The following is a 56500-nucleotide window of genomic DNA, read 5'->3' as shown; positions in this document are numbered from 1 at the left end:
AAATTCTGGATCGTTGAGTCGAGCTTTTAGCAAAGGAACGGCAATCTCTGGTGTATAATCTTTCAGAGCTGCGATCGCCTTGAGTCGATATTGAAAATCAGAATTTTCTAGAGACGCTTCAATTTCGTGAATATCCATAACCGCAACAGAGCAGGACTTCTCCTTACTTTAAACAAAAACATTAACTTTGTGCAACTGACAAAAATTATTTTAACACCGAAATCATTTTTTAACCACGAACCTGCTTTGTTTAAACTCTCTCATCAAATCTAGTCTGAAAACTACCATATTTGAACCAGTATTGTCGCAGTTCGTGATGAGGTGTATGCAAACTTCCTTTCGCTTGATAGAGCATCACTTGTCTGTGATTTCCCATCCACACTCGTTTGAGAGGTTCCACAGAAATCAAGCATCCTCCTAAACTCGTAATACATTCCTCAAATCTGTCAACTGCTGGGTAGTCTAAAGTTTCAAAAATCAAAAATTGACCTGAGAAAATTAGGTGACGACTTCGTATCCAAGCCTGCATTTTTTTGTCGGCTATAGGAGGTAATACCATTTTAGATTTTAGATTTGAGATATTAGATTTGAGAAACACTCCTAAACACTCTCCCACCAAATATTTTTTCCTTCTGCCTTTTGCAAACTGCCTTTTGCAAACTGCCTTTTGCAAACTGCCGTCTGCCTTTTGCAAACTGCCAACTCTTCCTTCTTCTATAAATCAATTTTTTGGTTTTTTTCCCATGGAAAAAGAGCGAATAATAAACTCGCTCTAGAGAAAGTAGAAGAGACCAAAGCTAAATCAAAACAAAACTGAAGCCTCAGGAAATTTAGCTAACTTCAGTAATGCTGATAATTTTGCCACCACTTTTTTGGATACTCTGAATTTGCCGAGAAAGTTGAGCATAGCCAACTTCATAGCTGATGTTGCTCGTTCTGACTTTAGCACCACCAGATTTGCCCGCCACAATCCGAAAACGCTTGCCAGTAGTGCTAGAAGTTCCACTGGAACCAATGCTATAAAGTTTGATTTTTTGAGGTATATTGCTGGCAACAGTCGCAATTAACTGAGGCTTATTGCTGGTATCGCTAGTGGATGCTCCTCCGAGCAAAGAAACCATCCGATTAAAACCGACATTCTTGATGCCAGTTTGGCTGCGAATGCTGCGAGGATAGGGAACGACATTTTCGCCAAAATTTTGGGTATAATCGTCACTATCAATGTAAGAATCGATTTCTGCTCCGTAGCCTTTGCTGTTGCAAGTTTGGACGTGCTGAGCAATTTCTGTTTGTTCCAGAGGAGCGCGACCGAGCAAATGCTTGCAGTTTAACTCAATAAACCGATAGGGGGAATTGGTGTTAAAAAACAGAGATTGATAGAGTTCTGATTTTGCCACTTGTCTGACAAATTCGCGTACTGTAATATCGCCATTGCGGAGTAAGGATTCGGCGCTGGTGAGACGCTGGCTTTCCATCAAGTGGGCGTTTCCTAATACTTGGCGGTAAGCAGCGCGAATTACTAACTGTAAGTCGTCTTCCGTTGCATTAGAGCGCAGTTCTACTGGGTCATTTACGAAAGTTGCTGTTAAACTGGACATGGTTTTTCCTAAACTTAATAAAGTTGTTTTGCCATGTAAAAAATGTTACAACTTCTGGCGATTTTTAATGCTCAATAATGATTCTGAATTCACAAAAAAGTCAGAAAGAATCAGTCACCAAAAAAGTCAGAAGCCTTGGCACTCGAGTAAAAATCTCAAGTCATAAGCAAGACGGAGGGAGCATCCCTGTTTGGCAGAAAAATTATTTTGGTGTGGTGTGGGCTAGAAAGCCGGCATCTGAGTCACAGGCTGTTTTGCCTGTGCAACAAAAAGTAAATTGACTGCGGGGATACTCCCCCATCACTCTATGGCTTAAGCAACTTCGGTGATGCTGACAATTTTTCCGCCGGCGCGATGGATGCGCTGAATTTGCGGAGTCATCTTCGCACCAGAGACAAGATATTCAGTGTTGCTCACTCGGCGAGGGCTATCAAATTTAGCTCCCTTGACTACAATCTTGAACATTTTTTCGGTGGCATCTTTGTAAGCACTAATACGACCGCCTGTGCTTGGTAAAGTAATTTTGTTACCGCTATTACCAGCTACGAAGTCAACTAAGCGAGAAGCGGTAAAAGCACTGTCAACTCCTGCGTAACCTTGATACAGGGAAAGGGTGCGATTGTAACCGAGTTGCTTTTGTCCGACTTGACTTTTTGCTCCTTGATAATTAGGGACTGTATTTTCGCCAAATTTGTCATGGTATTCTTGACTGTCGAGGTAGGAGTCAATTTCTGCATCGTAGCCTTTTTCGATACAGGTGCGAATATGCTCGGAAAGTTCTGCTTGGTCTAGGGGAGCGCGACCTAACAAATGTTTAAAGTTTAGCTCGACAAAGCGGTAGGGAGCGCAGGATTCAAAATACCGACCGCGATAGAAGTCAGATTTTGCTACTGCGCGGACAAATTCCCGTACCGTCATCGAACCATCGCACAACTGGGATTCTGCCACAGTCAGGCGTTCGCTTTCCATCACGTGGGGATTCCCCAACACTTGCTTGTAAACGGCACGAATTACAGCCTGTGTATCATCGGAACTAGCAGTAGACCAAAGTTCTACTGGCGCATCTAAAACCACACTCATTGAGTTTCTCCTAAGACTAAATAACGCTTCTAAACTGAGAATTAAGGATTGCTTGCAAACACGCTTAGGGATGTGATTCCCCAAGTCGTGAAGCTAGAAAATTGAGCGGTTTCTAGTTGACAGCAGTGATGCTGGCAATTACGCCGCCTTGTTGGTGGATGCGTTGATATTCTTGGGAAAGTTTATCAAATGGAACGAAATAAACTTGATTGCTGCGGCGGAATTTCGAGACTCGGTTAACCACACCAGGAGAACGATAGGCTGTCACTTCAATGCGATAAACTTTGCCTTCTGCTGCTGTGCCCGAGCCTGTACGGCTGCGCGCGCTGATACCAGGATCTTGGAATGCCCAACCGTCGCCAACTGAACCGCCGGAAGGGGGAATGATTGCGAGGGGGGTTTCCTGAATCACGTATTTGTTCAGAACAGGGGTTTTCCCAGACAGACTTCCTTTGAAATCGCTGCTGGAAGCTCCGCGCAACAGAGCAAACATATGAGTAAACCCAACCATGTTTTGTCCTGGTTGAGTTTTGTAGCCTCGGTAGTAGGGAACGATATTTTCGCCGTAGGCGTTTTGGTATTCATCGCTGTCGAGGTAAGAATCAATTTCTGCCTCGAAGCCTTCGGTATCTAAGATAGTGCTATGAGCTCTCATTTCTTCTAGGCCATCGGGAGCGCGACCGAGAAGATGTTTGAAATTGAGTTCAATAAACCGATACCGAGGACAGGTATCGAAAAAGCGAGAACGGTAAGCGTCTGATTTTGCAAGAGCGCGGACAAATTCGCGCACGCTCAATGCACCACTTTTTAGTTGCGATTCAGGAACTGTCGCCCGTTCGCTTTCCATGACGTAAGCATTACCCAAAACTTGCCGGTAGACGGCACGAATAATGGTTTCTACTTCTTCTTCTGAACGTCCTGGAATCAGTTCTAAACAGGGTGTTTCTTCAAATAAACTGACTCCAAGTCGAGATGCAGGTCCAAAAACCATTTAAAATATCTCCACTATTGTGTTATCTGAGAATTTACCATAAATAGATGTTTTATTAGAAAACTTTACATAATTTAACAGAGGAGTTGATTTTGCTGTTTTCATGTGCTACAGGCAGTTTTTTATAGTGCAGGAGTGTTTTGGAGCAATAGGTATGGCTTGAGTACGTGCTGCAATGCCTGGAAATTCGTCATTCAGCGGTTAAATTAGCCTGGAGGTAGTTCTGCGGCAAAACTTTGACGCTTTTCAAAGAATAAAGAGCCAAAGTCCGAGCCCCAAATCTGTTGGTGAGTATTTACATCCATACCGCGATCGAGACTGCTCCAGGTTGTTTCGGTAATTTCCACGTCGCTGATTAGGTAGGTTGAACAACCTTTTTTTTCGATGAGACACTGGTTTCCTGGCTCTACACTACCACGAAACATTTCTCCGTCTCGTTTGAAAACCATTGAGCAATTGTACCGCCTTTGAATGCAATCCGGTTTAATTGTCTTGAGAATGCTTAGTTCGCGTGCTGCGCCTGCATACTGTACTGGATCGTTGAGACTGTAATTTTCAATATAGATTTGCGAGCCTTGGTCTATTAATTTGTGGACTCCTTGACGGTAGGGAGTCCACAGGTCATGGTCGTAAACTTGCTCGGAGTAAAATCCGATAGCATTGAAAAATTCAAAGGGTAAGGGTCGGAAAAATACATGAATGTGGGCAAATTTTTGTGGTTTTTCAAAGGATTGTTTGTAGTTGCTGAAATCCCCTGCCATCCATTGAGCCAGAGTTATTAAATCGTTACTTTTTACTGAATTCATAAGCTGTTTTTGAATTTTTTATAGCAGCGAGTAAAAGTGTTATCGCTCAACAATTGTTTTGCTTGTTTTGTCCGCTTTTTGGGTAAGGTGCGTCGCCCGGATTTTGTCGATGAAAATTAGGGATTGTTTGTGGCGACGCACCCTACAGAGACTGTTGCAATATTTTTGATAGTGGTATTATTTCCCGGAGAGCGATCGAATTTCTGAAGAAAATGATGCGGTGACAACTCCACTTCCTTTGCTGGTTTTGATCAGGGAAACACGGAAGCGCAGGTTGGGATTGGCGAACCAAATTTTTTCTTCGGCTGCGGCGTTGTCGTAGCTTGTCAGGAGGACAAAGGTACCATCGTCTGTGATGTGATAGTCTGCGGCGGCGGGAATGGTTTCGGCATATCCTTGGTCTCGCAGCAGTTTACCGCGATTGGGGAGTGTCGGATCTGGGATTGGTACGAGGATGCAACTGCCTTTCATTTCGGCGTTTTCATCCCAATCTGACTGGCCTTCCCATGCCATCTGAAAGGGGTTGACTGCTTGGGCTGGGTCGATGTCGTAAGATTTGCAGAGGTCGATTACGGCAGCATCATCGGGTGAGAGTGCAACGATATCAATGACTGACTCGATCGCTTCAAAGTGTCGGAAAGTCAAGTGATGGGCGCTGCGCTGCGATCGCCATTGTCCGAGGGAATTGTCAACAAATTGCTGGATGTTCATGGGAATTATTGTACAAGCTGATTGACACAGATATTATTGTCAATATTTTAGATTGACGATATCACCACAGCTTGCGGGTATTGGTATTGTACTATGTTGTTTGAGGATGGGAGTAGAAGGACTTGAACCTTCGACCTTGAGATTAAGAGTCACCTGCTCTAACCAACTGAGCTATACTCCCGCATCTAGACTACTTTAACACAACTGTTCTGAAAAATCAATTATTTTTGTAAATATTTGTGCCGATCGCCCGATCGCGAGTTTTCTGTAAGGGCGATCGAAGCTATCCCCTAGAAAATCGCCGGCGATTTTGTCAATAAGATCAATCTTATTCAACCCAAAAGTCTCTCAACGGATACCCGAATGTCGGGAAATGCGAGCGGTATAATGATTCCGTCTTCGAGCTTTTGCTCGATCGCGTATTCGCCATGTTCAGGATATCGGAACACGATCGTATGTTTGGCAGATAAATCCAACACCCAATATTCCTGAATTCCAGCCGCAGCATAGATAGCAGATTTCAATTCTAAGTCTTTTCTCAAGCTAGTTTGAGCAATCTCTACGATCCAAAATATGTCTTGAGGTTCGGGATGGCGATCGTTGTAAGCAGATTCGGGCGATCGCACGATCGCAATATCTGGTTCTGGTTCCGAATCCGAGAGTGTGATTGGCCCATTGCAGCGGACATCAGCTTGACCGGCGAGCAGTTCTTCGAGGTATTTACTGTCTCGTCTGATAGTATTGTAGTGGATTGGGGTTTCTGGACTCATTTCGTAAACTTCACCAGCTAGCAACTCTACACGGCGATCGCGCAGAATGCCTGCTTCTATCATGCGGTGGTAGTCACCTACAGACCATTTAGCTAGGGTTTTCATTGCAGGATCGGCGCATTTGATTAACAGGACTAAATTTAGTTTACACGATCGACCTCACATAGCTTTTAATTCAAGCATTTAATTTAAGTGCGAGCGCGATCGTCTGTATTGGCATGAACTACAAACCGATCGCATATCTAATCCAATTTTAAGCGATTGAGCCATCAAAACCTCAACTATATCTTGTTGATTTCCGCACCTGGCCAATTGAATTGGGGTACAGCCTCGTTGATTCCGTGGATTCACCTCTGCTCCCGAAGCTAAGAGCGATCGTACAATATTTAAGTGACCGCGTGAAACTGCTTTGTGTAAAGCTGTATATCTGTTATTATCTCTAGCATTGACATAGGCTCCTGAAATCAACAAAAGGTGCACAATTTCCAAATGTCCCTCTAGAGCTGCTTTCTGTAATGCTGTATATTCGCTATAGTCCTTAGCATTAACATCAGCTCCAAAAGCGATGAGAAGCTCTACAATGGGTTTGTGTCCCCGCTCCGCAGCAGCGTGAATAGCTGTTTTGCTAATTGTTACTCCTTGCAAGAGTAAAAACCTCATAACATCTTTGTGTCCTCCCGCAGCCGCTTCATCCATCGCTCGCTCGATATGATTTTCATAGCCGTCAGCGGTTCCCTCTAATGACAGTCCGCGTTCGAGCAAAATTTGCACAACCTCTTTGTGTCCGTTCTCTGCTGCTAATTCTAACGCTCCATGCCCGAAATCTATGACGACGCTAACATCAGCTTCGCGATCGATTAATAGCTGTACCATTTCTACAAAACCAAACTGCGAAGCAGCGATCAAAGGATAAAAACCTTGATCGCATTCTCTATTCACATCTGCACCATAATTAATTAGTAGCTCAGCTACCTCAATTTGGTTATTTGCTGCTGCGAAGTACAATAAAGTATGCCCGTAAGGTTCTCGTCCGATTGGAGCATTTGGATCGCCCCCTTGTTCGAGGTAAGACTCAACCTCCTGGATATTGCCGAGTGCAGCAGAAATGTATATGTTGACAAGAGCACCTTGAGATAATAGTATTTCGATAATTTCTCGATGTCCTCTCCGAGCTGCAATCTGAATTGGGGTTGCCCCATGACAATTGACTATGTTGATATCTGCTCCAGCAGCAACAAGTGCCTCAACAATCCTGGGTTGGTTCCGAAAAGCTGCTGCGTGTAAAGGAGTGTCAACAGAACCAGTACCGCACCGGAAATTTATATCAGCACCAGAGTCAATTAGCAATTTTGCTAACTCTAGATTTTTATAGGAGATAGATGAATGTAGAGGTGTATCGTTATCTCTGTCTGTTGCATTAACATCTGCGCCCCTAGCAATTAATATTTCAGCCATCTTGAAGTATCCTCTCATAATTGCTTGGTGTAGAGGGGTACTATCTGAGCAACTTTCATCTCTAAAATTTATATCATCTCCCCGATGTAGGAGAGCGATAACTCTCTCAAAATCCTCATGACAAACAGCTTGACATAATTCCTGGCTCATTGCTATTATTTCTTTCAGATTTTTTTCATAAACTTCTGGTGCTACGCCCCACTAATTATTGTACAGAAGAAACAAGCAAACAGAAAAGCCAATTACCCGAATAGGTTTGGCTTTTCTGTTACTTGTGAATTCAGCAAAACGCTACCGCTGAATTTTGGAGACGACACCCGCACCGACGGTACGATCGCCTTCACGAATGGCAAAACGCATACCTTGTTCGATCGCGATCGCCTTCACTAACTGCTAGCCATTGCCTCTAATATTACCCACAGAATACTTATTATCTTTCATAAATCTCATCAAAAATCTTAGAGCTTCATTCACTGCTTCAGAGTCAGGAAACATTTCTGCAACATCCGGTTCGAGATGAATAGTCAGCCCGCCAAAACTCTTCCGTCTAGGGCATAACTTTCATCACAGCGCCAATCTCGATAATTTCCATGTGATTTCGGGCGATCGATCCTTTGTCGCAGCAGGTTGCTTCTAGATCGAGGACTAGATAATAGTTGAATTGTTTTAAATTAATCATAAATTTTACCTAAGTTTTAGTCATCGAGGTGTTTCACTCGATAATGCAGCAGCATGAAACCGTTGCTGTAAATTTGCCGATCGACCAATTCGACACTTGTCGGCGCGATCGCCCTTGCAAACATCGGAATTCCCGCCCCAATGACTACCGGATTCAACTTGACGATCATCTCGTCAATCTCAGAAACCACCGTTGCGGCTAACTCACCGCCACCGCACAGCCAGATATCTTTACCCGTTTCCTGCTTCAATTCCTTCACCAATTCAACAGCATTGTCTGACACCAGTGCAACATTCCCATCTGGGCTGGCTTGCATACTGCGCGAAAAGACATACTGCTTCAAGCTGGGATAAGGATTCGTCAAACCCACGTTTAGCCCGACTTCATAGGTTTTGCGTCCCATCAAAACAGCATCAAACTGCTGATTACCCGCACTAATGCCTAGTGCTTCGTGAAGGTGCGCCGGAATAGTTTCGGGAAAGCGATCGAACAAATCGGCAAAATGCTCTCCTGCGATCGGAAAACAATCAAAGGAGCCATCTTCGCGAGCAATAAACCCATCAACCGTGCAAGCCACGTAATATATGAGTTTTCTCATGTTTAATCTTGTTTGTTAAGAAGTTTTGGAAATCACCAAGGCTGAAACCATCGTAGCAGTCGCTTTTCAAATGCGCGATCGCCCGCATCCCTAGAGACAATTGTAGGAAAGGGCGATCGGTCTCAAAACGAGATAAGCTGATGTCAGCGCACGGATTGACACTCCTTGCTTTTCAATCACAAATGGAGAGGACGGGACTCGAACCCGCATCGATCGACAGCAACTTTCAGGAAACGCGCTTCCTTACTACCTGTAAGCAGACGGGAACTACCCCCATCTCGGACTGTTAATTCCTTTCAGTGCCTCTGCAACCCGCTGCCAATTTGCGCTTTCAGGGAACGTCGCGAAGCAACTTTTTACCCTACTCAACAAACTCGATCGTCCTTTTGAGAGCCGCTTTACCTAGTTTTTACGGTGCCATTCCAATTAGGCGACCTCCCCAAACTTCCTATTCGTACAGGATAACAAATCTATCTACGAAGTGCAAGAATATTTCATTAAGGAAGATGAAGGAATCGAACCCTTACAGGTGTTACCTGTACCCTTGTTTTCAAGACAAGTTGCTGGCCATTTAGCGGCATCTTCCATGATGCAAAGTATCCATGATTCCCATAGCTAAACTATAGGAAATCCACCGGGAAGGTACTGCCCCTTCTACCTCTGCGTTATCAGCACAGCGCCTCGCTTCTCGGCTTCCGGTGGTGAATCAAATTCCTGCCACATCGCAACCTATCCGTAGGAACACAGCAGTGCTGTTTCCCTATAATTATCGGTGCAACTAAGCAGATTTGATATTACAAGGAAGATGAAGGAATCGAACCCTTACAGTTACCTGTACCCTGGTTTTCGAGACCAGTTGCCAACCGTTTAGCGGCATCTTCCGAGGGGTGTCTGACGGGAATTGAACCCGCTATTACTGGTTCCACAAACCAGCGCCGCTACCGCTTTGGCTTCAGACACCGCAGTGGAATCAAGGAGAATCGTAGGCGAAGCCTTCCCGAAGGGTACTCCTAACCTCTTGCGTGCAAAGCAAGCGCTCTACCAATTGAGCTATGACCCCTTTTTGGGTGGATACTGGTCGGACTCGAACCGACATTTTCCTAGTTGCGAACTAGGCACTTTTCCGATTAAGCTACAGACCCAAAGTTGGTGGATTGCGATCGGATTTGAACCGATATCTTTCTAACAGCCAGTTAGATGCTTTACCAATTAAGCTACGAACCCATTCAGCAGGAGTGGTAGGACTTGAACCTACAACATTCGAGGTAGAAGCTCGACACTCTATCCAGTTGAGTTACACTCCCGTATTTTTTGTTGATTTGCAATATTAATAGGACTCACGCATGGGTGGTCAGAAACCGGGTTTTTGCGAAAATACTTCATTGTTAATCGCAGATTCGGTAAAAAACCCAGTTTCTTTGATTTATGGTTGCAATAACTACAAAGCCAACAGTAGGGTGCGTCGCCCGACTATTCTGGCGAATTACAACTATTTAAGAAGCGACGCACCCTACCATGATCCTTTCCCCGAATAACTACAAAGATTTAGCCTGTTCTTGATACCATTTTTTAGCTGCGTTCATCACTGCTTTGTTGACATCTTTCCAGGTTAGTTGACTAGCCTCTAGTTCGGCAACACTTTCTTTCTGTACATCAGCATTAAACCACTTTAAAAATGCTCCGATTTTGTCCATATTAAAGTGACCGCCACAAACTTCTGTTACCCCTTGTTCTAGGCGAGCAGGTGTGACAAAAAGATTCACAAAATCGTCAATACTTTCAGCAACTTCTGGGTTGATTTGAACAGGTTGTTTGGTTTTGACAGCTTGGTGTTTTTCGCCTTTAGCTTTGAACAGCAGTTCTGCATAGGACAGCCTTTCCGCAAGTTCGCCGCTTTCGGGAAACAGCACCAATCCTTCGCCAATTCCTGCGATGCCGAAAGTTTCTTTCACCCAAGGATCGACTTTTTCTACAACATCAACCACTTGATTGATGGTATCAACAACTGATGTTAGTTGCTCTGAATCGCCAAAATCTAAAACAAACGGTTCTCCGTAAAAAGGCAAGACGAAAATATCGGGATGTTTAGGCAAGAAATCAGCGATTTTGTCAGGGCGGATTTCCAGTTTGGCAATTTTGCCATCCACGCCGCCAAATTGAACTGCAAACACCGCGAAGATTTTGCGATCGATCTCAGATACAGCAGTCCGTTTCTGAATCCCTTTACCGCACCATTCCCCAAAGATAGTTGCGTGTTCGGAACTTGCCAATCGAGAGAAAAAATCGATATTTTGATTCACCCAATTAGCAAAGCCGAGATTGTCGTTTTTCGTGTCAATGATTTGCGATCGACTTTGGACAACAACTTTACCATCGGTAAAGATTTGAATGCCTCCATTAGTACCGTCGAGTTTAATTTTAGCTCGATAAATTATCTTAGGAGTTTCCCCGAGTAATTCTAAACTGCGGCGGAGATTGTAGAGCAGTTCGATGCTCGGCCATGTTTGCATTTGTGCCGATTGCTCTACCGTTTCTTGACAATAAATTGCCGACAAATCAGTGCCGATTGCTTCGTCAACTTTCCCCAAAGCCATGCCAAAGGAATAAACGCCTCGGAGTTTTGTAGGTGTGATTTTAGTGCCGTTTTTCAACACAGAATCAGTTAACGCTATGGCAACGATATCGCCAACATCATAAATGTTTTCTGAGTTGGCAACAATTTGTATGGCATCATGCCCCGGAGCTTCAAAACTATAGAGATGGAGCGCATCAGCATTGGGATGATTTTGCGCGGTTTTGACTTCCATTACAATTACAGGCATGGGGGAAACTCCTTCTAATCTTACAGTTCGATCGTTCGGACTTTAGTCCTCTGAATTTGCGGACTAAAGTCCTCACTACGAACCAAATAAATTCAGTTCAAATAGTGCGATCGCACTTTGCGTATAAGTTATCAGAGCATTGCGTTTTCTGAGTTACTAGAGGGACTCCGCCGATGAGTTACTACACACTCTTTAAAGGATGGCTACTTTTAAGCCTACCTATCGGGTTCACTGCACTCCTCGTTTACAAACGCACGCTGTTTTTTGACAGCGTTACCTTTCCTCTCATACTAAAGTATGTAGGCTCCAAAGGTTGGGATACGCAAAAGTGCGATCGCGTTTAACATAAGACTTACACATCAATAGTCAGAAACTGGGTTTTTGGAGAAAATCTTTAGCTGTAGCCAACAGATTAGATAAAAGCCCGGTTTCTTAGGCCTGATATGTAAGTTTTGGAATCTAAAAAATTAATCATTCAATTGAATCAACCTCCTTAAATTCTAGCAAAAACAACGAGAGTGGTAGGACTCGAACCCACAACATCCGCGTCCGAAGCGCGGCGCTCTATCCATTGAGCTACACCCCCGTAAATTGGTAGTCCTGGCAGGATATTACCCCGCTCTTACTTGTAAGGCAAACACTCTACCGTTGAGTTACAGGACTGCAAAAGCGGATGATGGGACTTGAACTCGTGCCTAGAGTTTGGAAGACTCGAATGCTACCATTACACCATATTCGCAATTGTGGAGCTGGTGATAGGAATTGAACCTACAACCGACTGATTACAAATCAGTTGCTCTGCCTAATTGAGCTACACCAGCACGCCGACTAGATGGCGATATTTTAACTTGCAACAAGGCCATACAAAAGCCTGATATTGCCAATTACATCACACCTGCATTTTTGGTAGCGGGGACAGGAGTTGAACCTGCTATGAAGAGGCTTATGAGACCTCCAAGCCTACCCAGGCTACTTCACCCGCGATGTTACCAAATACCCCTGACTGGCATCGAACCAGCACTGACTAGATCCTAAATCTAGCGCCTCTACCAATTGGGCTACAAGGGTAAAATCGATCGCATTTTTGGGTTTTGATACCCAATACCCCTGACTGGACTCGAACCAGCAAAACACTCGTTCTAAGCGAGTGATGTTTTCCAATTACATCACAGAGGTAAAGTCGGAATGGCAGGATTTGAACCTGCAACCTTCGGCTCCCAAAGCCGCCGCGCTACCAAGTTGCGCCACATTCCGTTCATGCTCCAGGTGAGACTCGAACTCACAATCAAAATAGAACAGATTTTAAGTCTGCCGCGTCTGCCAATTCCGCCACAAGAGCAAGTAGAAACTCAGTTGAAAATTTGGTACTCCTGACTGGATTTGAACCAGTAACACACAAGATTTGAGCTTGCGGCCTCTGCCAATTGGGCTACAGGAGCATCATCATTACTGCTTTTGGAAAAGCAGAACTCGGAAGGCAGGGTTTGAACCTGCATTATTCCGCTTTCAAAGAGCGGTGCCATACCAATTAGGCGACTTCCGAATAATTCAATGCCTGGGTAGGCTTTGAACCTACATAAATTCCTGTTTCAGAGACAGGCGACTTTACCAATTTGTCTACCAGGCAATTTAAACGGAAATTGCACATTTATAACCAAAGAAACCGGGTTTTTTACCTAATCTACGGACTACAGCGAAGAATCTTCGTAAAAAACCCGGTTTCTGGCCACCCGTGCATAATTCCTATAAAAAATGGCTGCCTCAGTAGGAATCGAACCTACAACCATCACGTTAACAGCGTGCAGCTCTACCAATTGAGCTATAAGGCAACGCAATCCCCCAAGTCAGTATCGAACTGACGACTTCTTGTTCTTCACACAAGCACTCTACCAACTGAGCTATCGGGGGAAAACGGAGAAGGTGGGATTTGAACCCACGGCGGTTGTTAAGCCGCTCTTTCTTAGCAGGAAAGCGCCATAAGCCTCTCGGCCACCTCTCCTCAATGAGCGAGAACGGAGGGATTTGAACCCTCAATTTTTCAGTTGCGCAAGCTGAATTGTTGTCCAGTTACAACACATTCTCTTGTTTTGGAACTGCATATTAACTACACAGGACTTACTCGCGGGGGTCAAAAACCCGGTTTCTATCTCAATATCTCTAGTAGAGATGCAAAATTTTTCTCAGAAACCGGGTTTTTTGCACAATTTACAATCTTAAATCTCAAATCTTAAATCTTGAAATCCAAAATTTAAAATCTAAAATCTAAAATCGCATGGGTCGGGCTGGAATTGAACCAGCAACGCTTTAAGCTACTGTTTTACAGACAGCTACCCACGCCAATAGGAGGGCCAACCCTGGAATTTTGGAAGTGCTGACGGGAGTTGAACCCGCAATCACTTGGGTGAAAACCAAGCGGCTTAAACCATTTGCCTACAGCACTATTGATTTTAGATTTTAGATTTTAGATTTGGGATTGCTTTTGGGAATTTTAGATTGCTCCTGTGAATAAATAGGAACAGAGGTTAGGGCGGGATTTGAACCCGCGAAATTCGGTTTTGCAGACCGACGCTTTGAGCCACTCAGCCACCTAACCAGGGAATCCCAACGGGTTTTGTAGGCGATGCCTTCCCGCAGAGAAATTGGTATTATCTCGTTTGAAATACCGAAGTAATTCAATTGCAGATTTTCTCTAAAATCTCAATTTTAAATCTCAATTTTAAATCTCAATTTTTTAAGATGAAAATATGAAAATTTCAAATCAAAACATTCAAAATCCAAAATCCAAAATCTAAAATCTAAAATCGCCTCACGGGGCTGACGGGTTTCGATCCCGCTACCTTCGCTGTGACAGAGCGACGCTCTCCCAATTGAGCTACAACCCCACAAGATTTCTGTTTGGACGGGATGGCGGTTGATTCCGCGTACTACAACCCGATCGGGCTTTTGTTACCGGAGTCTATACCGCCAATGTCCGCAATTATGTGACACTATTAATTATCTATTCTGTTTTCAAAGTTCGTATTGCTTTTGGAATAAAGCTTTGAGGCTTTTCCCCTTCGCCATACATTTATACTACACTGCGTACTACGAGACTGTCAAGGGGGTAATACAAGTTTTTTTTAAATTTGGTTTTTTAAGGTGGGTGTCGATCGCCCCCACCAACACTCTCGCCCCAAAAACAACGATAAATCAAGACGTTCGGCTGCTAAACTGGTGCTGTAGCCCGAGGTAAATCCGATGTTTGAACTGTACTACAATAATTTTTTTTGAGGGCCTGCTGACCGATCGCCCTAAAGATACACCCGGCGATTGAAATCGCGGTTATGCCGATCGCCCGCATCCCATCGCATTCGATCGCCCTTCCGATGCCGCTGTCAATCCCCGCTGAGACATATTTATTAAAAATTAGGTTTCTTTTCCCTGAAATTCCCATTATCATTATCGGCAGTGTGGAATGAAAGGAATTTCAAGTGACCGGAAATCATCTGTTTCAAAGACTGCGAAAAAAATGGCGTTTTGTGGCGATCGCCCTGACTGCGGCTGCAATGAGCTTTATCATAGGTACGCTACTGCCCGGAAATCAACAAGGAAGTGACAAGCCTGCAACCGCCGCGGTGCAGAACCTCGACCAATCCTTAACGATAAATCCGTTACCAAACGAGGTTGGGGACAATCAAACAGGCTTTAATCTCGATCGCACATTTGAGAAACTTCTCACTGTATTGGAATCTAAAGAAAAACGCTTGACTTTTGTGCCACCGGAACAGTTTCAGGGAAAAACTGTTTTTGAGGGAACAATCAAATATTCTCAGAAAGTTATTGCGCTAACTGTTGATGACGGGCCGTGGCCGGAAACGACTGAACAAATGCTGGATATTTTTAAGCAAAATGATGTTAAAGCTACATTTTTTTGGATAGGTAAATCTCTAGAAAGTTCTCCCGAAATTGCTCGCCGAGTTGTGGCCCAAGGTCACGCGATCGGTAATCATACGTGGCATCATTGGTACGATGGGATGGATGCGGCGACAGCGGCTAATGAAATCGATCGCACGGCAAAACTTATTTACGAAACGACGGGAGTTAAGACGACTTATTTCCGTCCGCCGGGAGGAGTTTTGAATAATGGTTTGGCTAAGTATGCTAAGGAACATAATTATTCTGTGGTGATGTGGTCGGTAACTTCTGCCGATACCGATCCGCGCGCTCAACCGTCGGCTTTTGTGGAGAATGTGTTGAAGGGTGCGAAGCCGGGGGCGATCGTGTTGATGCACGACGGCGGGGGCGATCGATCGCGTACTATTAAGGCTTTACCGGAGATGATTGCTGGTTTGAAACAGCAGGGATATCGGTTTGTGACGATTCCTGAGTTGCTGGAAATGCAAGGGAAATCAGCGTAAATGGTGCTGGTGATTGCTTGTCTTTTTTCAGGGTAAAACTAAGGCTAAAGAAACCCGTTTTCTGGGATAAATATTGGTTTTTCAACTAGATATATACGAAGAAACTGGGTTTCTTACTCCCTAGGATTACGTATTGAAATGGCATAAATTTGGGATAAATTTCAGAGTTATACAATATGATTTAACCGCAGAGAACACAGAGAACACAGAGGAAGAGAATAGAGAGATGAATAATTAATATGCACCGTGCGATATAATTTTCGTGAAAAATGATATGAAAAAATCTCAATAAATTAGAAAATAATGAAGTTGAGAGGATAGGGGATATTCCTACTGAGGTAAGGTTGATAAATACTGTTGATAATGAGTTAGTGCGTCACTGGCTGCACACCTTAGATACCTGTGCGAGTACCAACACCTGGGCGATCGCCCGCGCAGACCAACTGCACCACGGAGATGTAATATTTACTAAGCGGCAAACCAGCGGGCGCGGACAACACGATCGCACTTGGCATTCCCCAACAGGTGTTTTAACTGCAAGTTTTGTCCTCGACAACCTCAACCCGAATCTATTACCCGGACTCAGTTTAGCAGTTGGTTTAGCTGTGATTTTTGCGATCGAGGATTTGGTGCCCGAATGTCGTGATATGCTGCGCCTGAAATGGCCGAATGATGTCTGGATCGATCGCCAAAAATTAGCCGGAATTCTCTGTGAAGCCACTTCCGGTAACACTTTCGGCACTCGGACGGTTGTCGGAATAGGAGTCAACCGCTGCGTAGATTTCGCGGCTGCGGGATTGGATACAAGAGCGATCGGCAATGCGGTAAGCTTGCATTCTATTGTTAGTAATGTGCCAGATGAACTCTGTTTGCTCGATCGACTGCGGCGCTATTTACTCGAACTAGGCGATATGTTTTCCACCACCGACAAGCCACCCTCCAAGTCCGGTTTAGCGCGGCTGTTACCGGAATTGCGCCGCCGCGATGCGCTGATTGGGTGTAATGTGGCGATCGAGCTTTCCTCGGAAACCATCTGCGGAGAAGCGGCCGGGATTGACGGATGCGGCCGGTTGTTAGTATGCTTGGCGGGCGATCGAATACAAGCATTTACCTCCGGGCGAGTTCAATTAAATTAAGAGTCATTAGTCAGTAGGTAGGTAGGGGCGGTGCCCCCGTGCCCGCCCTCATTAGTCCTGCCGTCATTAGTCATTACTCATTAGTCCTGCCGTCAGTAGTTGTTAGTCATTAGGATGTTTTAAATATCATCAAGGCGTGAGTTCAAATCCGGTGACATCCGAATCATATCTGAGTGCGAGCGTCCCCGATCGCGCTACACTTTCTTCCTATAGGCCTGGTTTCAACCGCCGACCTCTTCAGTCCGCGGAGGCGGACATCGTTTGTGTAGTCGCGAATTCCATTCGCCGACTCTTATTTACCAATTACCCATTACCCATTACCCATTACCAATTACTAATTACCAAATTTAATTTACCACCTCAAATACTACCAATCTGCTCAGCGACAGCGATTGATTTGGCTCCACACCTTCGGGACGACCCTTCGTAGAAGCAACTTGTATTCTATTGCCGTTTATCCCTTGTTTAACCAAAGCAGCTTTCACATTTTTCGCCCTTTCCAGCGCCAAATTTTGATTTTCCGCAGGACTGCTTTTAAAATCGCTGTAGCCAATTATCCTCAAATTCTTCGTGCTATTTTTTTCCATATATTCCTTGACTTTGCTCACCTTTTCTGCTACGTCTTTAGGAGGCAAAATTGCTGAACCCGTACTGAAATAAAGCTTAATTCCCATTGCCTTTAACGACGGTTGAGTTTCAACTGTCACTGTATTTGTTACAGACTTCACCCCCGGGATTTTCTCAAAAGCTTGAGTTATTTTCTGAGCATCTGCCGCTTGGCTCACGCTACCTGCAACGGTGACTTTCCCCTCTGCATAGCGAGCCGAGATATCAATGTTTTCTAGTTTATTCAAAAGAGCGGTCGTGCGCTTGACATCGGCTTCGGCTAAAATCGGATCGGGAGGTACTTCAACGGCTATAATTTTATTGTCAATTCTTAATTGGGGAGCTGTATCCTGAGCAATTTTTCCCGCTTGCGATCGCAGTTTTTGATTTGGCACTCGTCCTGAAATCTCCAAAACTCGATCTTTAACATCTACCGCGAGGCGATAAACCGATAACTCCGGAGCAGATTGTAAAGCTAAATTCGTATCTGCTTCTAACCTCGCTGCAATTGTGCTGCGGTATTGATGAATGCCCCAAGGTACGCCAATTAAACCTAAGGCTGCTAAACCGATAATTGGTAAAATTGGCGGCTTAGCAGATTTTACTTTAACCTCTGTCGCGACGATTAATTTTTCCAAGTTTGAGTTTACTTCTGCCGGCACACTGGTGGGATCGCCGTTAAATGACTGGATTTGATTGCCGTATTCTTCAATAATATTTTTGAATATGGCTCGCATTTTGTACTTAAACCACTGGCGCGTTTCTCCTTGCACCACTACTGCTAGATAACACGAACCCGCTACTTCTAATACAATCGTAGATGTGCCGTATTCTATAGCATCAATCTCGGCAATATTTCCCGACTGAACTATACAATCGTTGACAAAAGAGCGAATAGCAGTCAGCATCCCCGCTACCATATCTGATTCTAACTGTTCGCGTTCAGACTGCTGCACTGCTGCAATTACTAAGCCCGATGCTGTTTGGATTAAAAAGACAGCTTTAACAGTCAGCGGGGTTGTTTCTTTCATCAGCAATTCTGCTTCAGAAATGCCCTGGATTTTGGATTTTATTTTGCGAGTAATTCCCTCAGGACTTAAAGATGATTCTAGTTTTTCATTAATCTCCCGCATCGTCTCAGCCATGTATTTTAAAATTGTGCTGCCGATGATCGGATAGAGGGCATCCGACATGGCTTCTTGCTTGATAACGATTTGCTGTTTGATAGCCGAGGCCATTTCCGGTGCGATCGCCATCGCAATTTCATCTGGCGATTCACTGATTCTGTGGCTTATTCCCACAGGAATCGCCGGAGATATGGCTATTCCCATCGACTGCTTGTTTTCTCGGGTTTTGGTATTAATTACTTCATCTATTATCGGCGCTATGGTTTCGGTAAATGATGGTCTCGACTCATTAATTGTTTGGAGCATCATTTCGGGAAATATCTGTTTAATTGTGGATGCTATTTGTTCCCGATTGCTTCCCCATTCTGCATTGGCTATTTTGCGTTCCAGTTCCTCGACTTTACCGTTGAGTTTGTAATTATAACCCACAACTTCATCTAACAATGGTAAAATAGATTCGATAACTGATTTTTCGAGTTGGGCGTGATGGCTAACCATCAGCTCGTCAATCAAAGGTTTGAGTAAATCGGTAAACAAGTCTGTCGATTCATAAATTCGGTGTTCGATCGCCACAATTTTTTGTTCGATATTCCCGAGTCTTTCATCAATCCTTTGATGCTGAATGATGGCATCTACAGCGGGGGCGATCGCAGATTCTATCTCTAACTTAGCTTCCCGGATGTTTCGGGACAGCATCTCTACAATCGCGGGCATGATTCTTGCCATCAAGCCTTCGATTTCGGCTAAAAATTGCTGCTGAAGTTCGACTATTTTATTGTCATTCTTTAATAATTGTCCTGCAATACCGCTGTTTTCAATAGCGGTGTTGACAGCCGGGGCGATCGCCTCTTTCACCTCTAACTTTGTCTCATCAATTTTCCGATTCAGCGACTCAATCATTAACGGCATCAACCTTGCCATGATTTCTTCCGGTTGAGACTTTTGCTGGCGCTGAAGATTATTTAGCCTGCTTTCTACGTCGCTGAATTTTCCTTGAACTTCTCTTTGCAGAATTGCTGATTCAATCAAAGGTTCAATCGCCGCTGCTACCTCTAATCTTGATTCATCAATTTTCCGGTTCAGCAAATCAGTGATTGCTGGGATTACCATAGCCCTAATCTCTTCTGGCGTCTGGATTTGTGACTGTTGCACCGCCAGCCGGCGCTCGATGATGCTCAATACTTTTTCTTCTATTTCTACCCAAGCTATTCTTACTTGTACTGACGGTGCGACAGCTTCTACAACCTCTAATTTTAATTCACTAATTTTGCGGCTGAGCAAGTCGCTAACTATCGGTACTAGCTGCTTGATTAAATCTTCAGGCTGCTGCTGGTAACGCTGCTGAATATTCGCAACTTTATCTTCAATTACTACTACTTTTTCTTCCAGCCCATTTTGATTGTGAATTACTTGATTGACTGTCGGTGCGATCGCCGAAGCTATTTCTGACTTCGACTCCTCTAGCCTGCGGTTGAGCAGATCGCCTACCACCGGCATCAGCCGCTTCATTAACTGTTCGGGATGCGGGATCTGCTGGTAAAATTCAGCAATTTGATTTTCTAAATCTGCTAATTTTCCCTGCACTTCTAGGCGATTAGTTTGATTGTTGCTTGCTAGTTCGATCGCCTTATTTAATTCCGACTTTAACCGCTCTAATTCTTCTTTCACCAATTCCGGAATTAACGGTTTCATTAAATTCATCAACTCTTTCGGCTCAGACATTAGCTTTTCAAAGTTTTCTAACCTTTGTTCCACGCTAAAAACATTACTATAAAATTCTGGCAAATCCCTTTCAAACAGCAGTTGCTGCAACCGCTTAAACTCCTCAACTGCTTGTTCTAAATCTTCCTCGGAGGGTCGATAATTATTGGCTACCTTCGCTGTTTTAGATGAATTAGGTTCCCGATCGTGGTTTTCTCGTCTTTGAGATGGGATCTCTTCATTGTTATTCAATATTTCCGGTATGATCGCAGGTGGTTCGATCCGAAAAGACAATTGATTGCGCCGATTTTCTTCCTCCTCTATTCGATCCCTAGACTTTTCTGATAGCGGTAACTTTAGCTCGGTGGCTCCCTTTTTGGTTTTTTTTAATAACTGCAATTCTGTCAGTATGACTAGCAATTCCTGAAGTTGATCTCCAGCTTTAGGAAGTGGCATATTTGCCTCAGAAACCTCTTTTTCTGGCTGATATAGTTGGCTGGGATTATCATTAGATGCTGTCATAGTGTGTTACCAAAATCTGATTTTAACCGATCGACTAAAATGACCAGCTTGCTTGTTGCGTGGCGCGCGTGCCAAGAGCGATAGAAATAACATAATTTTTTCGCAGTCTCAGAGGTACTATAGCTATCGCCCTATTTTAACTGCTGTTCTGCGACTAGCCAACTGGGCAGCCAACTGCAATGCTGCTTTCATGCTGGAGGCATCGGCAAGTCCTTGACCTACAATATCAAAAGCTGTGCCGTGATCGGGAGACGTGCGGACAAAAGGCAAGCCAATTGTCGTGTTGACTGCTCGATCGAAAGCCATCAATTTTACAGGAATCAAGCCTTGGTCGTGATACATTGCCAAGTAACCGTCGTGAGCTTGTTTGGCTAAACCGTACCAAACTTTAGCTGGTTTTACCCACATGGTATCTGGGGGTATTGGCCCGTCTAACTGCACTTGAGGAAAGCGATCGCGCTGCGTTTCCAACCAAGCTATCATCCAGTCTTGCTCTTCATTTCCCAGTTTGCCATTTTCGCCGCTGTGAGGATTTAACCCTGAAATCGCAATTTTTGGTCTTTCCAGTCCAAAATCTTCCCGCAAACACTCTACCAGCAATTCGAGTTTTTCGCTCAGCAATTCTGGATTCAAAGCGTCGGGTACTTGACGCAGGGAAATATGTGTGGTAGCGAGTAAAGTTACCAGCGTCCAGCCGCTGTGTGGAGATGTGGCGGCAAACAGCATTCCGAACCGCTGCGATTTGGCTTTTTCTGCCAGGAGTTCTGTTTGTCCTGGATAATTGTAACCGGCTGCTTGCCAGCAAGTTTTGGAAATCGGGCCGGTGACGATCGCACCAAATTCGCCGGCGAGGGTACGGGCGATCGCTTTTTCCATATACTCAAAGCTAGCCGCCCCGCTCGCTGCTGAGCCCACACCCGGGACAATCGCTCCCCACTTGCTGACGTGTGGGATATCAATAATGTTTAATGTTTCGGGATTTGCCAAAGATTGTGCAGGATCGATCGATCGCAACTTATCGTAAGTTTGCTGCAAAATTGCCCGATCGCCGAAAACCGTCGCCATCACAGCAGCAGCCGGATCTGCCAAGGCCTTGAGAATCACTTCCGGGCCAATTCCCGCCGGATCTCCCAGAGTTACAGCTAGTTTTGATTCCCGATCGAGACTCAAGGCAGTTCTCTCCCACAAAATAGAGGAATTTGCGTACTAAAATCTTAGCATTTCGTCGGCTAATTTCCCAAAAATCGCCTGAAAATAGCGAAAAACCAGCGCATCCGTGACTGGCGATTGCCTCGCCGCCTTCTTAACACAGGCTGTGAACTTCTGCGATGCCGATCGTTGATCAAAGGTAACTTGATACAGTAAAATACCTACCATGGCACAAGCTGTAACACTGTTGATACGTTAAAGCGCGATCAACAAGTGGAACGATTGGTCAAGAAGTAGTAATCTCAAGTGGGATACCCAGCCACTATCAAAACAGTTACCTCCAGCTAAACCTGACCTAGAAACCAGCCAAACTAAAATTTTTTATCCAAAAGTAGGGCGGGACACGCCCAAACTCTAGGCCTGTATCCTAGTAGGCTTGATTCAGACGCACCAGCACAGATTATCTAAACTCGACGGTTTGATTGGTACTTCGGTACGGTTCAATAGTTGAGCAATTGCTCGCAAGAGACAGCTAATTTTAAGGTAGGTGGCTGAATTAAGAATCCCCGTTGATGAGATAGCGGGTAATGTCAAATTATGTTTATTTAATTTGCAATCGTCAAGGAACTCTAAAACAAATGAACCCTGAATTTCTGAGTGCGGCCTTTTTGTCTTTTTCCCTCATTTTCGTCGGTATCGGCGGAGGCTTCCTGCTGCTGAAACTCCAAGGCGGTGGCGAAGAGTAAGTTATCATCCCGGACGCTGAAACCGGGTTTTTCTAACAAAAAATCTGGTGCAGTTGACAGTTGTCAGTTGTCAGTTGGTAGGGGCGGTGCCCCCGTGCCCGCCCTCAGTTGTCAGTTGGCCTGGGACAGAAGATCCCGATCGTGTAGCCGTTGGGTTGACCGCTTGACAGTGACGTGCAAGGAAGAGGATTCGAGAAATCAATAGTCTTCTTTTAATTTCTCGCTTACAAGAGAGAGGCCCTCAAGGAATTCTTTCTCATAACTTAGAGTTTTTGCAGATTTTTTCTTAACTTTTGTCTGATGGCGGACGCCGGACGCCTCGGGCCTTCGAGCTGGCGCCTCCTGTCGGGGCGATCGCTTAATGAGATGATTTCAGGTTTCTGTTAAGTTTTTATAAAAAACTGAGAAAGACCTGATACTATTGTATAGAAAGTTTAAGATTCATAAATAAATCCCTAGATGACTTTATTGATTGTAGGTGCCACCGGCACTCTCGGCCGCCAAATAGCCCGCCGCGCCCTAGACGAGGGCTACCAGGTGCGCTGCTTAGTCAGAAGTTACCGAAAAGCTGCCTTTTTGAAAGAATGGGGCGCTGAACTTGTACCGGGGAACCTTTGCCAGCCCGACAGCCTGACTGCTGCACTAGAAGGCGTCAGTGCTATCATCGATGCAGCAACAGCCAGCGCAGCCGATTCTGTCAGCATCAAAAGAGTAGACTGGGACGGAAAAGTATCGCTGATCCAAGCAGCAGCAGCAGCAGGCGTCAAGCGTTACATCTTCTTCTCATTTCTCGATGCCGAGAAATATCCCCAAGTCCCCTTGTTGGAAATCAAGCGCTGTACCGAGTTGTTTTTAGCAGAATCCGGTTTAGATTACACGATCTTGAGACCTTGCGGATTTTTGCAAGGACTCCTAAGCCTGTACGCAATGCCGATTTTGGACGCTCAAGGAGTCTGGCTGCCCAACAAGCCGTCAGCCCTTGCCTATATGAACACTCAGGACGTAGCTAAATTTGCCGTCAAAGCCCTTTCTGTTCCAGAAACCGTTAAGAAAACCTTTCCGGTGGTGGGAAATCGCGCTTGGGATGCTGAAGAAATCGTGCGGTTGTGCGAGCGGCTTTCTGGCAAACAAGCCAAAATCACGCGCACGCCTGATGCCTTGTTGCAGGCTACCCGTCAATTTGCTAAGTTCTTTCAGTGGAGTTGGAACGTAGCTGACAGATTGGCTTTTTCAGAAGTTTTAGCAGCCGGAAAACCCTTGAAAGCTCCGATGGATGAAGTTTACAGCGTCTTCGGAATCGACCCTAAAGAAACTACAACTTTGGAGTCTTATCTCGAAGAATACTTTAATCTGATTATGAAGAAGCTCAAGGAAATAGAGTACGAGCAGCTTAAGACTAAAAAACGGAGTAAACAAAAAATGCCTTTCACATTTTAAAGTGCCGAAAGCTGGGATTATATACAACGACGTTAAACCAGTCTCTTGTCGCATCGCCGAAGAGTTGAAAGACAAGCTGACTGCTCGCGGCTGGGAGGTCTGTGCGGTTTCCGGTGCCGGGGGAATTTTGGGCTATTCTAGTCCCGATCGCCCCATGTGCCACACTCCGATCGACCAACTTGTCCCCCCCGGTTTTGACAGCGACATGGAGTTTGCAGTGGTTTTGGGTGGCGACGGCACTGTGCTGTCGGCATTTCGCCAAGTTGCTCCCATCGGAGTGCCGCTGCTGACTGTCAATACCGGTCACATGGGCTTTTTAACAGAAACTTACCTAAACTTGCTCCCGCAAGCTTTGGAAAAGGCGATCGCCGGAGAATACGAAATAGAAGAAAGATCGATGTTGGCTGTGCGCCTGTTTCGAGAAAACGACTGCCTTTGGGAAGCGCTTTGTCTCAATGAAATGGTGCTGCACCGCGAACCTCTGACTTGTATGTGTCATTTTGAAGTGGCGATCGGTCAGCACGCATCTGTGGACATTGCCGCAGATGGAGTAATTATCTCGACTCCGACTGGATCGACAGCTTACGCGCTTTCTGCCGGCGGGCCTGTAATTATTCCCGGAGTACCGGTACTGCAATTGCTGCCGATTTGTCCGCATTCAATGGCTTCGCGGGCTTTGGTGTTTTCTAACACCGAGCCGGTCAAAATTTTACCTGCGAGTCCTAACCGCCTGGTAATGGTGGTAGATGGGAACGGCGGATGTTATGTTTTACCGGAAGATTGGGTGCAAATCGAGCGATCGCCCTACCCAGCCCGCTTTGTTAGGATCAAATCCTTTGAGTTTTTCCACATTTTGCGGGAAAAATTGGGTTGGGGCTTGCCTCACATTGCTAAACCGAGTTCCGTTGAATTGCCTTAATAGTTGTTGTTGACAATCCCCGACTATCCAGATACGGGGATTGTTGGCTCAACCAGATGCACAAAGCCTTCTTGTTGAACGTGCCGAATTTAAGTTCTTGACTGCTATTGAGTAATGCGAATCGAATCTTGAATTTGCCGAACTTGCTTTTCAGTATCACTGCCGGAGTAAAGAGTCATTAAGCTGTTCTGTATTTAAATTGCATATCAAAAAAAATCAAACAATGAGTGGAACGTTGCTCTGAGCATCGTTCCGAATTCCCAATTTAAATGCGCGACAGCTTAGCATAATTGTTTCTTTTTTCCCTGTAGCAACATAAGTGACAATGCCTGCGGGAAACTCGTCGTCATACAATTCATACAATCGCACTGCTTTTTTGCCGTTAATGGTTAGATGTTCGGTCTTAATCGTAGCGTGGGTAAATAGCCAACTTCCATCAATACTTCGGACAGTTTTTTAAAGCCCCTGTAAGCTTTACAGGGCAAGCCATTTTTAACACATTTTTTGAAAGTTAGGGCTAGACTTAACTGTCAAAAAATAGTCCACAACTAAGCCCGCCTGGGTTTGGGGTACTCGATTAGCCCCTAAAACTGTCCGAAGTATTGGTAGATAAAAACCCGGTTTCTTTGGCTAGATGTATAACTCCTGTTAGTTAAACTGGAGTATAATTTTTAACTGCATCGCTCTTGACGAATTCTTGATAAGTCGATTCATCACCAAAAGAGTCGATCGCAATCTGAGCTTTTGGCATTACCATCAACGGAGATTGAACCGGAACATACTTGCAATATCCAACAACAATCGCCTCAAACTCGTGAGTCGGTACAGCAGTTGGGTACTCCTCGACCCTCACAACTTCCCAGTCTCCTGTACGATAGTGAGTGCTAGAACCGGAACCATCAGCGCAGTGAAACTCCAGCAATCTGTATCCGGGCGCGGGGATAGGCTGATTGGATGAATCAAAATACTCTGCAAGAATATCAGTGTATGCGCCAGTGTGGGCTAACAACCGATTATCTTCCCCCTCATCTTCAGTCAATTCGGCACGAAAAATTATGTACTTTCTACCCATTGGTTAATCCTCCTCGGTTTCTTCCATGTAATCGGGGAATTCAGTTTTGCCATTAAAAATGCAATCCCACTTGAGAACGGGATTATTTTGGTTGCGCTCAATCCGTAATAACTTCCAACTATATTTCTTTTCCATTGCTGTGCATCGCCAGCGTTCAGTAACAGAATGGCTAGAAGTGACTTGTTCGGGCTGCTGGTTTTCGCTCACGATGCTTCTAACTCTCCATCGCTGACTCTAACTAGCAAATCACCGACTTCGCAATTTAGAACTTCACACAGCCGATCTAAAGTGTCCAAGGGAATAGATTTTGCCTTGTTTCTCTCAATTTTTTGAATGTTAGCCAGGGACATCTCTAGTATTCTAGCTAACTCGTTTTGGGAGATCGATCTTGATGTCCTGACATCTTTAAGCCTGATTTTCACAACCATTAATTAATAACTACTCAATTAATACTTTAGCGTACTTACAGTAGTCTAACTATTAGTATCTCTTATGTAAAGAATACCAATGAATATGTAACTATCATAAACCTAATCAGTAATAGTGTTACTACTGGTTAGCATACTAGGTGTAGTGCCAAGGAGGAGACGCGACTGCACCGCCTGCTGCTAAACCTTACGGAAAATCCTTGCTATCAAAGACTTTGAAGATTTTGAGACCAATCCAGAACCCACGCATAGCGCACATACAGCCACAGTGCAGCAACGAAACTCCCCCAGCAGCCCTGCCTTGCTAAGGTAGGGGAGCAAGATGATCGGAGATTAACAATTACCTCAGAAGTCAACCTCACCACCACTTTTAAAGCAATACGGTTGACTTAACACTATTTATGCCCCGGAGATCCCCCTAAATCCCCCTTAAAAAGGGGGACTTTGAGAGCTTTCTTGTCCCACCCCCTACTCCCCTTTGTAGGGGCGGTGCCCCCGTGCCCGCCCTGGTTAGGGGGGATCAGTTTTAAGTGAACCGTATTGACTTTTAAAGCAAAACTGAGATGCTCCCAGACAAGGCCCGACTGTGCAAATTACTCAAAATTCTATCAAATCAAGAATTACCATAAATTCGAGGTTGCAAATCTAGCTCAACTGTGAGATAATTTATGAAAATTATTAATCGTTAATAAATTCAAAGCTAATCGCTCTGTGAGATTTTAGAAATATGGGCATTACTATGAAGTCCAAAGTTCTGACTGGACTGCTGACAGGCTTAGTTGTCTCGATCGGCACAAGTGCGATATTTTCTCAACCCAGCCATGCGGGAAACAATAGCTTTTTCTGCGCTGTTCTCAACAGACAGCCTGTTACCTTGGCTCGCACCCCGCGCGGCAATGTGCCGGTGGTTCGCTGGGTTTCTAACAACTATTTTCCGCCGCCCTGGACAGCAGAAAAACGCTGTCAAGAAGTAGCTAAAAGATTTCAGCGAAACTACGATAACGGTACTCTCAAATATATCAATACTGGGAGGCTGAACGGAGAATCAGTGGTTTGTGCTGCTATTAATAAAGATGATGCTTGTACGAATAGGACTTTGTTATTCACTCTCAAGCGAGGAAGTGATGCTGATGCTACATTGCAAAGATTAATGGATCGTCGTGGGTTGGCATCTGGATATATTTTATCTGAAACAGGGTCTGGTTCTGTTGATGTGGATAGATATTTAGATGATGTACCTGTTGAGGATAATGTTTCTCCTATTTCTCCTTGATTCATGGGTGGTGAGAAACCGGGTTTTTCCCCAAAATTTTCGTTGTAGCCGGGAGAAACCGCAAAAAACCCGGTTTCTTTGGCCCTAGCGAGTGGTGAGAAACCGGGTTTTTCCCCAAAATTTTCGTTGTAGCCGGGAGAAACCGCAAAAAACCCGGTTTCTTTGGCCCTAGCGAGTGGTGAGAAACCGGGTTTTTCCCCAAAAATTTCGTTAGAGCCGGGAGAAACCGCAAAAAACCCGGTTTCTTTGGCCCTAGCGAGTGGTGAGAAACCGGGTTTTTTCCCAAAAATTTCGTTGTAGCCGGGAGAAACCGCAAAAAACCCGGTTTCTTTGGCCCTAGCGAGTGGTGAGAAACCGGGTTTTTTCCCAAAAATTTCGTTGTAGCCGGGAGAAACCGCAAAAAACCCGGTTTCTTTGGCCCTAGCGAGTGGTGAGAAACCGGGTTTTTTCCCAAAAATTTCGTTGTAGCCGGGAGAAACCGCAAAAAACCCGGTTTCTTTGGCCCTAGCGAGTGGTGAGAAACCGGGTTTTTTCCCAAAAATTTCGTTGTAGCCGGGAGAAACCGCAAAAAACCCGGTTTCTTTGGCCCTAGCGAGTGGTGAGAAACCGGGTTTTTCCCAAAATTTTCGTTGTAGCCAGAAGGTTATCTAAAAACCCGGTTTCTTGGGCTTTCATGCCTAACTCGTGATTTATTTACAGTAAAAAAACACTCTATTTCACATTAAATTTATGAACTTCCATCACGGACTATCAGCAGCATTAATTGGTGTAACTGCAACTATTGTCATCGCCCAACCGTCCGCAGTTTACGCCATGTCAGCGGATCAAGTCGGTCAAATTGCCAAATCAATCACTGTACTAATTGACAGTAAAGAACCTGGTTCGGGAGTAATTGTCAAGAAAGAAGGCAACACTTACACGGTTCTCAGTGCGCGTCACGTTTTCAAAGATCCTCAAGCTAAATATGAGATTGTCACGCCCGATGGTAGTCGCTATGCTCTCAATTACAGCAGTGTAAAAAAATTGCCAAGTGTTGACTTAGCAGTTGTAGAGTTTACTAGCACTAAAAGTTATACGGTTGCTAAGATTGGTAATTCTGATTTGGCGACGGAAGGGAAAGCGGCTTATGTGGCAGGGTTTCCGAAGACTTCAGCGGCGATTAATACGTCAATTTACAATTTCACCGATGGGCGGATTACTGCTAATGCTTCTAAGCCAATAAATGATGATGGTTATAGTTTAGTTTATAGTAACAATACGCTGCCGGGAATGAGCGGCGGGCCGGTGCTGAATGAGAATGGCGAGGTGGTGGGAATTCACGGGAGGGCGGATACGAGGCAGGTAGAATCTAGCAGTATTAATCAGAATATTCAAATTGCTAAAACTGGTTTTAATCTGGGGATTCCGATTAATACGAGTTTGAGATTGTTGGCTTCGACGAGGGTGGATTTGGGGGTGAAGGTTCCGAGTGCTCCTGTGGCGACAGGGCCGAAAGCTGATGATTTCTTTATTCAGGGTGAGGATAAGTATCAGAAAGGAGATTATCAAGGTGCTATCGCTGCTTTCGATCGAGCGATTCAGCTTAATCCTAATTATGCTCCTGCTTACAGCAACCGGGGTCTTGCCCGACATAAATTAGGAGACAAACAGGGTGCGATACAAGATTACAACCAAGCCCTGAACATTAACCCCAACTTAGCCGTTGCCTACAGCAACCGGGGTGCTGCCCGCTCAGACTTAGGAGATAAACAGGGAGCGATACAAGATTACAACCAAGCCCTAAAAATTGACCCCAACTTAGCCGAAGCCTACTATAACCGCGGTAATGCCCGCTCAAAATTAGGAGACAATCAGGGTGCGATCACAGATTATAACCAAGCCCTGAAAATCAACCCCAATAATGCCAATTCCTACAACAATCGGGGTAATGCCCGCTCATACTTAGGAGACAATCAGGGTGCGATCACAGATTATAACCAAGCCCTGAAAATTGACCCCAATAATGCCAATCCCTACAACAACCGGGGTTTGACCCGCTCAGAATTAGGAGACAATCAGGGTGCGATACAAGATTACAACCAAGCTCTGAAAATTGACCCCAACTTAGCCGAAGTCTACTACAACCGGGGTAATGCCCGCTCATACTTAGGAGACAAGCAGGGTGCGATACAAGATTACAACCAAGCCCTGAAAATTAACCCCAACTTAGCCCAAGCCTACAGCAACCGGGGTGTTGCTCGCTCAAGATTAGGAGACAATCAGGTAGCGATACAAGATTTCCAAAAAGCAGCAGACTTGTATCAGCAAGAAGGAAAGAAAGAGGAGTACCAACGGGCGCTAAACAATATTAGACAACTTCAAGGGAGGTCATCAACTCCTCAACAATCTACTCAACAGTCTACCACCCTACTCGCCACAAATGGCTCATTAATACCTGGTAAATCCTCTGCCCTTCCCTCTGATGGGAGTCTGTACGAGCTACATACCTTTAAAGGCCGCGCCGGCCAATCAGTAACTATTACCGTAGAAAGTAGTGATTTTGATACCTATGTGGTCATCTTGGACTCTCAAGGAAAAAAGCTGGCCGAAAATGACGACATCAGCAAATCAAACTCTAATTCTGCCGTTACCCTCACCTTACCCGCCACTGGCACCTATCGCGTAGCTGTCAATGCTGTTAACAAAGGCGATCGCGGTAGGTACAATTTGACTGTGCGCTAGTCATTCTTACAGCAGATTTCAAGTTGAGCGAGGGCAGCCACGCATTATCCATCGCCCCTACCATAGCAGTCGGCTTAACCCGTCAGTCCGCCAGGGGTTTAAACCCCTGGCTAATAGTGAAAGTCCTCTAAAGAGGACTGAGGAGTTCTTCAGTCCTCTTTAGAGGACTTTCGCTTTGAGGCGGCGGTTTTAACCTCCGCCGGACTGTTGGTATACAGTTAATTGAGTACCGCAGTAGTCTTTGCGATTGCTCTCCCGAAGCGCAATGACACGCTCAACTAACTGAACCATATTGCAGGGCTATTTCATTCTCGAAAAAACGAGGGTTTTGTAGGGGTAGTGCCCCCGTGCCTACCCTCTTAATCCAGGATTTTGCCGGTGTTTCAGAGCTCGGGCGGGCACGGGGGCACCGCCCCTACAAGAGAATGAAATAGCCCTGACCATATTGCCACATCAATCTAATTAAATCATTTAACTTCCAGCGACTTAATCACCTTGTCAACAATCGGCAAAAACTTCTCATACTTCCCCGCTTCCGCCACATAAGTAACCGAATAAGCCTTGTTATTTTTCATCGTCCAAACCTCCATTTTTTTAAACTCCAAATTCCCGTCCTTAGCCGTATAAACAACTTTATACCCGTTCTTTCCTGCCAGAGTAGATGCACCTTCTTCAGTAATCTTAGTATTTTTATCTAACTTCGGAATTTCTTGCTTAGATAATTTCGTAAACTCATCCAGAGTCAAATCTTTTGTAGGTTCAGCCGAGACAATCACAAGTTCTTGAAACCCATCTGTATCACTTTCTTTAGGTGAAATAAACTGAACAATCTCTTTGCTAACTGCGTTAGACTCTTCTTGTTTGTTCCAAGTATCGGGATATTTCATCTTAATCCCATTGTCTGTGTTTTCATAACTCGCAAAATTATCCCCAGCATCCAATCCCATCATTTTTCTAATTTCTGGTGTAAAAAAGGCAGCTACACTAAATACGACAGCCAAACCAATCCCAGTCAAACTAATTTTATGATCTCGCGTCCAGGTATTCATTAATGCGAATAAATTAGGAGATGATACTACAGTAGAAGCTACCGGAGTGGCAACTTGTCGAGTTTTCAAATTGTTGAAAGCTTGCAAGACTTCTGCTGCTGACTGGTAGCGATCGCGAAAATGATAGCGCACCATTTTGTTTAAAATCTTAGCCAAAGTATCGCTAACTTGTGCATAATTGCGCCAAACAACCTCACCATTAGCATCTTTTGGGAACTGGTGAGGAGATATGCCAGTAAGACATTCAATGCCAATCATGCCAACAGCATAAATATCACTACAAAAATTAGGATGTCCGTCCTTTTGTTCCGCAGGCATATAGCCGTCTGTACCAATCGTAACAGTTGGCGGCGTATATCCCCCGGAGTTAACTATTTGAGAAGTAACTTGTTTGACAGCCCCAAAATCTATTAAAAATATTTTTTTGTCAGAATTGCGCCTCATTAAATTAGGAGGTTTAATATCCCGGTGGATGACTTTGTGCTGCTGAACAAATACTAATATTTCGATAATATTCTGCAAAATAGCAATAACTTCAGACTCGCTAAAGCGTTTACCAGGAATAAGTTCTTTACTTAAATCTCTGCCCTCAATTAACTCCTGAACCAAATAAAATTCCTGATTTTCCTCAAAGCTATCCAAGAGTTCAGGAATCAGAGGATGAGTCCCTAAGAGGTGGAGGGTTTCTGTTTCGGTTTTAAATAAACGTCTAGCTATCTGTAGAGTCTGCGGATCGTTATAATATGGCTTGAGTTGCTTGACGACACACCGAGGATTACCCGATCGCTTTTTATCTTCAGCCAGGTATGTCTGACCAAAGCCACCGCCTCCCAAGTGTTTTATGATGTGGTAACGTCCTGCGAGTGTTTGTCCCAGCATGAGATTTATGTTAGTAGCAGTAGTTTGCGGACTGAGCTTTTTAGTATCATAGTGCATATCACGGGCGATCTATACTCATTATTGATCTCACTTTTGGCGATCGGACTTACGCACGGGTAGTCAGAAACCGGGTTTTCCCCCAAAATTTTTCGTTTCAGCCCGCAGATTCAGCAAAAAACCAGGTTTCTTTGGCTCGATGGCTAACTCTTGTTAGTTCAACTGCAATTCTTGATAAACCGATTCATAACCAAAAGAGTCGATCGCAATCTGAGCTTTTGCCATTACCATCAACGGAGATTGTACAGTGGAGAAATTAGATTATCCCGAATTGGTGCAGCAAATCCTGACAACTCGCACCGAAAATCGATCGCCCAACGATACAGAAATTCACTTGATATTTGAGAGATTCGGGCTGATCTTTCCTATCTTGCTACTGACCTAAAAATTGCTCCTTCCACTCAAAATATTGCGCTTTCAGCACTTTTATTCCTTTATCGTCAAGTGCTAAGGGTCGATTTTCCTAATATTAAAAATATCGAAAGAGCTAGACAAACTCGGCATTTGCCTGTTGTTTTAACCCGTGAAGAAGTGAAAAATCTGTTAAGTAATGATGATTTATACTCATGTATTAAATCGAGGTGGACGGGGTGTGACAAGTCCACTTGATGGGTGAAATAGAGCTGATAGAACACCCTCGCCGATCGCCAAAATCGAAACATTCATCACAAAATATTCACGCTCGAATCAATGTGATCGATCGCCCCATAGGAGTAGTATGAATTTCAGTATTCAACCGCTCTTCTAATTCCGGTGCATTATCTCTGCGATCGAATATCACCAACCAACCGGAATCTTGTCCCAATCGTGCCAAATACCCATCCAACTGTTCCAACCCTTTACTCAACGGATCGACTTTCCGAGTCCGCCAAACCTTCAGTTCAATGCCTAATGTGACTTCACCATAACGCAAACACAAATCCATGCGATCGCGTCCGATCGCATATTCTCTCTCCAGCGTTCCCCCACCATTAATCACCCGATGCAGAAACGCCATCAACACCAAATGTGGGGCAATTTCGGGATAAGACGCACTTTTAAGCAACGGTTCGCCATGTTGCAGCCAAAATGCGAGAAACGCTTGCAGGAGTGCATCAGGGATCAGTTCGCCGCGATCGTTCAACCAACTCGGACTGATCGTCTATAATTAGTAAAGACGAAATATCCCCATTTGCCGAATACCACCAGACATGGCACTGATTGAATATCTAGAACATGATGATTGGCGCTCCGTTCTCCGTAGGAGTTTTGAAGGAGCGATCGCCTTATTACTAACAGATCGATTTCGCCCCACATCAAGTGCGATCGATGATATGAGAAGTTGGTTGACTAATGGTGGTATCAGTCGCGTCCAACTTCAACTTAATCGGCAAATGAAGGAACGCCGCTTAACTGTCGATCGTCAAAGCGAGATTCGTGAGTTTTTATTAGTAATAGTGCAAGAAAACCAACGCCCAATCATGCAACTAATGGCTGATGGTATTATTCCTACGAATCAAGCTGATTTTCTCATGACTTACGGCATATCAGAATCAGAATTTGATGCAATATTGCAATATATTTCATCTGGCGCTAATCCGTTTGAAAGTTGGATGTTGGCAAATGGCTATTCCAGTCAACAGGTCCACCAAATTTATCAAATCATCGATCGCTGGCTTGTCAAAACCGAATTGAATTTTCCCGCACGTCCTGACAACTTCAATTTAAACTGATATGACTTTGATCAGCAAAATTTCTATCTATCTCTCCGGTGGAAAGACAACTTTTGCGGAAATTCAAATGACTTTCGTTTTACTGTACAGTTGTTTGAATGCGGTTCTATTGTTAGTGAGGGTTTGTACCGACTCATCGGGCGGAAATGAAAATCTGAGGCGGAATTATTAATTTTCGAGCGAGCTTCCGAACCATCTCCAAAGTCAGGCAGCGTTTACGAGATAACGGCCTGCGCTTCACCGGACGGCAATGGAGTTTACTACACAACTAGCAGCGTATGCCGCCGTTCCGTGTGCAAGTGCTTGTTAGACTGTTTGGATGTAGTTTGCACGGCAATAATTATTTACGCTATTACCTATGTCAAAAATAAAATCTATTAGTTTCTCTCTGTAATCTATTACGATGCTACGACATGACATTTCTGGAAAATGACTTCCTTTATAGTCGAATTTATCTAATTTGAAACCTACATCTATTAGGCTTCCACTGTCAACTTTAAGATGGAAAGTTGTATCCAATAACCTGCGATGCTTAATCGTATTAACAAAACTTGAAATATATAAAAATTCCGACGAGCTAGATAGGTTATTAATACTCTCAATTATCTGGCTAATATATCTGTCCTTCACTGAATCTAGTGTTAACCCATCTAATTTAGTGTTAACTTTATTAATATCAACTTTTTCACTACTGATATGTTCAGCACAGGGTAGTAAAGGCTTCAGAACTATTTCATTAATGATTTGTGCTAAAACATCTGCCAGTGAATGAAGATTTGAAGCTATAGATTCAATATAAATTTCAACTTTAAGCTGAGTCTTGATAAATTGATCAGATATAAGTTTTAATGTCAGATCTTCAGTAACATTAAAACTATCTACTATAAATAATATCCGAGCTATCTTGCTTCTAACTGATGCCACATAAACGGCAACATTATCTGTTAAATTTTCTGGACAGAAATCTAGTATTTCTTGAGTATTCCAAGTTTTATCACTCATTGAATTTCTTAAATAAAATTTATGAAGTTTAACTTATACATTGTATCGAAGTTGGGGTACAATACTGCATAGAGTCCAATAGTACCGCAAATCAAGGATGTATGTCAACCCGTTCTTACTCCCTATCAGAATCTCCTTTCCTCGATAGAATTCGCCGCACGATTCGACTCAATCACTGAAGCCGCCGCAATGAAAAAACCTATCTATATTAGGAGATTTTAGATTAGAGAGCATTTAGAGTCGATCGCACACTCTCGGCGATCGGTGCATTATGATAAAGCAAGCAGCGATAAACTCTCATCTTCATAATGTCGCAGTCATAAACCGACGCTCACGGTCAGCAGCATAAGCTATACAGGCTTTTAAATCTTCTCGCGTCAAATCGGGAAAATCGTCAAGAATTTCTGCTTCGGTCATCTCGGAAGCCAGGTACTCAAGCACTTCATAAACCGTAATTCGCAAGCCGCGTACACAAGGCTTACCACCGCGTTTATTTGCTTCGATCGTGATGTGGTTTCGGTAGTTCATAAAAAACACTCGGTAATACCATTTTTCTGTGAAGCTGCATAGAATGTATCCTTTACAGGAAAGGATTTCAGGCTTCCCATTCTGTGCAGCGACCTACAGAATTGCTAGAAGCGGGAAACGATCGCGTCTTCAGACTTGAAAGGGAAACGATCGACCAACTGCCAAAGTTTTACTCTTCCACCCGATAGCCCAATTCTGCTAAACGAGTGCGAGACTGCCGCCACTTCGGCTGCACCTTGACAAAGAGCTCCAAATATACCTTACCTTCAATTAACTTTTGAATCTGTTCGCGGGCTGCACTGCCGATCGACTTGAGCATACTGCCGCTTTTACCGATTAAAATACCTTTTTGCGAATCCCGTTCGACGTGAATCGTCGCCAGAATGCGCGTGATTTTGGCTTCTTCTTGAACAATGTCGATCGCGATTGCGACGGAATGCGGCACTTCTTCCCGCGTCAGCAGCAAAATCTGTTCCCGAATCAACTCGCCCATAATAAAGCGTTCCGGCTGATCTGTGACCAAATCTGGCGGATAATAATAGGGCCCAACCTCCAGATGTTCGATTAACAATTGTTGCAGCGGTTCCACACCCTCGCCCGTTAGAGCCGAAAATTTGACGACTGGCCACTCAGGATTGACAATTTGTTCGTAAGTGCGATCGATCAACACGGAATCCTCCGGTTGTTCGTCTAGCTTATTCATCCCCAGAATCACCGGAACTTTGCAATTGCTGAGAATTTCGATAATATATCGATCGCCCCCGCCGGATTCCACCGAACCATCCACCACAAACAGCACCACATCCACAGACTGAATCGCAGCGCGCGCATTCTGCACCAAAACCTTACCCAGTTCGTGATGCGGCTTGTGAATTCCCGGAGTATCAACAAAAATAATTTGTGCTGCATCCGTCGTCAGGATGCCCCGCAGCCTGTTGCGCGTTGTCTGAGACACCGGCGAAGTAATCGCAATTTTCTGCCCCACCAACTGATTCATCAACGTGGATTTGCCGACATTGGTGCGCCCGATAATACCCACGAAGCCGGATTTGTACCCCGCAGGAGCCGCGGGAACACTCATGATTGCTGATAAGTCTATAACCTTGCTATCTTCCACTAAATTCACCTATTTTCAAGCCCCTTCTCTGCCTATTGTCGCCTGAAAATACTCAAACGCCCATCGATGCACTGTACCATCTTTCTCGCCCTGGTATAGCGCGTAACACTTAAAGCGCGATCGACCTGCTGGGACAGTGTTAAAACAGCACAGGCGATCGACAAAACTTGATATCTGACACAAAATTTGATAAAGTTCCAATGACATCGATCGAAAATGAATCCTTCTGGTAAAACCGAGTCCCCAACGCTGTAACAAATTCAGATGTGTAAATGTCTTACTCAACTGAAATAATTCTACAGTTTGTCAGACCAACCAGTTTTTACATTTTTGAAGATATCTGGTAATAAATTAGGTAGTAAAAATTCAGATAAAATTTCATTAGCATCAATTTTTTTATAATTCAAGCTAATGTTTTTTACCCCTACCTAATTAATGCTAACCGTCATAAAGTTGAGGAGATGAATCGGATGAAATCGAAATTATTTTGGAGTTGCTGCACCGTATTGGTAGCCAGCTTGCCTATTCCCAGCTTCGCTCAAACAGCCCCCCAAGCAGGTATTGACTACAAGGGCGGATCTATGAAGTACCAAATGGTACCGGGCAAAATTCCTGAAAGAACATTGCCCAAAGCCTTTGACTTTCCTATTATTACCAATGTTGCTACTGACACTAGCATCACTACCGATCACCTAATTACCGATGAGTTTCGCGCGCCAGCGACTCGTACAGAATACACCCGCGCTCTCACCACTTGGTCAGAATCCATCAAAGAATGTCTGGGTAAACAGCCCCGCTTGATCCGGGCGAGCACCAAGAACCCGATCCAGATTAATGGCAAAGTAGGCACGATTGTCAGAAACGCAAATAACCGTGCAGTTTGCAAATAAGCGAGTAAGTTCCGCTGTCTGAAAACAAAAACTAGAGAGTGTTTTTACACAAAAAGAGCAATAGGTTTTCTATTGCTCTTTTTGTTGACAAAATGTCAATTAATTGGTTCGTAGTGAGGACTTTAGTCCTTCTTAATTTCTGAGAACTAAAAACGAGATTTTTTTCCAGAAACTGGGTTTTGTCCAAAAATATGCTGTGCAGCCCTCAGCATATGGATTGCAAAACTCTAATTCTCTATTAAGTAGCACAAAATTCATTTGTACTCAACAAAATTTCCCCATAATCAGGAATCCAAGCCAGCCACTTTTCCTCCGAGTGCTGACACAACAGCCATGCTTCGTCAAAACTGAATGCTGTTGGCGGATTGAACAATTTTACCCACATCGAAGGAGCCAATTTGGGTGCAGGTACGACGCAGCCAAATTTTGTCCAGTCAAAGGCAGTCGCGGCGCTGGCTAGGGTTTGTTGCGGTTGCCAAGTACGAATATCCGTTTGCAGTTGCATAACTACTCCTGTCTGTCGAGCTAAGAGTCTGCATTCCTTGCTGGGTTTCGATAACCCTGGGGAAGGCGCAGATAAATTTGATTATGTAGCTTATGCTACTGAATTATTGGGGCAGATGTGTATTGTTGTAGCAAAAATTTACAATCGCGAGGGAAAAATCGGGTCAAGGTTGAAAAGACCGATCGACTATTGGGGCGATCGACAATTATCAATTACGATCGATAAAAACATCTGATTTATCTCAACCGCACCCGACGGCTAGGAAGTTTTTAATTCCTCAGTCTTGGACGCACTCCGACTCTTAGAAACCGGGTTTTTTACCCAATCTGTGGGCTGCAACGAAGTAGACGCAAAAAAACCCGGTTTCTGGGCCTCGTGCAATATCCATCCGTTACATCCATTACATCCGTTTCCGAACCTCCTGCCAACATGAACTCAACTGAAAAATCCCACTGGAAAACCCTAGACAGATTTGTAGAAATCAACTCTAATTGGGTAAAACTAATTGGCGAACATCTCGAAACAACCGAAGGACAAATAGTAGAATATTGGCGAGTAGAAAGAGCAGATTCAGTGGTAGTCTTAACAATTCAAGCTGACAAATTGCTGTTTCCGCCACCCATGTATCGCCCCGGCGTAGCAGCAGCAACCCTCGACTTTCCCGGCGGTCGTTTACCAGAAGACACAACGCCAGCAGCCGCAGTTCCAGCTATAATCAAAAAAGAACTAGGTGTCAACGAAAGTGCGATCGCCCGCATCCAACCAATCAACACCACAGGCTGGGCAATCAACAGCTCATTCTCCAATCAAAAACTCTACGGTTTTGTAGCAGAATTGCAGCCGACAGCCACAGTAAACCCCGAATTCATCGGTGCTGCATATCCTGTCACCCCAGAAGGAATTCGCGACTTGCTCAAAAAATTAACTTGCCTCCAATGTCGGGCATTATTGCTAGAATGGCAAAACCAAGACAATTTTAAATGTTAGATTTTAGATTTGCGATGCTCGAAAATTGACCGTCATCACAGGGGATTTAAGCCCCCACCTTTAGGTGGATTGTTTTTAGGCAGGGGCTTAAATCCCCTGCCTAAAAACTTCGCTGTCAACTGTCAACCCCTCGACTTCGCGGGCGGGCTCTTCTGTCAACTGTCAACCCCTCGACTCCGCTCGGGGCAAGCTGTTAACTGTCAACTGTCAACTGTTAAAATTTATTACAACCAACATCATCGAAACTAATCATGCCTGTCAATAATCGTGAAGTTGCTGTCGAATGCCTCGACGTTACATATCGCCTCAACCGCAGACATTTAGTAGAAAAACTCAATTTTAAAGTGTACCAAGGAGAAATTTTAGTATTGCTGGGACGCAGCGGAAGTGGCAAATCTACCACCATGAAATTGATTAACAACTTACTGACGCCAACCACTGGCGAAGTGATTGTCATGGGAAAACCGACAACTCAGTGGGATTCAATTCAACTGCGGCGAAAAATTGGCTATGTGATTCAAGAAATCGGCTTGTTTCCCCACTTTACCGTTGAGCAAAACGTCGGTTTAGTGCCAAAATTGGAAGGCTGGGAGGGCGATCGCATTAAATCTCGCGTCCGCCAACTGTTAGAATTAGTCAACCTCGATCCCCAGCACTTCGCCAAACGCTATCCCCATCAGTTATCCGGCGGACAACGACAGCGGGTAGGCGTCGCCAGAGCACTTGCAGCCGACCCTCCGCTGCTGTTAATGGACGAACCGTTTGGTGCTTTAGATCCTATTACTCGCCTGGAATTGCAGCGGGAATTCTATCAATTGCAACAGCAACTATCTAAAACAGTGATTTTTGTGACTCACGGCATTCAAGAAGCTTTTTATTTAGCCTCTAGAATTGGTTTGATGCAAGACGGAAGGTTAGTTGAATTGGCGGCACCGGATGAATTTCTGCAATCTCAGCATCCAGAAGCTCGCGCATTTTTGGAATCTTTTTAATTAGCTAAATTTGAATGCTGTTAGCAATCATGAATTACCCAATGATGAATTTTATTAACCGCTATGGCGCTGAGATGATTCAGAGGTCGCTCGAACACTTATATTTAGTAATAGTCGCGATTGTGATATCTACTATTGTGGGGATTCCTCTAGGGATTTTAGTTACCAGAAAACCGAAATTGAAAAAGCCGATTTTGGGCATTGCGAATATTATGCAAACAATTCCTAGTTTGGCTTTGTTTGGTTTGTTAATTCCAGTGCCAATTTTGGGCGGAATCGGCGATCGCACGGCAATCATCGCCCTCACTCTCTATTCCCTACTGCCGATTATCCGCAACACTTACACGGGCATTATCGGCGTCGATCCGGCGATTGTGACGGCCGGCACAGGCATGGGAATGACCGATATGCAACTGTTATGGCAAGTGGAACTTCCCCTAGCCTTGGGCGTGATTCTGGCGGGCGTGCGAGTTGCTGCGGTAATTGCGATCGGGCTAGCAACCATTGCCGCAGCAATTGGTGCCGGCGGTTTGGGCGTGTTGATTTTTCGCGGCGTTGCTACAGTCAACAATCAGTTACTTTTAGCAGGGGCAATTCCGGCGGCTGCGATCGCCTTAGCTGCGGATTTTGGGCTGGGTTTCGTGGAAGGGCGCCTCTCGAAAAGTACATTAAAAACTGTTAAAGAGGAATGAAATCGTTCACCATTTTAAATCAAAGTATGTTGTTGCGCTTAAGCGCTATTATCTTATATGTTAAGATAGCGCTGAAGCGCAACTACGTACCTAAGATAGCGCTGAAGCGCAACTACGTACCTAAGATAGCGCTGAAGCGCAACTACGTACCTAAGATAGCGCTGAAGCGCAACTACGTACCTAAGATAGCGCTGAAGCGCAACTACGTACCTAAGATAGCGCTGAAGCGCAACTACGTACCTAAGATAGCGCTGAAGCGCAACTACGTACCTAAGATAGCGCTGAAGCGCAACTACGTACCTAAGATAGCGCTGAAGCGCAAGATCTCAACATTGCAAACTTGGGGAAAGATTGTTAAGCCGATCGCACTTTCTCTACAACATTCATTTCTAGCTCAGAGTTCAAAAGCGGCAAACTCACCGTAAAAGTAGAACCCTGATTCTCGCCCCCACTCTCGGCGACAATCGTTCCCTCGTGTGCTTCCACTAAGTGGCGGACGATCGCCAATCCCAATCCCAGCCCGCCATATTTGCGCGTCAGAGACACATCTTCCTGGTAGAAAGAATCAAAAATAGACAGCAAAAAGTCAGGGTGGATGCCTTTACCAGTATCGCTGACGACAATCATCGCCCGATCCTCTGCCAGAGATCCGCTAACGTCCGATCGCTCCAGACGCACCTCCACTCTGCCACCATTCGGAGTAAACTTAATCGCATTCGACAGCAAGTTCCAGATAATTTGCTGGAGTCGCACCGCATCGCCCAACACCAGCCCCAACTCCGACAGCAGCGGATAAATCTCGATCGACTTCGCAGCGGCTGCCGCTTTCACCGTATCGATCGCAGATTCCACAGCCAAAGTCAAATTCAGCGGGGCTGAGTTCAAACGCATTTTGCCGTGCATAATCCCCGCAATATCGAGCAAATCGTCAATCAATTGAGTCTGCAATTTGGCATTGCGTTCGATCGTTTCTAAAGCTTTAGCAGTTTGAGCCGCATTCAAGGCTTGAGTTTGCAGCAGTTGCGTCCATCCCAAGATTGGATTCAGGGGCGATCGCAATTCGTGAGAAAGCACAGCCAGAAACTCATCCTTACTGCGGTTAGCTTTTTCCGCTGCTGCGCGCAGAGCTTTTTCCTGCTGTAATATACTCTCGCGCTGCTCTTCCAAGCATTTTTGGTCTTCAATATCAGTCGCCGTACCGAACCATTTCAGTACCCGATCGAATTCATTCTTCACGGGAATAGCTTGGTGCAGAAACCAGCGATAAACGCCGTCGCAGCGCCGCAATCGACCTTCGGCTTGATAAGGGCTGCCCTGTTGTTGAGCAGACATCCAGCGATCGCCCATCATAGAGACATCCTCAGGATGGATAACCGCCGGCCAACCTTCGGCTTGAGCTTGTGCTAGCGTCAAGCCCGTGAAATCTAACCAGCGTTGGTTGACATCGAGCAACATCCCCTCAACGTTTGCTGTCCATACCAATTGCGGGATTGATTCGGCTAAATATCGATAGCGTTCTTCGCTGTGGCGGATCTGTTCCTCAGCTTGTTTGCGATCGGTAATGTCGATCAGAGTTCCCACGTAGCCCGTCACCGTTCCACTGCTGTCTAGGTAGGGCAGCGACTGCGTGTAGTACCAGGTAATGCTGCCGTCCGGGTGTACGTGCCTGCCCTCGTTCTGGTAAATTCCCCTAGGCTCAGGTTGTTCACACCACTGCACCCATTCCCTCGCCAGACGCTCGTGTTCCTCGGGATGCAAAGTTTGCAGCCATCCCATCCCCAAGGCATCTTCTACCGATCGCCCCGTCATTTCCCCCCAACGGCGGTTGACATAGAGACAGTTATTTTCAAGATCGAACCGGAAAATGGCAGTGGGAGAGGCTTCTGCCAGAGTTCCAAACTGGCGTTCGCTTTCTTGCAAAGCGATTTCTGCCTGTTTGCGATCGGTAATATCCTCAGTAATCCCTGTGAACCGATAAATATTTCCTGCCTCGTCTTTGACCGGAAAACAGCGGTCTCTCACCCAGCGTACAGCGCCCGAGGGTAAAACAATCCGGTACTCTTCATCGAACTTGCCCTGAACCGCTTTTTCCTGAAACGCTCGCGCGTTGGATTCGCGGTGTTCTGGATGCACCAAATCCAGCCAAACCTGAGGATCGTCATACAAACACTGGGGGTTCAATCCCCACAGCCGTTCGTAAGCGGGACTGACATAAATCAATCGCCGTGAGGGATAATCGGAAATCCAGAACACAGCATTGATGTTTTCTGCTAACTGGCGGAAGCGTTCTTCGCTGTCCCGCAAAATTGCTTCTGTGCGCTGGCGCTCTTGCAGTTCGTGTTGTGCTTGCTGATAGAGCTCGGCTTGCCGGATGGCGATGCTCACTTGCTGAGCCAACTGCTGTAGCAAATCAGTTTCTAAGGGTTGCCACAGGCGGGGGGCTTGGCAGTGATGGACTATCAGCAGTCCCCAACACTGGTTTTCGTGCAAGATCGGTACAACTAGATTTGCTCTGATTTGAAATTGAGTCAGCAATTCGACGTGACAAGGGTCGATCGAGCCATCGTAAATATCTGTTTTTGCCGTCACCAATCCTTGACGGTAGGGTTCGAGATAACTCTCGGCCAAACAGGGATCGTAGATTTGGGAAGCTAGGATTGATCGCCACGGAGGCCCCACCGACTCTGCTACCACAGTGCCGTCGCCATCCGGCTGCAAACGAAACACGATCGCCCGATCCGTGTCGAGAAACTGTCGCACCGACTCTACGGTTGTGTGCAAAACACTCTCTAAATCTAGCGATTGGTGAACTTGTTGGGCAATCAGGGCGATCGCCCGCTCTCGCTTAACTTGTTGCAGGCGTTCTGCTTCTGCCTGTTTCGACAAAGTGAGGTCTACCACTGTCCCCAGGAGCCGCAGCGGTTTGTCCGCCCAGTCATAGTAAAGTTGCCCTTTAGCGCCTACCCAATGCAGCGAGCCATCGGCCCAGACAGTGCGAAATTCAACTTCATAATTAATCCCTGTCTCAAGGGTACGGGTTATAGCCCGACCAATAATTTCCCGGTCTTCGGGATGCACAAGTTGGATAAAATCTTCATAACTTGCCAGAGAAGTACCTAGTGGCAGACCAAAAATCGGCCCTACCAGATTAGACCACACCACACAATTGTTAGGAATTTGCCATTCCCAAGTACCCATGCCAGCGGCTTTCAAAGCTAGGTGCAAGCGTTCTTCGTTTTGTTGCAACTTGGCGTGCAATTGAGCTTTTTCGATCGTCCCGTTCACCGCCAGCCGCAAACTATCCGGCGCAATTTGTTCTTTGATTAGATAGTCTTGGGCGCCGGCTTTGATTGCTTCGACGGCGATCGTCTCGTTACCGAACCCCGCCACCACAATTACAGGCAAATATTGTTGCGATACTATTTTGCTTCGCAGTTGGGCGATAAATTCCAAACCGTCCATATCTGGCAGCCGATAATCGAGCAACACCAGATCCGGCTGGTGCCCTTCCCACAGCCCCAGCCCTTCTTTGCCAGACTGCGCTGCGACGATTTTGTACTGGTATTCGCGATCGCGCAGTAGGTACCGCTGGTACATCTGGCAGTCTTCCGGGCTGCGATCGACAATCAAGACAGTGCGCTGGATCTGACTCATCGCCCACCTTCCTTGCTAGCGCCATCGATCTGCCTGTCGATTTCACAGCAGCCATCCTGTAAAGTCTGGATGCTTCCCTTCCATTGACGAACATTCATCGGAGCGATCGTACAGATATAATGTGTAACAGATAATTGGAAAACACCAGCCAAACCCAGAAAGTATATTTTTGGTATCGGCTTAAAAAGCCTCATCCTTGCTACCCATACAACAATACCAATACATTCTATCTACTTGCAACAAGTTATACGTGCATAAATTTTAAACCGCCAGCGTTGTGATTTTTGCCAAAGCATCGGCATTAGGAGGATTCGCCATCAGACTGCGGATTTCGTTTGAGCGTGCCGCGTATTCTCGATCGCTCAAAACAGCTTCACTGCCCTCCAGCGAAATCGGAGCCGCCAAATCAATCCAAGAACGGCAACCACCGTATTCAGAAATGTAAGGGATTTCTGCTATTTCTGCGAGGCGGTAAGCGCGCAGCAATAAAATATAAATTGGCTGATTTTGTTTCCATTTCAGGCGATCGGCTACAAATTTTTCATTCCAAACATGGTAAGGAAACAGCGCCTTAATTGCTGGCTCCCAAGCCACCAAAAAAGCATCAGTAATTTCAGCCCAACTGCCAATCCTAATATTTTCTGGATGCCAACCAGATTCTACAATTTTTACCTGACTCGCCAAATCCGGCTTCAACAAATCCGGCTGTTGGTGTTCAAAAGTTGGATATAGCAAAACCTGCTTGTCAGCCACATTAAACTGTCCTGCTTGCTCGCGAATGCCTCCCTTTCGCAACAGCACAATCGTTCTGCCTGTTTCCAAAGCATTAACGGCTACATTCCATTCTTTTAGCGCACGAGTGGTGGATTTCATAGGAATTGATTTGGGTTTTCACCAAACCGAGAGAATTGGTACTTTAAAGTAATTATAGCAACTTTTTTCTGTTAAAATTAGATAGCTTGATAGTAAATAGTAAAAATTCAAATTAGGGCTGTAGCTATGGAAAAGCGACAATTAGGGACATCAGAAATTCAAATTACCCCGATCATTATGGGGACTTGGCAAGCCGGGAAACGGATGTGGGTGGGAATTGACGATGCCGAAACTGTCAAAGCCATGCGCGCCGCTTTTGATGCCGGTATTACTACCTTTGATACCGCTGAGGTTTACGGCGAAGGACATTCCGAACAAATTATCGGTAAAGCGCTGTCGGATGTGCGATCGCAAGTAATTTATGCTAGCAAAGTCTTCGCCAACCACCTGAAACCCGATTTGGTAGTCGAGGCGTGCGATCGATCGCTAAAAAACCTCAACACCGATTATATCGACCTTTACCAAATCCACTGGCCCGCCGGCACTTGGAATTCCGAATCTGTACCAATTACCGAAACAATGGACGCGCTGAACAAATTAAAGGAACAGGGGAAGATTCGGGCGATCGGCGTTTCCAACTTTTCCCGCGCCCAGATAGCAGAAGCCGCCCAACACGGACGCATCGACAGCCTACAACCGCCCTATTCTTTGTTTTGGCGATCGGTAGAAAAAGACGCCATGCCCTACTGTGCCGACAATCATATCTCAATCATTGCCTATTCATCTCTAGCTCAAGGAATATTGACAGGTAAATTCGGGCCAGAGCACAAATTTGCAGAAGGCGATCACCGCGCCAAAAATAAGCTGTTCATCACAGAAAATTATGCCCGAGTGCAAACAGCATTAAATCAACTCAGGCCAATTGCCGATCGCCACCAGACAAGCTTAGGAAACTTAGCATTAGCATGGTTGATTGCACAGCCACAAACCAATGCAATTGTCGGCGCCCGCGACGCAAAACAAGCCACCGACAATGCGAAAGCTGCCGAGATAAAGTTGAGTCAGGAGGACTTAAAAGAGATTGACGCGATCGGGCGAACAGTTACAGATAGTTTAGATGACAACCCAGTCATGTGGAACTTCTAAAACAGTTAATTTCCCAAGGTTCGTAGTGAGGACTTCAGTCCTTCTTAAAAATTAGGTTCGTAGTGAGGACTTCAGTCCTTCTTAAAGGTTCGTAGTGAGGACTTCAGTCCTTCTTAAAGGTTCGTAGTGAGGACTTCAGTCCTTCTTTCCCCAACTCGCAGAATACCCGGCGGTTGAAACCGCGGCGACACAAACAAAACCCGCACTTCGACAAGCTCAGCGACCACCTCCGCGGGTTGAAGAACCGGCCATGAAAATCGCGTGATGTTTCTTAGTCTGCGGAGGTGGTCGCTGAGCTTGCCGAAGTGCAGACTTGGTTCGTGTAGACGCGGTTTCAACCGCCGTCTTATCTAAAATCTAAAATCCAAAATCCAAAATCCAAAATCCAAAATCGAATGAGTTACTGCTTAAACCCCAACTGTTCCCAGCCCCAAAACCCGGATGCAGCCAAAATTTGCCGAAATTGCCGAGCAAAATTGCTGTTGCGCGACAGATACCGGGCCATAAAGGCGATCGGACAAGGAGGTTTTGGCAGAACATTCCTCGCCGTTGACGAAGACAAACCATCAAAACCACGCTGCGTCATCAAACAATTTTTACCAGCAGAAACCCAACTCATCCCATCAGCCAGCAATCGCAACAGCAAAAAAGCCGCCGAACTTTTTGAACAAGAAGCAATGCGATTAGATGAATTAGGAAAACACCCTCAAATTCCCGAACTCTTAGCCTATTCAATCCAAGACAACCGACAATATGTAGTCCAAGAATTCATCGACGGACAAAACCTAGCACAAATTGTAACAACAGAAGGCACATTTACAGAAACTCAAATTCAAGACTTACTCAACAGCTTACTACCAGTCCTGCACTTCATCCATTCCCACAACGTAATTCACCGAGACATCAAGCCCGGAAACATCATCCGCCGCGCCGACAAACAATTAGTAATAGTAGACTTTGGCGCCGCTAAAATAGCCACAGGTACAGCCTTACTCAAAACAGGAACCAGCATCGGCAGCCCCGAATACATCGCCCCCGAACAAGCCCGAGGTAAAGCATTTTTTACTAGCGACTTATACAGTTTAGGCGTAACTTGCCTGTATTTGCTAACTCAAGTTTCCCCCTTCGACCTCTTCGATCCCGGCGAAGATGCCTGGATTTGGCGGCAGTATTTAGCGAACAACCCGGTGAGTGAACAACTGGGTAAGATTTTAGATAAAATGATCGAAAATGCTACCAACCGCCGCTATCAAACGGCTGTAGAAGTATTAACACAACTGAATCCAGAAGCAGCAATTAAACTCAGCATTCCCCAAATAAGCACCAAACCAGTCAAACCCGCCACCAAGCCCAACTCGCCACCACAGAAAACCCATAACTGGCAATGTATTCACACATTAACCGGACACAAAAACTTAATTTCGTCTGTAGCTTTCAGCCCCAACGGAGAAGTGATCGCCAGTAGTAGCGATGACAAAACAATCAAACTTTGGCAAGTAGAAGACGGGCAAGAAATAGTAACTATCGCAGGACACACTAACTCAGTTCACACAGTAGCTTTCAGCCCCGACGGAAAGACACTTGCTAGCAGCAGCCACGACAAAAAAATCAAACTTTGGCGGATGAAAGACGGACAAGAAATCCGCACACTTTCCGGTCACATTAACTCAGTTTATGGCTTAGCCTTCAGTCCCGACGGAGAAACTCTCGCTAGCAGCAGTTGGGACAAAACAATCAAACTTTGGCGAATGAAAGACGGACAAGAAATCCGCACCCTTTCCGGTCATATTAACTTAGTTTATTTTGTGGCATTTAGCCCAGATGGAGAAACTTTGGCTAGCAGCAGTTGGGACAGAACCATCAAGATTTGGCGAGTCAAAGATGGCAAGCTAATTCGGACGCTGACAGGTCATACAGACTGCGTTCGCTGTGTAGCTTTCAGTCCAAACGGAGAGTTTCTGGCAAGCGGAAGTCACGACAATACAATCAAAATTTGGTGGGCAAAAGATTGGCAAGAAGTTTTAACAATTGCAGGTCATTCTTGGTATGTTGATTCGATCGCATTTAGTCCCGATGGCGAGGTTATTGCCAGCAGCAGCAATCAAACTATTAAAATTTGGCAAGTTAAAGATGGTGGAGAAATCTGTAATATTTCCGGGCATACAAATTCGGTTTATTCCGTGAATTTTAGTCCAGAAGGAGAGTTTCTGGCTAGCGGTAGCAGCGACAAAACTATTAAGATTTGGCACAATATTATCTAGATTTAATGCCTAAGACTAAAACAGGTTCGTAGTAAGGACTTTAGTCCTTCTTCATCGTTTATACCTCTTGCATTCATTCGCAGACTATCTGGAAATTATCTGCGTTCATCTGTGTTTATCTGCCTTGAATCTGCGGTTGGCTTATCAATCAAAGATTTATGCCATCTTGTCTAAGCATTCTCCATCTCAACTTTTCGCCGCAACTCTCGAATCGCCATGCTTGTATTGCGATCGCGCGACATTTGGTAACACTCCAAAACAAGTTCTGATATCTTAAAATTAGGGAAAAAACGACTGACCGAGGTTTCCACATAGCCCTCGCCTTCCAAACCATAAATCCTCAACCGATTCTGCTTGAACAACCAAACTTCCGGTACTCGGTAAGGCAAGTAATCATCCACATCCGTGTAGCTAGTGACATCAACTTCGATCGCCAAATCCGGCGGTGGTTCCACACCCCAAGCAATCCGATCCTTGCCTGCGATCGCCGCCCAATTATCGATATAAAAGCAATAATCAGGTTCAATCCCCCTTACCTCCGGCAAATCCATCGTAATCGGCGTAAACGCTTCATACTCTAGCCCCAAATAATCTAGCAGAACCATTGCCACCATTCCAATAATATGAGATTGTCGTCCATGTACGGGTAAAGGAGACATCAACAAAATCTCTCCCGGCCGATACTTGATGCGCGGAATCTGACGGTCTCCTAATTGTTGCACAAGAGCTTGATAATCCTGCCAAGTACCAGGAAACTTCATAACTGTTCCTGGGGGTAAATGAATTTTTTCTGGCGTGACGACTGCAAACATAAAACTTATACCTCTAAAAAGTTCTTTATTTATCAATCCATCTGCTTCACTACCTCCAAGGCTAACCCTAGCACCTCTGCAATTTGCTCATCGCTCAAGCCAAGCTGCCGTAACTTACCCACCGCTTCAATCTTAACTTGATTCTTGTTGCCCTGAGATTCAGGATTCGGAGGCTGACTTTTATCGGGGGTAGTAGTGGGTACTTCTGAGCAAGCATTGATATAGTTAATTGTGTTGCTATTACCAAAATTAGTAGTGCGATCGCCCAAATTGATATTGAGATTTAATTGCCGTTCTAGAACAGATTCCAGATTACCTTTATCAACTGGTTCATCAAAAACATCAGATAGCATTTGCAAAAGCTCGTAACCTATATCCTTAGCATGACCTGCCGTACAACCGTAAGTATCTGCAATATCAGAATACTTTTGTCGATTCAGTATTCCCTCGATAATTTTACGCTGCAAGTCATTTAGACGTTTGCCTGTCTTCGCGCTGAGCACTTCATCTACAAATTGCAATATATGGGCAGTGTCCATCAGTAGGGGTGTCAGAGAACTAGGGTTAGTATAGCCGTCTTTATCCGCCTTTATCAGTCTTTTTCCGCCTTGCATCCAAATTTTAGAAATACCCGTCTTTTTCCGTCTTTTTTCGCTTTTCAGTTTTGTGCGATCGGTCTATCATACGCAAAGAGATAAAAATTAGTTTCATCGCCTGTATTGGTGAACAGAATTTCATCTACCAGTTTTCAGGCTTTTGCGATGTCTATCGATCGGTCAGATAGGTAGGTTTTTCCGATACTATCCGATCTTTCCGACATTTGAGCAAATTTTTCGGGAAAAGTTCCAACTCAATCCGACTGACAGGGCGATCGGTCTTGGGTTTTGATTGGGTTAAGGCAGAGCAAAAGTAGTTCAAACTGTTCAGATTTAAACCGCAGGTGTGCGGGATAAGCCGACCAGGAAGAGTATTGTACTGCAACTACGGGACAATTAATAGTTATGCTGAAACTTTCTTTTGTGAAAACCCTCAATAGCCAAAGGTAACCATTATGGCGATTTCTTGGAGTAACTATATTGAATTCCACAGACCTTCAGGTCTCTACTATAAGATGGGTAGGGACGGTAGAGAGGATCCTCACCTTCTGTGTTCAGGAGACGAAGGTAGTCTCAAACGTGACAGTGTTGTCCTGCACGATCACTACTGGAGACGGGGAGGTCAATGGTATCTACAAGTTCGCAAAGGTGATGAGCGTTTGTTAGAAGACAATACAGCTTTTGATTCTATTGCGCCAGGTATAGGCAATTCCTTGGATGAAGTTTGGAGGAAATTAGGCAGCTAAGAAATTCCAGGTTGTAATTAGCTGAATAGCTAGATCCACTTAGCGATGTCTTATGGGCGGACGCAAGGAGAAAGGTATTGCACTACCCTATCTGGATTCAATGAAAGCGCATTGCTGTCAAATGTAGTGATGCCACTGTCCTGCAAATCTATCAATTTTTGATTCATGAAAATTCTGAAAAAAGCTGCAAGTATCATCGTAGGTTCAAGTGTGATCGCAACCAGCATCTTTGTAGGTTTGCAATCACCAGTAATGGCAGGATTAGTTAATGTTAAGTTAGGAGACTTGGGTCAATCTGATTGGGATGCTTACTGTGCAAGCAAAATTAATGCCTCTAATGGCCAGATTGTCGCTAATTTAGCTGATACGCACGTTAGATGTCAGGTTACGATTTCAGAGTCAGGCTCTAGCCAAAGCGAAGCTAAAACCAACGCTTCGTTATCTGGGCGTAATGCAGGTTTAGAAGGTTCTATCACGGCTAGCGGTCAGTCTGGTTCACAATGGCAAGCCACTTTCACAAGCCGACAAAATTCCTATCATTTGAATGACTGGTGCAGGCAGAAATACTCGCCTAATTTTTACGTGGCAAATCCCTTTACTGGTGAGGGTCGGATTTTTGTGGGTGACGGTGGTCGTGCTTGCTATAAAACTGAGAATAGATAGAAGGTTTACCAAAGTGGATTTGAGGGTTGACGGATTCCTATCCATCTTGACCGCAGAGCTATAGATATCTTCTATTTTAAGTCATAAGGTTGGCGATCGCACTCTTTGTGTGGATACGATCGCCCCTCTCTTTTTTACAGATCAACATCTACCCTGATTAGAAGCGAATAATCTCGATGTTGCATCGCGATCTCTGAAAACAAACATCAAATTCTCGAAAGAAGTTTGTTTGCCCAAGAATTAAGGGTACTTGAGAGGATTCTGCCCAGGCAAATGCTAGACGAACTGGTTCCAGATTCCCAATTTGAACCTGCACAAATACACCCCGCGCCTCAACCATTGCAAGATTTCCAGCCAATGGCAAGCGGATAGTTTGTTCCTCCCAAATTGCACCTAATTGCAGCCCTATGTCATAAGGTAATAGGTTGACCGCAGAACCAGTATCTAGCAGTGCATTCGCGGAGACAGAAAAGCCTGCATGACTCAGAGTGATGGGAATCGTGGGTAATGGTTCATCGTCAGAAAAGGGAAACTCGATCGAACTAGGCATGAGTAGATGCCTCTCGGTCATCTCGAATCATCTGCATCAGAATGTTTGCAGCTTCCGTTGCGTCGTAGGGCGACCAAACCGGATACTCTGATGCAGAAAAGATAACTTGTAGTTCAGGCTTTGGGATTTGCACAGCTAGGAGTTTTAAAAGTGATAATTTGTCTGACTGGCTCAGATTGTTTACCAAAGGAATTAACTCAGCGAGAGACATAGTTTAAACTCCCAGACCTACGAGGATACATTTATCATAAACGATCTGTGAGATAATTAATCAAGGATACTCAGATGTGGTTCAAGATGATATTGCTATCGTAACGTTATCTGTTTTTAAACAGAAGTCCGATCGCCCTTCCTCCACCTCTTCAACAATTCCGGTGTCACCAACCCTTGCGGAAAAAATATCGTCCCCACGACAATCAGCAACCCAAAAATAATTAACCGCCCATCCCGCAGAAATTGCGCCAACCAAACCGGCAATCCCTGAATAGTCGCCATCCCCCTCAAAACCTCCGGTAAAGCAGTAAAAACCATTCCGCCCAAAACCGACCCCACAAACGTTCTGCTACCACCAATTAACACAGAAGTCAAGTAAATAATCCCAGCATCAAAAGTACCTTGACGGGCGTTCCAAGTATTAAGGAAATGCGCGCTAACCGCACCGACAACCCCTGCTAAAATAGCACCCAATGTAAAAGCCAGAACCTTATAAAAAGTTGGGTTAATGCCGATCGCATCAGCCGCCAACTCATCAGCCCGAATCGCCGCAAAAGCCCGCCCCACCCGGATGCGTTCCAGCCGATACAGAATCGCCATGCTGACCAGCAACAAAGGCAGTACAATCCACAAATAGTCGATCGGCGTTCCAAACGGCTGCGGAATCCCAAAAATGCCCACCGCCCCGCCGGTGATGTCCAGATTCAGCGATAATACCCGCAGAATCTCCACAAAAGCAATAGTTGCGATCGCCAAATAAATCCCCCGCAACCGCAGCGCCGGAACTCCCACCAAAATACCCAGCAACCCCGAAACAGCCCCTGCAATTATCATCTCTACTAACAGCAATGGCAGAGGAAACAAACCTCCTGTCTGTTGAAACACCGTCGTAGACAAAATCGCCGCAATATAGCCACCCAAAGCATAAAAACCCGGGCTAGCGAGAGACAATTGTCCAGTCATCAAAGGCAAATATAGCGACAATCCCAACATTGCACCCAGCAACATCGAGACAATCAAAAAACCGTAAGTAGTAAAAAACGTACCCATAATTTTATTTTAAACAATAAACATACTTAAATACCAACATTATCTCAAATCCAGTCCCATCATAATCATTCATTTCTCTCTTCTCTTTCTCTGCGTACTCTGCGTACTCTGCGGTTAAATCATTCCGATCTAATTAGTTTCTGTAGGGTCAATCCCCCCGTGGTTGCCCCAATTTCAATCGCCGAATCATCTTACACCTTTTCAATCAAACGCCGCCCAAACAAACCCTGCGGCCTCACCAACAACATCACAAACAATATCGCAAAAGCCACAGCATCCTTATAAGCCGAAAAATCTCCCGGCACAAAAGCCTCCACCAAACCAATCATAAACCCACCCAAAACCGCCCCAGGAATACTCCCCAACCCCCCAAGCACAATCACCGCCAAACCCTTCAAACCAAAAGCAATCCCAAAATACGGTCCAGCAATACTCACGCTAGAACCAACCAAACTCCCCGCCAAACCAGCCAGAAAACTACTCACAAAAAACGTCAACACAATATATCGATCGGTATCAATCCCCAATAAACTAGAAGTAGTAGCATCTTCAGCCACAGCCTGCATAGCCTTACCAAACTTAGTGAAATTTATCAAGTAAGTTAGCAGACTAACAATCGCCACCGCCACCACAAAAATCACTATTTGCACAGTGCGAATCGGAATCTGTTGATCCGCCGTACCAAAATTAATAGCTGCTGGCAAATTGCCGTAAGTATTAGCCGGAAAAGTGTAAATCTCAGCCCCGACAAGATATTGAATGATATTTGCGATCGCCACCGCCGCCCCCAAACTCGAAACCACCGTTAATAGAGGATCAGAGTTTCTGCGACGCAAAGGCAAAAAAGCAACTCTTTCCACCATTACTCCCACCAAACCAGCCAGTGTACTACCCAAAATTAGCGCCACAGCAAAAGGCAATTGCACGGGAATTCTCGCATTAGCCAACAACCCGTTAAAACCGAAAGCGCCCCCCATCAGTGCATAGGTGAAATAAGCACCCAAGGTAAACACTGCACCGTGAGCAAAATTAATAATCCCCAAAATCGAAAATACTAGCGTGTATCCCAGCGCGAAAATAGCATACACACTGCCGATCGACAAACCATTCAGAAATTGTTGCAGAAACAGAGTTAAGTCCATCGCCAGTCACGAATTAGGCATCAACATTAAACCATTCAATCACAAATAGGCTCAAAAACTACTGTCCTATTTTTTGACTAGATCCGTTAAATCCACTCCGAAATCCCTTGCCGAACTTGCTTTATTTCAAAAATTCAAACTTCCCATTAACTCCATCCGCATCCATTTTGATTTGTGCCACGTAAAAATCTTTTTGATTTATTTCACCTTCCGGTGTAAAAGAAATTTCCCCCAAAGGCGTATCGTACTTGCCTGTCAACAACTGCTCATTAAGCTTTGTACGCAATTCGGGTAAAGGCTTTTCGCTAACCTTAGACTGAGCATTAATTGCCTTTAATGACTCCACAAAAACTTGTACGCCCGTGAAAGCCTGAGCGCTAAACTGAGGTGGTTCCTTCTTGAATTGAGCGCGATAAGCATCGCGGAAAGCCTTATTAATTTCATTCTGATATTCCGGGCTGTATGCTTGAGCAATCAAAACCCCATCGCAAAGAGCCTTGCAAACAGTAAATACATTGGAAGTATTCAAACCGTTGCCGCCAATGATAACGCCTTTGTAGCCCAACTCCCGCAATTGCTTAATTAAATTGCCTCCATCTGCCGCCAACCCGGAAATAATTATCAAATCGGGCTTGACATTGATCGCATTAGTGGCTTGGGATTGGAAATCTGTATCAGTAGTCAAGAATTTTTGGACTGTTGCCAATTCCAGCCCCATCTCTTTAACGGTTTTCTGGAAAGTTTCAGTCTCAGATTTGCTGAAAGCATCATTTTGAGCAAAAAACACTGCTACTTTCTTAATATTGGGATTTTGCTTGAGGGCTGCTTTAACCGCATTAGGTGCTACCACAGCGACAGGGGCGGAGACTCTGGCCACATAATCGCCAATCTGGGGAATGCCTTTAGCGGTGTTGGAGGGTGCGAGTACGGGAACTTTGGCGCGATCGGCGATCGGATCGGCACCAAAAGCCTGCTGCGATAGAGTTGGGCCCACAATACCCACAACCTTATCCTGATTAATTAGAGTATTGAAGGCATTGATCGCCCCTTGTTCATCTCCACCCGTATCTTGGAATACCAGTCTAATCGGGGTTCCATCGACACCACCCTTATCGTTGAAATACTTCTCAGCAATTTTAGCCCCAGCCACCTGTTCCTGGCCGAGTAAAGCCACATTGCTAGTTTGCGCCACCCCAACCCCAACCGGAATAGCGGTAGAGTTCCCTGCACCCGCAGCCTGTGGCGTAGCTGTGGGAGTTGGTGAAGTACCTGGAGACGCTGTATTAGTAGATGTCTGAGGAGTGTTGGTCTGACTGCAACCAATCAGCAGTGAAGCGCAGGTAAGGAACAACGCTGTAGGACGAGGAGCCGGTTTTTTCATGGGAGGGCGATCGAACACATATATATAGAACATCTGTCTGTAGAGATATTCTACCCATTCGCGGCAGAGTCCCAGGAAAAAACCTTACCATTACCGCCCAAAATAGGTGATGTCCGGAAAAGCAGAAAGGGCGATCGAGTATGTAAGCTTAGACAAATACGTAAAACCCTTGCAGTGTATAGGTTTCAAAAATAATCAAAAATATTTTCACAAAAAGCTTGACAACCCTTGGCGAAATAAGTATATTAATAAAGCGCCAGAGAGAGAGCGGTTCACACCGCGACCTTAAGGCACAAATAACTGAACCTAGAAAAAAGAA

The 56500-nt window shown here is 45.0% G+C and carries 54 protein-coding genes, 27 tRNA genes and 1 pseudogene (1 of these 82 cut by a window edge); 18 read left to right on the top strand and 64 right to left on the bottom strand.

Annotation, left to right across the window (positions count from 1 at the left end; translation table 11 throughout):
- The 42 genes and pseudogenes from QZW47_RS15490 to QZW47_RS15285 form a co-directional block, all read right to left on the bottom strand.
- Positions 1–138, bottom strand: partial view of a HEAT repeat domain-containing protein gene (locus tag QZW47_RS15490; RefSeq protein ID WP_293128333.1) — the 5' end (the start) only. The gene continues 528 nt to the left of window position 1, outside the view; only the first 138 of its 666 coding nucleotides appear in the window; it begins with the start codon at positions 136–138; the stop codon falls past the left edge of the window.
- Positions 139–250: 112 nt separating this feature from the next.
- Positions 251–559, bottom strand: a complete 309-nt coding sequence (locus QZW47_RS15485; RefSeq protein WP_293128331.1) for a CpeR family transcriptional regulator — start codon at positions 557–559, stop codon at positions 251–253.
- A 271-nt stretch (positions 560–830) separates the two neighbouring features.
- The gene (locus QZW47_RS15480) at positions 831–1598 is read right to left on the bottom strand and encodes a phycobilisome rod-core linker polypeptide (RefSeq protein ID WP_293128329.1); all 768 of its coding nucleotides are present in this window, start codon (positions 1596–1598) and stop codon (positions 831–833) included.
- Between the two features lie 312 nt (positions 1599–1910).
- A complete protein-coding gene (locus QZW47_RS15475) occupies positions 1911–2678 on the bottom strand; it encodes a phycobilisome rod-core linker polypeptide (RefSeq protein WP_293128327.1) in 768 nt (255 codons plus the stop codon).
- 112 nt (positions 2679–2790) lie between these two features.
- Entirely contained in the window at positions 2791–3669 is an 879-nt protein-coding gene (locus QZW47_RS15470; protein ID WP_293128325.1) for a phycobilisome linker polypeptide, read from the bottom strand.
- Between the two features lie 206 nt (positions 3670–3875).
- Positions 3876–4475 (bottom strand): chromophore lyase CpcT/CpeT, encoded by a 600-nt coding sequence (locus QZW47_RS15465; RefSeq protein WP_293128323.1) that lies wholly within the window; start codon positions 4473–4475, stop codon positions 3876–3878.
- Positions 4476–4652: 177 nt separating this feature from the next.
- Positions 4653–5186 carry a phycobiliprotein lyase gene (locus QZW47_RS15460; protein WP_293128321.1) on the bottom strand — a complete coding sequence of 178 codons (534 nt, stop codon included), beginning with the start codon at positions 5184–5186 and terminating at the stop codon, positions 4653–4655.
- A 107-nt stretch (positions 5187–5293) separates the two neighbouring features.
- Positions 5294–5367, bottom strand: a tRNA-Lys gene (locus QZW47_RS15455).
- Positions 5368–5381: 14 nt separating this feature from the next.
- On the bottom strand, positions 5382–5522 hold the full coding sequence (locus QZW47_RS15450; protein ID WP_293128319.1) for a hypothetical protein: 141 nt from the start codon (positions 5520–5522) through the stop codon (positions 5382–5384).
- Positions 5519–6061: a Uma2 family endonuclease gene (locus QZW47_RS15445; RefSeq protein ID WP_293128317.1), complete on the bottom strand. Its 543-nt coding sequence runs from the start codon at positions 6059–6061 to the stop codon at positions 5519–5521. The genes QZW47_RS15450 and QZW47_RS15445 overlap by 4 nt, the downstream gene beginning before the upstream one ends.
- 78 nt (positions 6062–6139) lie before the next feature.
- A complete protein-coding gene (locus QZW47_RS15440) occupies positions 6140–7561 on the bottom strand; it encodes an ankyrin repeat domain-containing protein (RefSeq protein WP_293128315.1) in 1422 nt (473 codons plus the stop codon).
- A 141-nt stretch (positions 7562–7702) separates the two neighbouring features.
- Positions 7703–7804, bottom strand: a pseudogene (locus QZW47_RS15435) (hypothetical protein); the annotation flags it as partial.
- A 154-nt stretch (positions 7805–7958) separates the two neighbouring features.
- Positions 7959–8090, bottom strand: coding sequence for a hypothetical protein (locus tag QZW47_RS15430; protein WP_293128313.1), 132 nt, complete (start codon positions 8088–8090; stop codon positions 7959–7961).
- A 16-nt stretch (positions 8091–8106) separates the two neighbouring features.
- Positions 8107–8688, bottom strand: coding sequence for a dihydrofolate reductase family protein (locus QZW47_RS15425; protein WP_293128311.1), 582 nt, complete (start codon positions 8686–8688; stop codon positions 8107–8109).
- A 500-nt stretch (positions 8689–9188) separates the two neighbouring features.
- A tRNA-Ser gene (locus QZW47_RS15420) sits at positions 9189–9274 on the bottom strand.
- Positions 9275–9487: 213 nt separating this feature from the next.
- Positions 9488–9570, bottom strand: a tRNA-Ser gene (locus tag QZW47_RS15415).
- 4 nt (positions 9571–9574) lie between these two features.
- Positions 9575–9648 (bottom strand) — tRNA-His (locus QZW47_RS15410).
- A 5-nt stretch (positions 9649–9653) separates the two neighbouring features.
- Positions 9654–9748 (bottom strand) — tRNA-Ala (locus tag QZW47_RS15405).
- A gap of 8 nt (positions 9749–9756) precedes the next feature.
- Positions 9757–9830: transfer RNA gene (locus tag QZW47_RS15400), tRNA-Ala, on the bottom strand.
- A gap of 5 nt (positions 9831–9835) precedes the next feature.
- A tRNA-Ala gene (locus tag QZW47_RS15395) sits at positions 9836–9912 on the bottom strand.
- A gap of 6 nt (positions 9913–9918) precedes the next feature.
- A tRNA-Arg gene (locus QZW47_RS15390) sits at positions 9919–9992 on the bottom strand.
- Between the two features lie 231 nt (positions 9993–10223).
- Positions 10224–11510 (bottom strand): RNA ligase family protein, encoded by a 1287-nt coding sequence (locus tag QZW47_RS15385; protein WP_293128309.1) that lies wholly within the window; start codon positions 11508–11510, stop codon positions 10224–10226.
- 513 nt (positions 11511–12023) lie between these two features.
- A tRNA-Arg gene (locus tag QZW47_RS15380) sits at positions 12024–12096 on the bottom strand.
- A 6-nt stretch (positions 12097–12102) separates the two neighbouring features.
- Positions 12103–12173, bottom strand: a tRNA-Val gene (locus QZW47_RS15375).
- Positions 12174–12254: 81 nt separating this feature from the next.
- Positions 12255–12331 (bottom strand) — tRNA-Thr (locus tag QZW47_RS15370).
- 83 nt (positions 12332–12414) lie between these two features.
- Positions 12415–12493, bottom strand: a tRNA-Met gene (locus tag QZW47_RS15365).
- An 11-nt stretch (positions 12494–12504) separates the two neighbouring features.
- Positions 12505–12578 (bottom strand) — tRNA-Leu (locus QZW47_RS15360).
- 34 nt (positions 12579–12612) lie between these two features.
- Positions 12613–12686, bottom strand: a tRNA-Leu gene (locus QZW47_RS15355).
- A gap of 4 nt (positions 12687–12690) precedes the next feature.
- Positions 12691–12764, bottom strand: a tRNA-Pro gene (locus QZW47_RS15350).
- A 4-nt stretch (positions 12765–12768) separates the two neighbouring features.
- Positions 12769–12849 (bottom strand) — tRNA-Leu (locus QZW47_RS15345).
- A gap of 23 nt (positions 12850–12872) precedes the next feature.
- Positions 12873–12949 (bottom strand) — tRNA-Leu (locus tag QZW47_RS15340).
- A 30-nt stretch (positions 12950–12979) separates the two neighbouring features.
- Positions 12980–13053, bottom strand: a tRNA-Gln gene (locus QZW47_RS15335).
- 8 nt (positions 13054–13061) lie between these two features.
- Positions 13062–13137 (bottom strand) — tRNA-Gln (locus QZW47_RS15330).
- A 126-nt stretch (positions 13138–13263) separates the two neighbouring features.
- Positions 13264–13339: transfer RNA gene (locus QZW47_RS15325), tRNA-Asn, on the bottom strand.
- A 6-nt stretch (positions 13340–13345) separates the two neighbouring features.
- A tRNA-Phe gene (locus QZW47_RS15320) sits at positions 13346–13418 on the bottom strand.
- A gap of 4 nt (positions 13419–13422) precedes the next feature.
- Positions 13423–13509: transfer RNA gene (locus QZW47_RS15315), tRNA-Ser, on the bottom strand.
- A gap of 8 nt (positions 13510–13517) precedes the next feature.
- A tRNA-Arg gene (locus QZW47_RS15310) sits at positions 13518–13592 on the bottom strand.
- A 191-nt stretch (positions 13593–13783) separates the two neighbouring features.
- A tRNA-Tyr gene (locus QZW47_RS15305) sits at positions 13784–13865 on the bottom strand.
- Positions 13866–13873: 8 nt separating this feature from the next.
- A tRNA-Glu gene (locus tag QZW47_RS15300) sits at positions 13874–13950 on the bottom strand.
- A 79-nt stretch (positions 13951–14029) separates the two neighbouring features.
- Positions 14030–14103, bottom strand: a tRNA-Cys gene (locus tag QZW47_RS15295).
- A 216-nt stretch (positions 14104–14319) separates the two neighbouring features.
- Positions 14320–14392 (bottom strand) — tRNA-Asp (locus QZW47_RS15290).
- A 323-nt stretch (positions 14393–14715) separates the two neighbouring features.
- A complete protein-coding gene (locus QZW47_RS15285; protein WP_293128307.1) occupies positions 14716–14943 on the bottom strand; it encodes a hypothetical protein in 228 nt (75 codons plus the stop codon).
- Positions 14944–14980: 37 nt separating this feature from the next.
- Here QZW47_RS15285 and QZW47_RS15280 point away from each other — a divergent pair, with 37 nt between their 5' ends.
- Entirely contained in the window at positions 14981–15907 is a 927-nt protein-coding gene (locus tag QZW47_RS15280) for a polysaccharide deacetylase family protein (RefSeq protein ID WP_293128305.1), read from the top strand.
- 344 nt (positions 15908–16251) lie between these two features.
- Positions 16252–17043, top strand: a complete 792-nt coding sequence (locus QZW47_RS15275) for a biotin--[acetyl-CoA-carboxylase] ligase (RefSeq protein ID WP_293128303.1) — start codon at positions 16252–16254, stop codon at positions 17041–17043.
- A 347-nt stretch (positions 17044–17390) separates the two neighbouring features.
- Here QZW47_RS15275 and QZW47_RS15270 read toward each other — a convergent pair whose 3' ends face one another.
- The 3 genes from QZW47_RS15270 to QZW47_RS15260 all read right to left on the bottom strand — a co-directional run bounded on the left by QZW47_RS15270 (position 17391) and on the right by QZW47_RS15260 (position 22376).
- Positions 17391–20999: an OmpA family protein gene (locus QZW47_RS15270; RefSeq protein WP_293128301.1), complete on the bottom strand. Its 3609-nt coding sequence runs from the start codon at positions 20997–20999 to the stop codon at positions 17391–17393.
- Between the two features lie 123 nt (positions 21000–21122).
- On the bottom strand, positions 21123–22169 hold the full coding sequence (gene pdxA / locus QZW47_RS15265; protein ID WP_293128299.1) for a 4-hydroxythreonine-4-phosphate dehydrogenase PdxA: 1047 nt from the start codon (positions 22167–22169) through the stop codon (positions 21123–21125).
- A gap of 36 nt (positions 22170–22205) precedes the next feature.
- Positions 22206–22376 carry a hypothetical protein gene (locus QZW47_RS15260; RefSeq protein WP_293128297.1) on the bottom strand — a complete coding sequence of 57 codons (171 nt, stop codon included), beginning with the start codon at positions 22374–22376 and terminating at the stop codon, positions 22206–22208.
- Positions 22377–22786: 410 nt separating this feature from the next.
- Here QZW47_RS15260 and QZW47_RS15255 point away from each other — a divergent pair, with 410 nt between their 5' ends.
- The 3 genes from QZW47_RS15255 (at position 22787) to QZW47_RS15245 (ending at position 25250) form a co-directional block, all read left to right on the top strand.
- The gene (locus QZW47_RS15255; protein WP_293128512.1) at positions 22787–22894 is read left to right on the top strand and encodes a PetM family cytochrome b6-f complex subunit 7; all 108 of its coding nucleotides are present in this window, start codon (positions 22787–22789) and stop codon (positions 22892–22894) included.
- 459 nt (positions 22895–23353) lie between these two features.
- Positions 23354–24331 carry an NmrA family NAD(P)-binding protein gene (locus QZW47_RS15250; RefSeq protein ID WP_293128295.1) on the top strand — a complete coding sequence of 326 codons (978 nt, stop codon included), beginning with the start codon at positions 23354–23356 and terminating at the stop codon, positions 24329–24331.
- A gap of 1 nt (position 24332) precedes the next feature.
- Positions 24333–25250: an NAD(+) kinase gene (locus QZW47_RS15245; protein WP_293128293.1), complete on the top strand. Its 918-nt coding sequence runs from the start codon at positions 24333–24335 to the stop codon at positions 25248–25250.
- 652 nt (positions 25251–25902) lie between these two features.
- Here the strand turns inward: QZW47_RS15245 and QZW47_RS15240 are convergent.
- The 3 genes from QZW47_RS15240 to QZW47_RS30160 are packed head-to-tail and all read right to left on the bottom strand — an operon-like array spanning position 25903 to position 26750.
- Positions 25903–26322 carry a hypothetical protein gene (locus QZW47_RS15240; RefSeq protein WP_293128291.1) on the bottom strand — a complete coding sequence of 140 codons (420 nt, stop codon included), beginning with the start codon at positions 26320–26322 and terminating at the stop codon, positions 25903–25905.
- 3 nt (positions 26323–26325) lie between these two features.
- A complete protein-coding gene (locus tag QZW47_RS15235; protein WP_293128290.1) occupies positions 26326–26529 on the bottom strand; it encodes a hypothetical protein in 204 nt (67 codons plus the stop codon).
- Positions 26526–26750 (bottom strand): helix-turn-helix domain-containing protein, encoded by a 225-nt coding sequence (locus QZW47_RS30160; protein ID WP_366930885.1) that lies wholly within the window; start codon positions 26748–26750, stop codon positions 26526–26528. Before QZW47_RS30160 ends, QZW47_RS15235 begins: the two co-directional genes overlap by 4 nt.
- 739 nt (positions 26751–27489) lie before the next feature.
- On the opposite strand from QZW47_RS30160, the gene QZW47_RS15230 reads away from it, so the two are divergent.
- Positions 27490–28023: a COP23 domain-containing protein gene (locus tag QZW47_RS15230; protein ID WP_293128289.1), complete on the top strand. Its 534-nt coding sequence runs from the start codon at positions 27490–27492 to the stop codon at positions 28021–28023.
- A gap of 729 nt (positions 28024–28752) precedes the next feature.
- Positions 28753–30744: a tetratricopeptide repeat protein gene (locus QZW47_RS15225; protein ID WP_293128288.1), complete on the top strand. Its 1992-nt coding sequence runs from the start codon at positions 28753–28755 to the stop codon at positions 30742–30744.
- A 467-nt stretch (positions 30745–31211) separates the two neighbouring features.
- Here the strand turns inward: QZW47_RS15225 and QZW47_RS15220 are convergent, their stop codons facing one another.
- On the bottom strand, positions 31212–32729 hold the full coding sequence (locus QZW47_RS15220; RefSeq protein WP_293128287.1) for a serine/threonine-protein kinase: 1518 nt from the start codon (positions 32727–32729) through the stop codon (positions 31212–31214).
- Positions 32730–32976: 247 nt separating this feature from the next.
- Between QZW47_RS15220 and QZW47_RS15215 the strand changes: the two genes are divergently transcribed.
- The gene (locus QZW47_RS15215) at positions 32977–33114 is read left to right on the top strand and encodes a hypothetical protein (RefSeq protein ID WP_293128286.1); all 138 of its coding nucleotides are present in this window, start codon (positions 32977–32979) and stop codon (positions 33112–33114) included.
- Entirely contained in the window at positions 33078–33338 is a 261-nt protein-coding gene (locus tag QZW47_RS30155) for a phage integrase N-terminal SAM-like domain-containing protein (protein ID WP_366930887.1), read from the top strand. The genes QZW47_RS15215 and QZW47_RS30155 overlap by 37 nt, the downstream gene beginning before the upstream one ends.
- Before the next feature lie 67 nt (positions 33339–33405).
- Here QZW47_RS30155 and QZW47_RS15210 read toward each other — a convergent pair whose 3' ends face one another.
- Complete coding sequence (locus QZW47_RS15210) at positions 33406–33852, bottom strand: hypothetical protein (protein ID WP_293128285.1); 447 nt, start codon at positions 33850–33852, stop codon at positions 33406–33408.
- Between the two features lie 67 nt (positions 33853–33919).
- Between QZW47_RS15210 and QZW47_RS15205 the strand changes: the two genes are divergently transcribed.
- Complete coding sequence (locus tag QZW47_RS15205) at positions 33920–34441, top strand: hypothetical protein (RefSeq protein ID WP_293128284.1); 522 nt, start codon at positions 33920–33922, stop codon at positions 34439–34441.
- Between the two features lie 306 nt (positions 34442–34747).
- Here the strand turns inward: QZW47_RS15205 and QZW47_RS15200 are convergent, their stop codons facing one another.
- From QZW47_RS15200 to QZW47_RS15185, 4 genes are all read right to left on the bottom strand, one after another.
- The gene (locus QZW47_RS15200) at positions 34748–35443 is read right to left on the bottom strand and encodes a hypothetical protein (RefSeq protein ID WP_293128283.1); all 696 of its coding nucleotides are present in this window, start codon (positions 35441–35443) and stop codon (positions 34748–34750) included.
- Positions 35444–35746: 303 nt separating this feature from the next.
- Positions 35747–35971, bottom strand: a complete 225-nt coding sequence (locus QZW47_RS15195) for a DUF433 domain-containing protein (protein WP_293128282.1) — start codon at positions 35969–35971, stop codon at positions 35747–35749.
- A gap of 169 nt (positions 35972–36140) precedes the next feature.
- Positions 36141–37052: a GTPase Era gene (gene era, locus QZW47_RS15190; protein WP_293128281.1), complete on the bottom strand. Its 912-nt coding sequence runs from the start codon at positions 37050–37052 to the stop codon at positions 36141–36143.
- 51 nt (positions 37053–37103) lie between these two features.
- Positions 37104–37373: a hypothetical protein gene (locus QZW47_RS15185; protein ID WP_293128280.1), complete on the bottom strand. Its 270-nt coding sequence runs from the start codon at positions 37371–37373 to the stop codon at positions 37104–37106.
- A gap of 185 nt (positions 37374–37558) precedes the next feature.
- Between QZW47_RS15185 and QZW47_RS15180 the strand changes: the two genes are divergently transcribed.
- Positions 37559–37978 (top strand): hypothetical protein, encoded by a 420-nt coding sequence (locus tag QZW47_RS15180; protein WP_293128279.1) that lies wholly within the window; start codon positions 37559–37561, stop codon positions 37976–37978.
- A 238-nt stretch (positions 37979–38216) separates the two neighbouring features.
- Here the strand turns inward: QZW47_RS15180 and QZW47_RS15175 are convergent, their stop codons facing one another.
- Positions 38217–38483 (bottom strand): hypothetical protein, encoded by a 267-nt coding sequence (locus QZW47_RS15175; protein WP_293128278.1) that lies wholly within the window; start codon positions 38481–38483, stop codon positions 38217–38219.
- 429 nt (positions 38484–38912) lie between these two features.
- Between QZW47_RS15175 and QZW47_RS15170 the strand changes: the two genes are divergently transcribed.
- The 4 genes from QZW47_RS15170 (at position 38913) to QZW47_RS15155 (ending at position 41579) form a co-directional block, all read left to right on the top strand.
- On the top strand, positions 38913–39470 hold the full coding sequence (locus QZW47_RS15170) for an NUDIX hydrolase (protein ID WP_293128277.1): 558 nt from the start codon (positions 38913–38915) through the stop codon (positions 39468–39470).
- 251 nt (positions 39471–39721) lie between these two features.
- Positions 39722–40462 carry an ATP-binding cassette domain-containing protein gene (locus QZW47_RS15165; RefSeq protein WP_293128276.1) on the top strand — a complete coding sequence of 247 codons (741 nt, stop codon included), beginning with the start codon at positions 39722–39724 and terminating at the stop codon, positions 40460–40462.
- A 41-nt stretch (positions 40463–40503) separates the two neighbouring features.
- On the top strand, positions 40504–41154 hold the full coding sequence (locus QZW47_RS15160) for an ABC transporter permease (protein WP_293128275.1): 651 nt from the start codon (positions 40504–40506) through the stop codon (positions 41152–41154).
- A complete protein-coding gene (locus QZW47_RS15155; RefSeq protein ID WP_293128274.1) occupies positions 41151–41579 on the top strand; it encodes a hypothetical protein in 429 nt (142 codons plus the stop codon). The genes QZW47_RS15160 and QZW47_RS15155 overlap by 4 nt, the downstream gene beginning before the upstream one ends.
- Here QZW47_RS15155 and QZW47_RS15150 read toward each other — a convergent pair.
- Together QZW47_RS15150 and QZW47_RS15145 are read right to left on the bottom strand one after the other, a co-directional pair.
- On the bottom strand, positions 41509–44808 hold the full coding sequence (locus tag QZW47_RS15150) for a PAS domain-containing protein (RefSeq protein WP_293128273.1): 3300 nt from the start codon (positions 44806–44808) through the stop codon (positions 41509–41511). The two genes, QZW47_RS15155 and QZW47_RS15150, sit on opposite strands and share 71 nt — an antisense overlap.
- Positions 44809–45069: 261 nt before the next feature.
- Positions 45070–45681, bottom strand: coding sequence for a DUF1802 family protein (locus tag QZW47_RS15145; protein WP_293128272.1), 612 nt, complete (start codon positions 45679–45681; stop codon positions 45070–45072).
- 126 nt (positions 45682–45807) lie between these two features.
- Here QZW47_RS15145 and QZW47_RS15140 point away from each other — a divergent pair, with 126 nt between their 5' ends.
- Positions 45808–46767, top strand: coding sequence for an aldo/keto reductase (locus QZW47_RS15140; protein ID WP_293128271.1), 960 nt, complete (start codon positions 45808–45810; stop codon positions 46765–46767).
- 395 nt (positions 46768–47162) lie between these two features.
- Complete coding sequence (locus tag QZW47_RS15135) at positions 47163–49028, top strand: serine/threonine-protein kinase (RefSeq protein WP_293128270.1); 1866 nt, start codon at positions 47163–47165, stop codon at positions 49026–49028.
- A gap of 170 nt (positions 49029–49198) precedes the next feature.
- On the opposite strand, the gene QZW47_RS15130 is transcribed toward QZW47_RS15135, so the two are convergent.
- On the bottom strand, positions 49199–49840 hold the full coding sequence (locus QZW47_RS15130; protein WP_293128269.1) for a Uma2 family endonuclease: 642 nt from the start codon (positions 49838–49840) through the stop codon (positions 49199–49201).
- Positions 49841–49872: 32 nt separating this feature from the next.
- Positions 49873–50379 carry a hypothetical protein gene (locus QZW47_RS15125; RefSeq protein WP_293128268.1) on the bottom strand — a complete coding sequence of 169 codons (507 nt, stop codon included), beginning with the start codon at positions 50377–50379 and terminating at the stop codon, positions 49873–49875.
- A 968-nt stretch (positions 50380–51347) separates the two neighbouring features.
- Between QZW47_RS15125 and QZW47_RS15120 the strand changes: the two genes are divergently transcribed.
- Positions 51348–51845 (top strand): hypothetical protein, encoded by a 498-nt coding sequence (locus QZW47_RS15120; protein WP_293128267.1) that lies wholly within the window; start codon positions 51348–51350, stop codon positions 51843–51845.
- A gap of 157 nt (positions 51846–52002) precedes the next feature.
- Here QZW47_RS15120 and QZW47_RS15115 read toward each other — a convergent pair whose 3' ends face one another.
- The 5 genes from QZW47_RS15115 to QZW47_RS15095 all read right to left on the bottom strand — a co-directional run bounded on the left by QZW47_RS15115 (position 52003) and on the right by QZW47_RS15095 (position 56214).
- Positions 52003–52395, bottom strand: a complete 393-nt coding sequence (locus tag QZW47_RS15115) for an aspartyl protease family protein (protein WP_293128266.1) — start codon at positions 52393–52395, stop codon at positions 52003–52005.
- On the bottom strand, positions 52388–52606 hold the full coding sequence (locus tag QZW47_RS15110) for a hypothetical protein (RefSeq protein WP_293128265.1): 219 nt from the start codon (positions 52604–52606) through the stop codon (positions 52388–52390). Before QZW47_RS15110 ends, QZW47_RS15115 begins: the two co-directional genes overlap by 8 nt.
- A 116-nt stretch (positions 52607–52722) precedes the next feature.
- Positions 52723–53658, bottom strand: coding sequence for a branched-chain amino acid ABC transporter permease (locus tag QZW47_RS15105; RefSeq protein ID WP_293128264.1), 936 nt, complete (start codon positions 53656–53658; stop codon positions 52723–52725).
- A 191-nt stretch (positions 53659–53849) separates the two neighbouring features.
- Positions 53850–54800, bottom strand: coding sequence for a branched-chain amino acid ABC transporter permease (locus tag QZW47_RS15100; protein ID WP_293128263.1), 951 nt, complete (start codon positions 54798–54800; stop codon positions 53850–53852).
- A gap of 121 nt (positions 54801–54921) precedes the next feature.
- Positions 54922–56214: an ABC transporter substrate-binding protein gene (locus QZW47_RS15095; protein WP_366930884.1), complete on the bottom strand. Its 1293-nt coding sequence runs from the start codon at positions 56212–56214 to the stop codon at positions 54922–54924.
- Positions 56215–56500: the final 286 nt, after the last annotated feature.

The organism is Microcoleus sp. bin38.metabat.b11b12b14.051 (assembly GCF_013299165.1).
GTDB lineage: Bacteria > Cyanobacteriota > Cyanobacteriia > Cyanobacteriales > Microcoleaceae > Microcoleus.
The sequence above is the reverse complement of the archived record's forward strand: the minus strand, read 5'-3'. Positions and strand labels throughout refer to the sequence as shown.

Excerpts from the sequence above, each read along its gene's own strand:
- QZW47_RS15485 (WP_293128331.1), bottom strand. The coding sequence starts at position 559 with ATGGTATTACCTCCTATAGCCGACAAAAAAATGCAGGCTTGGATACGA.
- QZW47_RS15480 (WP_293128329.1), bottom strand. The coding sequence starts at position 1,598 with ATGTCCAGTTTAACAGCAACTTTCGTAAATGACCCAGTAGAACTGCGC.
- QZW47_RS15475 (WP_293128327.1), bottom strand. The coding sequence starts at position 2,678 with ATGAGTGTGGTTTTAGATGCGCCAGTAGAACTTTGGTCTACTGCTAGT.
- QZW47_RS15470 (WP_293128325.1), bottom strand. The coding sequence starts at position 3,669 with ATGGTTTTTGGACCTGCATCTCGACTTGGAGTCAGTTTATTTGAAGAA.
- QZW47_RS15465 (WP_293128323.1), bottom strand. The coding sequence starts at position 4,475 with ATGAATTCAGTAAAAAGTAACGATTTAATAACTCTGGCTCAATGGATG.
- QZW47_RS15460 (WP_293128321.1), bottom strand. The coding sequence starts at position 5,186 with ATGAACATCCAGCAATTTGTTGACAATTCCCTCGGACAATGGCGATCG.
- QZW47_RS15445 (WP_293128317.1), bottom strand. The coding sequence starts at position 6,061 with ATGAAAACCCTAGCTAAATGGTCTGTAGGTGACTACCACCGCATGATA.
- QZW47_RS15440 (WP_293128315.1), bottom strand. The coding sequence starts at position 7,561 with ATGAGCCAGGAATTATGTCAAGCTGTTTGTCATGAGGATTTTGAGAGA.
- QZW47_RS15430 (WP_293128313.1), bottom strand. The coding sequence starts at position 8,090 with ATGATTAATTTAAAACAATTCAACTATTATCTAGTCCTCGATCTAGAA.
- QZW47_RS15425 (WP_293128311.1), bottom strand. The coding sequence starts at position 8,688 with ATGAGAAAACTCATATATTACGTGGCTTGCACGGTTGATGGGTTTATT.
- QZW47_RS15385 (WP_293128309.1), bottom strand. The coding sequence starts at position 11,510 with ATGCCTGTAATTGTAATGGAAGTCAAAACCGCGCAAAATCATCCCAAT.
- QZW47_RS15285 (WP_293128307.1), bottom strand. The coding sequence starts at position 14,943 with ATGGGAATTTCAGGGAAAAGAAACCTAATTTTTAATAAATATGTCTCA.
- QZW47_RS15270 (WP_293128301.1), bottom strand. The coding sequence starts at position 20,999 with ATGACAGCATCTAATGATAATCCCAGCCAACTATATCAGCCAGAAAAA.
- QZW47_RS15260 (WP_293128297.1), bottom strand. The coding sequence starts at position 22,376 with ATGGTAGGTATTTTACTGTATCAAGTTACCTTTGATCAACGATCGGCA.
- QZW47_RS15255 (WP_293128512.1), top strand. The coding sequence starts at position 22,787 with ATGAACCCTGAATTTCTGAGTGCGGCCTTTTTGTCTTTTTCCCTCATT.
- QZW47_RS15250 (WP_293128295.1), top strand. The coding sequence starts at position 23,354 with ATGACTTTATTGATTGTAGGTGCCACCGGCACTCTCGGCCGCCAAATA.
- QZW47_RS15240 (WP_293128291.1), bottom strand. The coding sequence starts at position 26,322 with ATGGGTAGAAAGTACATAATTTTTCGTGCCGAATTGACTGAAGATGAG.
- QZW47_RS30160 (WP_366930885.1), bottom strand. The coding sequence starts at position 26,750 with ATGGTTGTGAAAATCAGGCTTAAAGATGTCAGGACATCAAGATCGATC.
- QZW47_RS15230 (WP_293128289.1), top strand. The coding sequence starts at position 27,490 with ATGAAGTCCAAAGTTCTGACTGGACTGCTGACAGGCTTAGTTGTCTCG.
- QZW47_RS15225 (WP_293128288.1), top strand. The coding sequence starts at position 28,753 with ATGAACTTCCATCACGGACTATCAGCAGCATTAATTGGTGTAACTGCA.
- QZW47_RS15220 (WP_293128287.1), bottom strand. The coding sequence starts at position 32,729 with ATGCACTATGATACTAAAAAGCTCAGTCCGCAAACTACTGCTACTAAC.
- QZW47_RS15205 (WP_293128284.1), top strand. The coding sequence starts at position 33,920 with ATGGCACTGATTGAATATCTAGAACATGATGATTGGCGCTCCGTTCTC.
- QZW47_RS15200 (WP_293128283.1), bottom strand. The coding sequence starts at position 35,443 with ATGAGTGATAAAACTTGGAATACTCAAGAAATACTAGATTTCTGTCCA.
- QZW47_RS15195 (WP_293128282.1), bottom strand. The coding sequence starts at position 35,971 with ATGAACTACCGAAACCACATCACGATCGAAGCAAATAAACGCGGTGGT.
- era (WP_293128281.1), bottom strand. The coding sequence starts at position 37,052 with ATGAGTGTTCCCGCGGCTCCTGCGGGGTACAAATCCGGCTTCGTGGGT.
- QZW47_RS15180 (WP_293128279.1), top strand. The coding sequence starts at position 37,559 with ATGAAATCGAAATTATTTTGGAGTTGCTGCACCGTATTGGTAGCCAGC.
- QZW47_RS15175 (WP_293128278.1), bottom strand. The coding sequence starts at position 38,483 with ATGCAACTGCAAACGGATATTCGTACTTGGCAACCGCAACAAACCCTA.
- QZW47_RS15170 (WP_293128277.1), top strand. The coding sequence starts at position 38,913 with ATGAACTCAACTGAAAAATCCCACTGGAAAACCCTAGACAGATTTGTA.
- QZW47_RS15165 (WP_293128276.1), top strand. The coding sequence starts at position 39,722 with ATGCCTGTCAATAATCGTGAAGTTGCTGTCGAATGCCTCGACGTTACA.
- QZW47_RS15160 (WP_293128275.1), top strand. The coding sequence starts at position 40,504 with ATGATGAATTTTATTAACCGCTATGGCGCTGAGATGATTCAGAGGTCG.
- QZW47_RS15155 (WP_293128274.1), top strand. The coding sequence starts at position 41,151 with ATGAAATCGTTCACCATTTTAAATCAAAGTATGTTGTTGCGCTTAAGC.
- QZW47_RS15150 (WP_293128273.1), bottom strand. The coding sequence starts at position 44,808 with ATGAGTCAGATCCAGCGCACTGTCTTGATTGTCGATCGCAGCCCGGAA.
- QZW47_RS15145 (WP_293128272.1), bottom strand. The coding sequence starts at position 45,681 with ATGAAATCCACCACTCGTGCGCTAAAAGAATGGAATGTAGCCGTTAAT.
- QZW47_RS15140 (WP_293128271.1), top strand. The coding sequence starts at position 45,808 with ATGGAAAAGCGACAATTAGGGACATCAGAAATTCAAATTACCCCGATC.
- QZW47_RS15135 (WP_293128270.1), top strand. The coding sequence starts at position 47,163 with ATGAGTTACTGCTTAAACCCCAACTGTTCCCAGCCCCAAAACCCGGAT.
- QZW47_RS15130 (WP_293128269.1), bottom strand. The coding sequence starts at position 49,840 with ATGTTTGCAGTCGTCACGCCAGAAAAAATTCATTTACCCCCAGGAACA.
- QZW47_RS15125 (WP_293128268.1), bottom strand. The coding sequence starts at position 50,379 with ATGGACACTGCCCATATATTGCAATTTGTAGATGAAGTGCTCAGCGCG.
- QZW47_RS15120 (WP_293128267.1), top strand. The coding sequence starts at position 51,348 with ATGAAAATTCTGAAAAAAGCTGCAAGTATCATCGTAGGTTCAAGTGTG.
- QZW47_RS15115 (WP_293128266.1), bottom strand. The coding sequence starts at position 52,395 with ATGCCTAGTTCGATCGAGTTTCCCTTTTCTGACGATGAACCATTACCC.
- QZW47_RS15110 (WP_293128265.1), bottom strand. The coding sequence starts at position 52,606 with ATGTCTCTCGCTGAGTTAATTCCTTTGGTAAACAATCTGAGCCAGTCA.
- QZW47_RS15105 (WP_293128264.1), bottom strand. The coding sequence starts at position 53,658 with ATGGGTACGTTTTTTACTACTTACGGTTTTTTGATTGTCTCGATGTTG.
- QZW47_RS15100 (WP_293128263.1), bottom strand. The coding sequence starts at position 54,800 with ATGGACTTAACTCTGTTTCTGCAACAATTTCTGAATGGTTTGTCGATC.
- QZW47_RS15095 (WP_366930884.1), bottom strand. The coding sequence starts at position 56,214 with ATGTTCTATATATATGTGTTCGATCGCCCTCCCATGAAAAAACCGGCT.